This is a genomic window from Megasphaera hominis (genome assembly GCF_014269395.1).
Lineage (GTDB): Bacteria > Bacillota > Negativicutes > Veillonellales > Megasphaeraceae > Megasphaera > Megasphaera hominis.
Genome location: NZ_JACOGK010000026.1, coordinates 1 through 40,832 on the forward strand (window position 1 = coordinate 1; position 40,832 = coordinate 40,832).

Sequence of the window (40,832 nt, forward strand, 5' to 3'; positions counted from 1 at the left end):
TGCAATGATTGAAGATTACATTGGCTATTACAATACTAAGCGTTTACAGAGAAAACTGGGTGTAGTAACCCCGATGGAAAAGCACAATAACTATTACGTGGCAGCATAAAAACTGCCACCGGATATCGGTGGCAGTAATAAGTACATGTTTTATTTTTTGCTCTGTCTACTTGACGGGGAGCGGTTCATTCCATGTGCTGGGCCTGTTCCCAAAGGCGCTGCATCTCATTGGCAATGCTGAGGAAATTTTCTCCTGCCATAGTCAGGCGCAACGCTTTCATGCCCTGGCCCCGTTCGACCAGCGTCAAATGGAGGCTTTCTTCCAGCTCCTTCAGGCGCTTGCTCACCGTCGACTGGGAAATATTCAGGCGCTGTGCCGCCTGGGAAATATTGAGCGTCCTGGCGACCATAATAAAAATACCGATATCCGTACTGTTGTACACAAACAAGACCTCCTCCTGTTATATGGCACGTATTATTCTCTAAATAAATAAATGTTTTAATACAAGCCATTCTTTTACAAACCTATTCTATCATAGAATATGTTTGTGCAAAACTTGCTATTTTACAAGTCCCCCATAATCCCGTATGATACATGGTAGGATATCTCTAAAGAATCGAGGTCATACTATGGTTTTCCTATTTATTCTCGAACATACAATGCTGCCCCTTTTCACACTCGTTCTCATCGGGTACCTTGTAGACAGACGCTTTCACATTACCGTCACGACATTATCTAAGTTCTTATTCTACCTCGTCGTCCCCAGCTTCATTTTCACCAACATTTACACGACCAGCTTCCCATCCAACAGCATCAACATCATTGCCTGTATTGCCATTTTCATGATTATTTGTTTTACCATAGCCAATATCATCAGCAAATGGCGTCACTACGACGCAGGCATGACGGAATCCTGTCGTAACGCCCTCATGTTCAACAACACGGGCAACCTGGGCGTAGCCCTCATCATCCTCGTCTTTTCCCATGAACCCTTCGTCGTCAACGGGCAAACGCCTTATTTGGCCGAAGCCATGGTCATCCAGATCATCATCTTCGTCATTCAGAGCGTTGGCCTCAACACGCTGGGCCTCTACCAGGCCGGCCGGGGCCGCCTCTCTGCCCGCGATACGATCAAGGTCATCTTCCAGATGCCCATCATCTACGTCTTCGTTGCCGCCGTCCTGTGCCGCACCTTTTCCCTCGATGCCAAAGCCTTTTACTTCTGGCCCATCATGGAAATGGCGGCCAAAGCCATTACGCCTGTCGCCATGTTTACCATTGGCGTCCAGCTCTCGCAAACGAAGATCAACTGGTTTGATAAAGAAGTCTGGATCGTCAGCTTCCTCAAATTCTTCATTCTCCCCCTCGTCGGCCTGGCCATGATCTACGGCGCCAACGCCCTCGTCCCGGGCACCTTCACAGCCGTCGGCGCCATCGTCTTCCTCATTTACTGCTCCATCCCGACCGCCGTCAACACGGCCATGTACGCCTTGGAATTCGATAATAATCCGGACTACGCCACACAGGTCGTCATGAACACGACCGCCCTCAGTGCCATATCTATGACAATCGTCATCTTTGTCGGGCATTTGCTATTCGTATAATCTGCACGCATTACGTCAACAGCGGTACAAAAATGAAGTTTCATTTTTGTACCGCTGTTTTTATGTTTTCCCAGCCCTTAGCGAAGCTGGTTGATATCCTTTTCAAAGACATACTCTGTCTGATTGTCCATATGATATTGCTTCAAGAGGCTGACAAAATCCCGTTCCTTTTTCCGAATATAGTGCAAAATCCGCCATTTAAAGAGAACGATTTCCCGCCGTTTCGTCCGTTCTGTTTGTTTATCCGTAACCATAAAAAGATTGCGCGCCGAGGTCTGTACGCCCAGGCCGGAAATCCAGCAGTTTTCCTTTTTCCGCAGCTCCAAACAGATGCTGTACGGCGCAAAAAACCACGTTTCATCGTCGAGGAGGTCGAGGGCAATTTTTGCCGTGTCGACGGAAAATTTAGGCACTACGTAGGACGGGAAATACAGGCTATGCCAATATACATAGTCACTGCCCCAATTAATATAAATTTGCTTTTCTCCGTCCAAGTCCGACGGCATGAGTACCGTTTTATCATTGATTTTATGACGGCTCACGACCATGAGTGTTTCCGAGTGGATATTGCGAACACGCACGTTGGGTATATGCTGTTCCCGCAAGGGAAAGCCTATGTCCAGGACGTTGAGACGCACTTGTTCATAAATATCGGCCGAATGCAGGGTCCTAATGTGGAGACGCCAATCCAAAGGGTCATTCTTGAGGAGGTTGTAAAATTCGCTGAAAAGATAGTTATTGACGCTGTTGACCGTACCGATAGTCAATTCCAGCGTCTGTGGCCGGTGTTGGAAATTTTCCACTTCCCTATCGATATCCAGCCAATTCTGGGCTAAAGGCAAGAACTGGCGTCCTGCTGCCGTCAGCTGCGTTTGCTTAGCGCCTTTACTGCGCAATACTAATTCTGCACCAACCGATTCTTCCAATTTTTTCAGGCGGTGACTGACAGCGGCCTGTGATATATATAAGGCCTGCGCCGTTTTACTGATATTATTGACGCCTGCCAGCATAACAAACGTCTCTAACAGATCTTTTTCCATAAGTCATTCCTCCGCACACTTTTTTACATATCTTTCTTGCGTAAATTGAATTATTCATATATCAACTAATTTATCAAATTATTATTTGTTTTTATTCTAATTCAAATTGGGTTATGATGTCAACGTAAGATACGTATCGAAATAAAGCATCACATAAACTCACTATTCACAACACACTTATTTATACCTGGGAGGAATTATCATGAAAATTATGGATTGTACACTTCGCGATGGTGCTAATGTTGTCGGTGCCGGTTTTTCCGTTGACTTAACGAAATTGATGATAGAAGGCCTCATTGCCAGCCAGATTACAACGATTGAATTAGGACACTGTACCGGCCTGGGCAGTATGCAGCACGGTGGCAAAGTATCACCTGTTACTGATGAAGAATATTTAGAAGCCATTCAGCCTTATATAAAACAGGCTCACTTGGGCATGTTCCAGTCCGCCAAAAACGCTGATGCTGACCTGATTCAATACGCTGCTAAGAAAGGCCTTTCCTTCCTGCGCGTCGGGGCCAATGCCGGCGACGGAAAAACGGCTATAGATGCCGTTAAAATGGTTCGTGCTGCCGGTCTCGAAGCAAAATACAGCCTCATGAAGGCCTATGTCCTGACACCGGATGAATTGGCTGCCGAAGCCGCCCTGCTCGAAGAAGCCGGCGTTCAGGCCATTACCATCATGGACTCCGCAGGCTACATGTTCCCGGAACAAGCTGCCGAATATACGCAAAAAGTAAAAGCTGCCGTTTCCATTCCCGTCGGCTTCCACGGCCACAGCAATTTAGGCCTGGCCATGGCAAACGCCCAAGCTGCTGCGAAGGCCGGTGCTGATTTCATCGATTGTGGTCTCATGGGCATGGCCCGTAGTGCCGGCAACATTACAACCGAAGGCGCGTTAGCCCTCTTCCGCCGTTTAGGCCAGTGCCAGGAATACGACTTCTACAAGCTCCTGCACTTCCTCGACGACCGGCTCATTCCGGCTATGGAAAAAGAAGGCTATCACACACCGGTCAAACCGCTCGACCTTATCCTGGGCTACTCCGGCTGTCACTCGAGCTTCGTCAATACCTTTAAAGAAGTAGCTGCAGAAAAGAATGTCGATCTCTATAAGCTGATCGTTGACGTATCAGATAAAAACCGTAAGAATCCGAGCCGTGAATTAATGGAAACGGTCGCTGCGACACTGTAAGAGACAGCTACTATTGAAATGGAAAGGATGACGCTTTGTGAAAACCTATATTTTTGACCCTATTTCTGATGATGCGCTGGCGTATGCCCGGGAACGGCTGCAGGTTGTGACCTGGCAGGATGCTGCCATTACGCAGGTTGCCAATGCAGAAGCCTGTATCGTACGTACGTATAAAATGGATAAGGCACAAATCGATGCCATGCCCAACTTAAAGATCATTGCCAAACACGGTGTCGGCACAGATAACATCGATATCCCCTATGCCAAGAGCAAAGGCATCTTGGTTACGAATACGCCGCGGGCCAATTCCAACTCCGTTGCCGAACAGGCCGTCGCCTTGATTCTCGATTGCTCCCGCAAGATTACACAGGCCCATATAGACAATGAAAAAGGCCTGGAGCGGAACCAGCCTATGTACCTGAAGGGGTACGAAATTACCGGCAAAAAACTCGGTCTCGTCGGCATCGGCCACATTGGTTACCTCGTTGGTTCCCACTTGAAACAGGGGTTTGATATGGATGTCTATGCTTATGACCCCTTCGTCACACAGAAGGCATGTGAAGACATGGGCTTCCACTATGTAAAGAATTTAAAGGATATTTTGACAGAGTGCGACGTCATTTCCATTTCCGTGCCGCTAACCAAAGATACGCGCGATTTGATCAATACAGAAGAATTCTCTCTCATGAAAGATACGGCCATCCTGATCAATACGTCCCGCGGCGGCATTGTAAACGAAGATGCCCTCTATCAGGCCTTACAGGAAAAGAAAATCTGGGGCGCCGGATTTGACGCCTTCGTCGCCGAACCCCTGCCAGCCCATGACCGTCTCTTCTCTTGCTTCAACTTTGTCGGCACGCCGCACAACGGTGCCAACACACGTGAAGCGCTGACCCGTATGGGTACCGGCGCTGTCGACGAAATTCTCCGTCTGGAAAAAGGCGAACCGACTCTGACCGACCTAGGCGCCCGCATCAAATAACGAACACTCCCAGCCACTATACACGCGCAAAAAAAGAGGTACTCATCCACTACGATGGGTACCTCTTTCTATTACTCTTTCTCTACGTTTCTGATAATATCTACGGCCTGCGTGCCCATGCGGATCATGGCTTCCTTCGTATTGGCTGCATTGTGGGGCGTCGCTACGAAGTTGAAGCACGTGAAGAGGACGTGGTCGGCCGGCAAGGGTTCCTGCAAAAAGGTGTCAAAGCCGGCGCCGAAGAGTTCGTTTTCCTGCAGGGCCTGGCACAGGGCGTCTTCATCGACGATGCCGCCGCGCGACGTGTTGATGAGGATGCTGCCCGGCTTGAAGAGGCGCAGCTCTTTGGCACCGATCATGTGGCGCGTCGCCTCGGTCAGGGGGACGGATACGGAAATGACGTCACAGGTTTGATAGATTTCTTCCGGCCCGGCGGCTCTGTGGAAGCCCAGTTCACGGCATGCGTCGTCGGTCAGATGAGGCGACCAGGCCGTAACGTCCATATTGAAGCCTGCCTGCAAGCGCCGGCCTACGCGGCTGCCAATGTGGCCTACGCCGATGAGGCCCAATTTCTTGCCTGTAATTTCACAGCCGCAGAGGAATTCCGGCATTTTCTGCTTCAGGCCGTGAATGCCTGCCAAATGGGATGCTGTAATCTTATGGGCACAGTCGAGGATCAGGCCGATGACCTGCTCGACGACAGATTCCACATTGGCTAAGGGTGTATTCTGCACTAAAATATGTTTTTCTTTGGCATAGGCCGTATCGATGGCATCGAGGCCTGTACCGTGTCTGGCAATGACCCGTAAGCGCGGCATGGCATCGATCATCTCCCGCGTGACCGGATGGGTCCGCACCATGAGCGCTTCCGCATCAGCCGGGTGGCGGCACGCGTCATCGTCCCACGTGACGACGTCCAAATAGCGCCGGGCATAGGCCAGTGCTTCCGGGGCGATGGGATCTAAAATATAGGTTTTCACTGCAGGTCCCTCGCTTAGACAAACAAGACATCCCGCGTATGCTGCAAAACGCGGTCCAGGCTGCCGCAGGCCGACTGGGGCGTATAAGCACCGCTGACGGCACCCTTGGCGACGCTGGAAATGATCAGTTCCATGTGTGTCGAATCGCTGTCCAAATAGATATGATGGGCATTCGTTTCTACAGCCGGGTCGACGATGATGACCGATTCGGTCCGGTCAAAGCCGATTCCTGCCAGGGCGACGGAGGCATGGACGTTGACGTTACGCGGAAAAAGCTCGCAGGCTTTACGCGTAGGCCCATCATACAGGACGGTCCGTTCTGTATCGGTCCGGCCCAGGCTTTTCGGGCTCTTGGTGGTCACGATCTTTATGGCCGTCCACATAGCGCGGCCGTCGAAGATGCCGTCCAGGCCCAGGATGGCGCCGTGGGGAATATACAGGTGATGGCCCGACGTTTGTTTGCACTGCACCATCGTGTCCCAGAAGGACGGATCACTAAACGCCGTGACGGAAAAGGTCAGGACATCTGTCGCCTGCAGCATGGTCACGCCCCATTCCTTGAGGACGCTGGCGTTGGCACATTCGATGATCAGGTCGGCCGTGGCGTAGAGGTCCTTATCCCCCTTAGTGACGACAGGAAAGGTATCCCCTGCCGCTTTGGTATAGACCGGGTCTTGGACAAAGGCCACGTCGACACCGTCCAGTTCTTTTATATGTTTCAAGAGGGCCTGGCCGATTTTGCCACAGCCCAAAAAACCGATTCGTTTCATAGTCTGCCTCCTTTATTTTCTATAGCGGTTCATGATGACCAGCAAGCGTTTCACCGCAGCAATGGCCGCTTCTTTATCCTGCGAGAAATTGAGGCGGATAGAATGGGTCCATTCCGGGCCAAATTCCGTGCCCGGCGTAACGATAACCTGGGCCAGCTCCTTGACGATAGATGTAAAGTCCGCAATGGGTACAGTCAGCTCCGGCAGGGTCGGGAACAGATAACTGCCCGCATTGGTAGAGCGGACAGTGACCCCTTCTTCCTTACGGAATAAGTCTAATAAGGCATCGCGGATTTCCTGATGGGCTGCTACGCGCTGAGGAATAAAGTCAGGCCCTTCGTGGAACCAGACGCGGAACAGGGGCTGGCAATAGCCGGCTGCCCGGAGGGTCATAATGGCCTGTAGCTTTTCCATCCGTTCGATAATGGCCGGCGTACCGAAGGCACAGCCCAGGCGGAAGCCGCTCATGGATTCCGTCTTCGACGGCCCGATTATCGTCACCAGCGTGTCCGGCCGTTCTGCCTGGGCACAAAGATGGGTAAAGGTCCGGCCTTCATAGATTTGGCGCGAATACAATTCGTCTACAATGACGGCGACCTTGTATTTTTTTGCCAGTTTGCCAATAGCCTGTACTTCTGCAGCACTATAGACAGCACCTGTCGGATTATTCGGATTGGAAAAGAGGAAGACCTGCACGCCCGCGGCAAAGACCTCTTCCAAGCGCTGCAGGTCCAGGCCGGCCCGGTTTTCATCGTCCATATACTGCAAGGGTACCGCGTGGATCGTCGCACCTAAGAAGGCGGCCAGCTTGTGGTTAGCAAAATAATCCGGCGTCACAATCGCTATATCCCCGCCGTAGGGCAAGAGGGAATTGACCGCCAGGAAGAGGGCGCCCTGCGTGCCTGCCGTCAGGATCAGGCCTTTATCGCCGTCAACGGGCGCACCCATAAAGGCGGCCAAATCGGCGGCCAGCTGTTCACGAATCGCCTTTTTCCCGCTATATTCCGTATACGCCTGCGCAGCGCCTTCAGCAAAGCCCTGCAAAAAGGCCTCCTTACTGGCCGGCGGTGGCGGAAACGCATCGACATCACCATGCGAAAAATCTACCTTGCGGCCGGCCAGTGCCGGGCCCTGCAAATCCAGAGCTTTGGCCTGCAAATTGACTTCCTGGCCCGGTGCATGTTCTACACCCAAAAGAGAAAACCGTTTTTCCAATTCGTCCATTCTGATCAGCTCATTTCCTACAAATTAACTCATAACACCTTTTTTTCTTTCAACGCCTCGATTTCATCTTTCCGTAATCCCAACAATTCTTCATACACTTTTTCATTATACTGGCCCAAAGACGGCGCAGGCGTCTTAAATTGAACCGGCGTATCCGAAAGCTTCAAGGGCGAACCCGTGACGGTAATCTTCCCTGCCTGAGGATGCTCCTGTTCGATAAACATCTGACGGTCTCCGGCAATGTGCGGATCGTGATACACCTGTTCAATATCGTAGATGGGTGCCGCCGGTACACCGCCATCGAGGCATTGCTGTACGACTTCAGCTACTGTATACCGGGCAGACCATGCTTCAATAATGTTCTTGATGGCTACGTGATTTTCAATGCGCTTCTGCGTATCTGCATATTCCGGGTCGTCTGCCAGTTCGGGATGCTTCATAATGCCGCAAAACAGCTTCCACAGCTTATTGTTACCGGCACCAATGACGCATTCCCCATCGGCACAGACAAAAGAATCGTAAGGATACATAGATTCATAGCGGTTGCCAATGCGCTGGGGCAGGCGGTGTTCGCCAAAGTAGATCATGTTGATGTTGCCCATGGCAGAAACGGCAGCATCGACCAAGGCAATATCTACCTTCTGGCCGCGGCCCGTGTGATTTCGGGCCTGCAAAGCGCCTAAGACGCCGATGGTCAGCCACAATCCCGAAAGGACATCACCCAGGGGTGTACCCGTACGGGTCGGGCCCGAATCCGGCCAGCCTGTCGTACTCATGAGGCCGCTCATGGCCTGGGCGATAATATCGTAGCCCGGCCGTTGTTCATAGCGGCCGCTGTGGCCAAAACCGGAAATGGAACCATAAATAATGCGGGGATTTACTTCCTTTAGTATATCATATCCGAGGCCTAATTTTTCCATCGTCCCCGGCCGGTAGTTTTCTATGACCAAATCGGATTTTTTCACCAGTTCCTTAAAGATTTCTTTTCCTTCCGGGGCCTTCAAATTCAGGGTGACGCCATACTTATTGCGGTTATTCGTCATATAGTATAAGCTTTCACCGTGAACGAAGGGTCCCAAATGACGCGTATCGTCGCCTTTTTCCGGTTGTTCAATTTTTATTACTTCAGCGCCCATATCCGATAAGATCATCGTACTATACGGACCGGCCAGCACGCGGGTCAAATCGAGGACCCGGATGCCTGCTAAAGCTCCCTTTTGTGCATCCATGTTACTTCTCCTTCCCTATGAAAAGAATAAGCTGCAGGCGTATGGCACTGCAGCTTATTGTATCCATCTATGACACGTTTAGTTCTGTTCTTTTAATACCTTCAGCCCTGTTTCATAACCAAGCTCTACGGCCTTCCGGTTCTGCTCAACAGCCTTATTGCCAATGGATTCAAGCAGTGCTTCTATTAAATGTTCCTGGCTTACATTCTTGACGATACCATTGATAAAGCCCATGGCCAGCGCATTGGCAAACAATTCCTTGCCCAGCTGCGTAATGGCAATTTCCGTAAGGGGAGCCTTATATACCTTGACATCCGTCCGTTTAGGGAACTGGTCAATGTAGAAGGAATCGCAAAGGACGATGCCGCCGGGTTTTACCGTATCGATAAACTTATCCAGCGCTTTCTGCGACATAGCCAGCAAGATATCCGGCTGCGTTACATGAAGATGATGAATCGGTTTATCACTGTACATGGCTTCCCCGCTGGAAGCACCACCGCGGGCTTCAATGCCGTATACCTGTGACTGGACGACATTGTACCCTTCTTTCGCTAATGCTGTCGCATAAATGACACTGCCTAATACGACGCCTTGACCGCCGAAGCCGCAAAAGCGCATTTCAATCCGATCTTGTTCCATCTGCTTTTCCCCCTTATGCCTGTTCCTGAACGCGGGCCAGCAGTTCTTCGTACCGCGTATTCAAATCGATGCCTTCTTTATCAAGGAATACGCCAGTCGGGAATTTGCCTGCCAATTCATCTTCGCTCATGGTCTTCGCCTTTTCAATCGGTACGGTCATGTCTTTGATGCGGTTGATCATCTTGACAGGATCGGCCATCTTATTGCGGCGGCCAAATTGGGTCGGGCACGTCGTGAGGACTTCTACGAAAGAAAAGCCCTTGTGTTCCATGGCACCTTTAATGACTTTTTCCAGGTTATTGACGTTGTACACATCACCGCGGGCAACATACGTTGCACCGGAGCCGATGGCCAGCTTGCAGCCATCAAAGCTCGGTTCGATCATGCCGTACGGCGACGTCGTAGCAATACCGCCGGCCGGTGTCGTCGGTGCGTACTGGCCGCCGGTCATGCCATAAATTTCATTGCGGAAGGTAATGGCCGTAATATCGAGGTTGCGGCGGCAGGCATGGATGAAATGGTTACCGCCAATGGCCAGGGAGTCGCCATCGCCCATGAAGACGATGACCTTCGTGTCCGGTTTGGCCAGCTTGACGCCCGTTGCAAAGGCAATAGCCCGGCCATGCGTAACACGCAATACGTTGAAGTCGAGCAGCGTCGGCGTACGGCCGGCACAGCCAATGGCACAGCAGAGAACCGTGTTGCTTCTATCATAGCCCAGTTTTTCATAGGCCCGTAAGAAGGCATTTAAGACAACGCCATCGGTACAGCCCGGGCACGTAAACAGTGGGAACGCACTTTCTTTGATATAATCATGTACACTCATTTTTCACTGACCTCCTTAATCACCTTTTCAATCTGTTCTGGCATAATAACCGTCCCATCATAGACATTAAGGGGAATGACCTGTGTACAATCCCGGGTATATTCTTTGACTTTATGTACGAGCTGCCCCATATTCATTTCCGGTACGATAACGGCCTTCGCATGTTCCGTCGCTTTCATGAGCGGTTCATCCGGGAAGGGCCATAAGGTAATGGGCCGGAACAGGCCTGCTTTGATGCCCTGTTTGCGCATGGCATGAACGGCTTCCGTAGCCGAACGCGATACACAGCCGACAGCTACGACTACGATGTCTGCGTCATCGAGATCGACAGCTTCCCATTCCCAAATATCTTCCTTATGGCGATCCAATTTGCCATTAATACGGTCTAAAGAGCACTGCAGCGTTGCCGGCGACAGGTTAGGCATGCCATCGGCACCGTGATGCATGCCTTGGATAACGTAGCGATAGCCTTCTTTATTACCAAAGGGCATGAGGTGGACAATGCCTTCTGCGTCCGGTTCATAGGGCTTATATTCTTCCGGCGGTACGTCCGGCAGCTTACGGTTGATGATTTCTACGTTTTCATATTCGCTGAGATCAATATTTTCCCGCATATGGCCAATGGTTTCATCCATCAGGAGGATGACCGGGGACATATATTTTTCTGCGAGATTAAAAGCACGGATGGTCGTTTTGTAAATTTCTTTTACGGAATTCGGATAGAGAACGATCATGGGGCAATCGCCGGAACGGCCATATTTTACTTGCATCAGGTCGCCTTGGGCACAAACCGTAGCACCGCCGGTGCTCGGGCCGCTGCGCTGTACGTCGACGATGACGACAGGAATTTCTGTCATGGCTGCATAGGCGATGTTTTCCTGCTTTAAGTCGAAGCCGGCGCCACTCGTTGCCGTAATGGCCTTCACGCCCATGACGGAGGCACCAATAACGGCGCCCATGCTGGCGATTTCATCTTCCATCTGAATGAACTTGCCGCCGACCTTAGGTAAATCCTCGGACAGATATTCACCGATTTCAGAAGCCGGTGTAATCGGATAGCTGGCACAAAAACGTGCGCCTGCTTTAATGGCCCCCATGGTGCAGGCCTTGTTCCCTTGAATCAGTTTTCTCGTATTTGCCATGATTATTCCCCTTTCTCCGTCACCGTTACTGCGAAATCAGGGCAGCGCAGGGTACACATCCGGCAGCCGATACATTCATGTTCCGGTTTGACGAAAATTTCTTTTTTTATGGTAATTCCAAATACATCCTTCGGGCAAAATCCCTTGCAAATACCACAGTTTTTACACCATGCTTTATTGATCGCTACTGCAAATTTTGACACGATAGATACCTCCCATACACTACTCAGTCTTCAAAATCCTTGCGATACAACCATACGGCACCTTTTTCGGCACCGGATACACCATGGCGGTACGCGTTGAGCATACCCGTCGCTTTATGGTCCGGTCTCTTTACGTCTTTCTTGCGAGCTTCCAGTTCTTCGTCCGTCAGTTTGACGTTGATCGTATTGGCATCGAGATCGATTTCGATAATGTCGCCGGTCTTTACGAGAGCCAGGGGACCGCCATCCCAGGCTTCCGGTGTAATATGGCCTACACAGGGTCCCCGTGTAGCACCGGAGAAGCGACCGTCGGTGATCATGGCTACAGACGTATGGAGTCCCATGCCGACCAGCATGGCTGCCGGAATAGAGAGCTCACGCATACCCGGGCCGCCCTTAGGGCCTTCGTAGCGGATGACCAGGACCGAACCCGGTTCGACCTTCTGCGTCAGCAGGTAATCCCGTACTTCTTCTTCCGAATCAAAGACTACGGCCGGACCGGTATGGTGGTACATCTTGGGATCGACGCCGCTCTTCTTGACGACGGCACCGAGCGGTGCCAGGTTTCCTTTCAGGACACCGAAGCAGCCATGGGGATAAAGCGGATCCGTTACGTCGTGAATGATGGAGCGGTCAATCTGAATATCAGCATGTTCCAGGAATTCACCTAAGGTACCGCCAAAGGAAAGGGGTACGGACAAATCGAGATAATTGCGAATCGTAGAAAGGACAGCCGGAACGCCGCCAGCCTGATGATACGTGTTGATATTTGGCTGGGCAGAGGGCTTAAATTTCCCTACTACCGGTACTTTGGCCTGTAAGGCTGCAAAGTCTTCCAGTGTGAAATCGAGGCCCATGACAGTGGCAATGGCCAGGCTGTGCAAAATGGCATTGGTCGAGCCGCCCGTTGCGGAAATGTATTTGATACCGTTTGCCATGGATTTACGATTGAAGAAATCAGAGAAGTGTTTGCCTTCGTTGACCAGTTCTACAATGCGTTCGCCTGTATCACGGGACTGACGGATCTTTTCGCTGTCGCAGAAGAGCATCGTCGTCGAGCCAAAGGGTGCTACGCCGACGGCTTCGAGGAAGCAGCCCATCGTATTGGCTGTGCCGTACATGGAGCACGTACCGGCAGAAGCACACATCTTTGTCCGCCAGCGGTCAAAGGTTTCTTCTGTAATATCGCCCTTACGCCGTTTGCCAATGGCTTCCTTCAAATCACTCGTGCAATAGGTCGTGCCGCATTCATGATAAGGAAGCATCGCTCCGGCTGTCAGGAAGAGAGCCGGCAGGTCAAGGTGGGCCGCTGCCATGAGCATGCCCGGAATAATCTTGTCACACGAGCCCAGGAACACCAGGCCGTCAAAGCCATGCGCCGAGGCCATAGCTTCTGTCGAAGCGGCGATCAAATCACGGGACGGCAAAATGTGGTGCATGCCTTCGCCCTGGGCCATACCATCGCACGGTCCGATGACACCGAATTCAACAGGCGTACCACCGGCTGCCCAGATACCTTCTTTGACGTACTGGGCAATTTCCCGGAAGGGCTTATGACCCGGATTGGCATCGTTGTAGGAATTGACAATACCGATCACCGGTTTAGCCATGTCCTTTTTGCGATACCCTGACGCACTCATGAGACCAATGTAATAGGCTTCTGTCATATCTTGCGGATTTCCTCGTTTTCCCATCTTCTATTCCTCCTCATAGGTAGTATTGACTTTGTTTCTATGTCTATACTGTACTACCATTTTCATAAGTCGTAAAACGAATATTTTCTATATTTTTAATCGTATTTCGGAATATTTACTTTGCCGTTACCGATAACCATGGTATGGTTACGCGGAAATATTCCAGTAAAATATTTTCTGTTATATTCATTCCAGATTAGAATATTTTACCGTCGTGCAATGACGAAAAGCTCGTTGCCGCCAATCGTTTCAGCAGCGGTCATTTCGCCACTGGCTACGCGGATAATCATATCCAGCAAGCGTTCTCCTTCCGAATCGATCGTACCTTCGCCGCGGATAACGCCGCCGGCGTTGAAATCGAAGTTTTCCTTCATATGTTCATACGTATGATCATTGCCGGTGATCTTAATGACCGGCACGAAGGGAAAACCTGTGGGATTGCCGCGGCCCGTCGTAAAGGCGACGATCTGGGCACCGCAGCCGATCATGCCCGTGACGACTTCTCCGTCCTGGCTTTCGTATTCCATGAGGAACAAGCCCTTCTTCCCGTCTTCCGGCGGCGTAGCATATGACAGCACGTCCACAATAGGCGAGGTTCCCGATTTATGGACACCACCCATGGCCTTTTCGACAATAGTCGAAACACCACCGACAAAGTTCCCCGGCGAAATCAACGCGTTCCGTGTGGGGAAACGGGGGTCAATACGGGACTGCAGGTGATTTTCGATGTGCGTAATGGCATCGTATACCTTGTCAGCTACAGCCGGTGTGACCGCCCGTGCAGCCAACTGATCTTCCGTGCCAATGAGCTCGTTCAATTCGGACAAAATGGCACTGCCGCCTTGGGCCGTAATGAGGTCGCATGCTTTACCGACAACAGGGTTGGCCGCTAAGCCGCTCGTAGCATCCGTACCGCCACATTTCGTAGCCACCATGAGTTCAGACAAGGGGCAGTCCTGCCGTTTCAATTGGGATGCCCATTGGACAAACTTCCGGGCCGCTTCTACGCCCTTGGCAATGGTGGTCGTCGTACCGCCTTCTTCCTGTATGATGAAGTGCGCCACAGGCTTACCGCTTTCTTTGATGCCTTCATAGAGTTCGTGCGAGCTGAAGCGTTCACAGCCCAGGCCGATGACGACGACAGCGGCAATATTGGGATGACAGCCCATGGCCTTCAGCGTACGGGCCGTCAACTCAAAATCATAGCCAATCTGCGTGCAGCCTACAGGGTGGCGCAAGGCAATGGCGCCATTCACCTGGCGGGCAATCGCTTCGGCTGTAGAATTGGCACAAAAGACAGACGGAATAATCGCCACATAATTGCGGGTACCTACACGTCCATCCGGACGCACATAGCCCTTAAAGGTCTTAGTCTCTATGTTCATGTTCAGGTCTCCTTTTCGTCCCCCGTTCGCAATAAATATTGCCATGTACCCAGGCCCCTTTTTTGATGGGTTCCTTCGCGTTGCCAATGGGTACACCATATTTATAGACCGGTTCGTCCTTTGCAAAGTCTTTTAAGGCCACCTTGTGAGCAAATTCGATATCTTCTAAGAGCGTAACCTGCTCTCCTCTCTGCTCAATGTAGTCACCCTTGTGGGCGTCTTCCAGGACGACAGCCACGTTGTCTGCCGGATGAATGATCAAGCTTTTAATAAACATGAGTAAGCCTCCTTAGAATCCCAGGGCATTTAACAGCATACAGCCACCTAAGCCCATGAGCCCTAAAATCGTCGTATACACGGAACGGGTCTTGATGGCATCGATAACTGTCAGGTTGTAATATTCTTTGTAAAGCCAGAAGCCTGCATCATTGACATGGGATGTCCAGGCACTGCCGCAGGCCGTTGCCAAAACCATCAATTCTACGCTGACGCCGCAATCGGGAATGATCGGCGCAATTAAACCGGATGCCGTCATAACCGAAACCGTTGCCGAGCCTACGGACAAGCGCAAGGCTGCTGCAATAGACCAAGCCATAACCAGCGGGGAAACGTTCAGGCCCTGCATGGTATCTTTTACTACCATAGCTACGCCGGAATCGACGATAACCTGTTTGAACGCACCACCGGCGGCGATGATCAGGATAATCATAGCGACGCTCTTTACAGAATCCTTTAAGGACTTAACCACAGCTTCTGTCGTATGTCCTCTCCGGATCCCCAAGAGATACGAGCCCAGTAATACAGAACAGAGCAAGGCGATCGGTGCTCCGCCAAAGAAATTGATGACCTTCATGAAAGGCAGATTCTTCGGGAACATCAGGTCAAACACAGTAGCAATAGCCATCAAAAAGATCGGCAATAAAGCACAGAGAATGCTGACACCAAAGCTTGGCATTTCATCATCCTTAAAAATCTTCGGCGTTGTCATCCCTTCAGGAATGGTACAGTTAATACGTTCAATATACGGCAAACGCTTAAAAAGCCATGTAATAAAGGTTGCAATCGGCAAAGCAAGCACCAAGCCATATAACAGGGTTTTGCCCATCAGCGCACCATAGGCATCGCAAACGGCTGCCGGACCGGGATGCGGTGGCAAAAAGCCATGGGTAATGGACAAGGCAATGACCGCCGGCAAGCCGACATACATCAGTGATTTCTTCGTATCGATAACAACCGTGTAGATGATTGGAATCATGACGATCAATGCCGCTTCAAAGAACATGGTCACACCGATGATAAAAGCCGTCAGCATCATAGCCCATTGCAGGTTATTCATGCCAAAGGTCTTAATCATGGTCGTCGAAATTCGTTGTGCCGCACCGGAATCACTCAGCAAGCGCCCCAGCATAGCCCCAAAGGCGATGACCAGAATCAGGCTCTTTAACTGGCCGCCAATACCGTTGTAGATGGATACCGTAACCTTGGAAATATCCATCCCTTCCAGTAAGCCTACGCCTAAAGACACCAGAATCAGTGAAATAAACGCATCGAACTTCAAGTACACCAACATCACCAGTAAAGCCACAACACCTAGCGCAACAATAGCTAAACTCATAAAGTTCACGTCCTCTCTTCTCTTTTATTTTTTTGTACTGCGCCTACTGCACCAAAAATACTAAGATGCAGCTCTTACCTATAATCTAAGCGAAATTTAAGGTTGTGTAAAATGAATATTAGTATATAATAATATTATGTTTTGGAATATTTTTAGTAAACGAGCTGTGTCAATGTTCATTACAACAATATTTTTACATCAATAATCGTTATTGTTTCCATAGCAGAATATTAATTATCTGTTTTTTTCATATATAACAGTGAGGTGAAGCACAAAATGTACGACATTTCCGACCTTGAAATATTTTTAATGCTTTCAAAAACGCAGAGCATATCTAAAACGGCAGAACAGCTGAACATGGCCCAATCGACGATCAGCAAAAAGCTGAAAAATTTGGAAGAAGAGCTGGGCACGACCTTGGTCGAACGCAGCAAGGGCACGAAAACCTTTTCCATGACGCCGGCAGGCACGCACCTCTTGGAAATCGCCAACCAAATTACGGTTCTCTGGTCCAAGGCCCATGGCCTGAACAGTCACAACTTCAAGCCCATGCTGACTCTGGCTTCCCTGAGCAGTCTCAACCAATCCATTTTCCCGTCTATCCTGTCCCACATGCACCAGAAAATTCCTGATCTCAAGATGAACATCCTGACGGTCCATTCACCGGAAGTGTACGATCTCGTCGAAAGCCGTCAGGCTGACATTGGCTTTACGCTGATTGAAAAGATTACGCCGACGACGATCGTACGCAAGTGGTTTTCTGAGCCTATGGTCGTCGTCCGCAGCCCTGATTACAAATGCCCGAAAAACAAGATCTTTTCGCCGCAGGAGCTGAATCCGGAAGACGAAATCTTTTACTCTGCCGGGACAACCTTTACACTCTGGCATGACCAATGGTTCCCGCCGGCTGACCAGTGCAACATTCAGATCGATGCTATCTCCCTCGTGCCATACCTCTTGGATGATGTCGATCACTGGAGCATTTTGCCTCTTACGGTGGCCCGCTTCATCCAGCAGTACAAGCCGTACAAAATATTCTCCCTCTCTGTCCGTCCGCCTGACCGCGTCTGCTACACCGTGACACACAAATTCCCTACGGCCAATACCTTAAAAGTACTGGAATATTTGACACCCTATTTGGACAAGTTTTCTGAAAGCGACTACCACATCCATTTCTGACGCTCAGGAGGCACTTATGAAGCTGAATCAACTCGTATATTTTTGCCAGGCCTGCGCCAGTGGCAGTATCAGCCGGGCTGCAGAGGAGCTGCATATTTCCCAGCCTACGATTTCCATGTCGATTCACGAGCTGGAAGACGAATTTGGCGTACAGCTCATGCAGCGCAACAACAAAGGCTTTGTCCTGACTGAGGCCGGGCGCGTCTTCAACAAGCAAGGCCTGCACATCCTGAAGCAGACCCAGTATCTGCAGGATTCTATGCAGGACTTCAATGTGCACCACACGCCCATCCACTTGGGCATCCCGCCTATGATCGGCACGATTCTCTTTCCCCCGTTGTATGAAGGCTTTCACCGGGCCTATCCCCAGATCAAGCTGGAATCCCGCGAAGGAGGCTCGCAGGAGCTCTTGTCCTTAGTGGACAAGGGAGACCTGGATTTTGCCATCGTCACGAGCAACCTGGTCGAACACAACGCCTACAAGGTACTGCCCCTCAGGGAAACAGAAACGGTCTTTTGTGTCTCTGCGTCCCATCCGCTGGCAACAAAGGAAAGCCTGACCATCGAAGAAATCAAGGACCTGCCCCTGGTCATGTTCCACAAAGGGGCTTCCCAAAACGCCCTGATCCAAAGCCGCTTTGCCCAGGCCGGCTACGAGCCCCGCATCATCTTCCAAACGGGCCAGCTCTACACGATCAGAGAATTCGTGCGCCGCAACATTGCCGCAGCCTTCCTCTTCCGCGAGCTGAGCCAGTCCATGCCCGGCATTTGCGGCATTCCCTTGAATGATCCCATTCACGTACAAATCGCCATCGTCTGGAAAGACGACCATTATCTGTCCAAGGCTGCGCGCCAGTTCATCCAATTCGCCCAAACCTGCCTGGTGCCATAAAAATAAGCCGTCCTGAACCATTACCTAAAAATAATGGCACGACGGCTTTCGTTTGCTATATAAATCCTTTATAGCAAAATCAAAAAGCTATATTATACAAGCTTTTGCAAAAGGCGTATGATAGTTTTAAAGATAAGCATACGTTTTTGGTTAGGAGGTTTTTATATGCATACGTACAACATCGCTGTCATCGCCGGCGACGGCATCGGCCCGGAAGTGCTGGCCGAAGGAGTCAAAGTATTGAAAGAGGTCGCCGCCTTGGACGGTACCTTCCAGTTTTCCTTTACGCACTTTCCCTGGAGCAGTGCCTATTATTTGAAAACAGGGAAAATGATGCCTGACGACGGTATCGATCAGCTCCGTCCCTTCGACGCCATCTTCCTCGGCGCCGTCGGCTCACCGGACGTACCCAACAGCGTGACCTCGCGGGATCTGCTCATCCGCATCCGTCACGACTTTGACCAGTACATCAACCTGCGTCCCGTCAAATTGCTGAAGGGCGCACCGTGCCCCTTGGCCGATGTAAAGCGCGAAGACATTGACATGACCTTCGTCCGCGAAAACAGTGAAGGCGAATACGCCGGCTCCGGTGCCTGGCTCTACAAGGACCAGCCTAACGAAGTAGTCATCCAAAACGGCGTCTTCTCCCGCAAGGGCTGCGAACGGGTCATCCGCTATGCCTACGAACTGGCCCGCAAGGAACACAAGACACTGACCAACATCAGCAAGGGCAATGCCCTGAACTACTCCATGGTCTTCTGGGACCAGATTTTCGCCGAAGTGGGCAAGGAATACCCTGACGTCAAGACCTATTCCCTCCTCGTCGACGCTGCCAGCATGTTCATGGTCAAAAACCCGAAACGCTTCCAGATTATCGTCACGAGCAACCTCTTTGGCGACATCCTCACCGACCTGGGCGCCGCCATTGCCGGCGGCATGGGCCTCGCTGCCGGTGCCAACCTGAACCCGGAAAAGAAATTCCCGTCCATGTTTGAACCCATCCACGGCTCGGCGCCGGACATTGCCGGCCAGGGCAAGGCCAACCCCTTGGCCACTGTCTGGTCTGCCAGCCAGATGCTCGACTTCCTGGGCTATCCCCAGTGGGGCAAAAAACTCATCGCCATCATCGAAGACCTGCTCGTAGAAAAGAAAGTCCTCACACCGGACCTGGGCGGCACAGCCACAACCAGCCAGGTCGGCGACGAAGTCGTCCGGAAGCTGGAAGAAACAAAATAAACAGGATGTGCTAACAGCCACGCCACTAGCCTATACAAAAAGGTGTCATCCTTTAGCCACAGGATGACACCTTTTTTTGTGCATTATTTGTAAATGGTATTGGCGTTGATCTGATTTCTCGATCGGAGGAACTCGCTAAAATTCGATTTTTTCGCGTATTCATAAAAAAGATCGGAGATTTTGTTATCCAGCGTTTGTTTCTTAAACACGAGCCACGTATTCCGTGTAAACGGCGTCTTGTCCTTGTTGTACATTTTCTTCGTCACCAAGGGATAGGGACATTCGGGTACCAGAATATCCGGCAAAAAGCCATAGCCCAGGCCGCTAAATACCATTTCCTTGCACAAATCCAAGTTCGTTACACGGCTGCCGATTTGCGGCTGCTGCTCGAAATGATCGCGCCACCAGCGCTGCAGGGCTTCATAGTAATAGGTTTCATAGGGGTAAGAAACTAATTTCATATTCGGCAAATCCGCCAATTCAAAGGGTTCCTTATTGACGACTAATACAGGGTACGTGAGCAACAGGTGTTTTTCTTCTTCCACGTAATTGTCACAGTGCTTCGTAAAGCCAAAATCAATCAGCCCGGAATTGACTAATTTCAATATTTCCGTACTCGATTTGATGTAGATTTCAAACTTCACCTTCGGGTAATAGCTTTGAAATTTTTCCAAAAAGGCCGGCAAATAATAGCGGCCAATAATGCTTGGCGACGCGATTTTCAGCGTCCCTACGACGCCCTTGCCTACGTCGGCCAGGTTGTTTTTGAAATCATTGACTTCTGCCAATATTTTATTGGCAAACTGGGCTGCATACTCACCGTGCGCCGTAAAGGTAATGCCTTTATTCGAGCGGTGGATCAGTTTATAGCCCAGATTTTCTTCTATATTTTTGATCCGCGTCGTAACGGCCGGCTGGGAAATATAAAAAATATCCGCTACTTTCGTGATATTTTTATATTTGTAGAGTGCACTGATAATTGACCAATCTCTTTCGTCCATATTAAACCTCCTTGCACAACAGCTTCCCTATAGCCAGCAAGATAGTCCCTTGAAGTGCCATCCCGCTGGGCAGTAAATAGTCTCTTACTATTCTAAATGAAAAAAATAAGCCTGCAGACCGCTTATTTTTCACAACAAAAAATAAAAGAGATCTATTTTATCCCTAATATGTTAGCGTTCCCCCACTCGTTTGCCGCGGCACACCGGGTATCCCCCTGCCCGTTAGCCAGGCACTCGCCAATCACCGGGCCATTCTATGCCTATGCAGCTTGTTCCCGTAAGAGCAATAGGCGATCCCCCGGTTTTTAATAATCTTATCCTATCGTACCACAGGAACAGGCATTTTGCATTATTATTTTAGATACAGCAAGAGGTGAAAAGCCACAAGGGACTTTTCACCTTTCACCGTTCGCGTGTTGTCTTATGCTAGTTTTTGTTTCTTTGCTTTTTCTTTTGTCAGGTCTTCACAGCGGCCGGCTCTTAATACGGCGCTGTCTGTTTCATGACCGACCAGTCTCTGTGTCAGTCTGGCTGTATCCATGGCTTTCAACAGATCAATGCCTGTGTCAATGCCCATTTCGTGTAACATATGAATGACATCTTCCGTCGCTACGTTGCCGGAAGCCCCAGGAGCGAAGGGGCAGCCGCCGAGACCGGCGAAAGCGCCATCAAACACGGTAATGCCCGCCTGCATGGCTGCTACAATGTTGGCCAAGGCCATATCCCGCGTGTTATGGAAATGCATGACCCAACGCACTTGCGGATACCGTTTTACCATATACGAACCCAATTCGTATACCTGACGGGGATTTGCCATACCCGTCGTATCGGATAAGGATAATTCTGTAATGCCCAGATTCAAGAAACGGTCTACGACGCGTTCCACCTGTTCCACAGGCACTTTACCCTGGAAGGGGCAGCCGAAGGAAGTCGAAATAGCGCCGGAAACTTCCATACCGTTTTTACGGACAAAGTCAACGCACTTAGTAAAGCCTTCCATCATTTCCAACGGTGTCTTGTTAAAGTTATTGATGCAATGGGCTTCGCTGGCAGATACTGTCAATTTTACCTTTTTGATGCCGCACTGGAAGGCTCTTTCTACACCTTTCAGGTTCGGAACCAAGGCGCGGTATTCTACGCCCGGTACCTTTTGCATGGCTGCTACTAATTTATCCGTTTCAGCCATAGCCGGTACAGCCTTAGGATGTACAAAGGAACCAATTTCAATAACCTTTACGCCCGATGCAACGACCGAGTTTAATAAGCGCAATTTGTCATCGACGCTAAGCAATGTCTTTTCATTCTGTAAACCATCACGTAAACCAACTTCACAAATCGTAACTTGCTTAGGCCACGTTACTGAATTTTCCATTTCTATCGACTCCTCGTGTAATGAAATCAGATAATGCCCTTTTCTTTCAATGCTTCCAGGTCTTTATCGTTTAAGCCAACTAATTCTTCATATACTTCTTTATTGTGCTGTCCTAATTTCGGGCCAGCCCATTTAATTTCACCGGGAGTAGCACTCAGTTTAGGTACAACGCCGGGCATTTTAATCTTGCCAAATTCAGAGTAGGGAACTTCTACGATATCTTCCCGTGCTGCATAGTGGGGATCTTCAAAGATATCTTCCATGCTGTATACGAGGCTGACAGGAGCACCGGCTTCATCCAGCGTGGCCTTAATATCTTTATAATCGTGTTTACCCATCCAATCGATGACAATTTCTTCGACTAAGGAATTGTTCTTTACGCGGGCACCGTTTGTATTAAACCGGGCATCTGCCAGGAGGTCTTCCCGGCCAATGCCCTTGGCAAAATATTCAAAGGTCCTGTCGGTGCTGCAAACCAGAACGACCCATTTGCCATCCCGTGTCTTGAAGGTACCGGACGGGCTGGCAGAACCGCTGATGCTCGGTCTGCGTTCCGTAATCTGGCCGGCAATATCATAATTGGCAACGGCCCCTTCAAGCATACGGAAGATGCCTTCATATAAGCTCAGGTCTACTTCCTGGCCTTCACCTGTCTGGTCGCGGTGGTGAATACAAACCATAGCTGCATAGGCTGTATATAACCCGGCCACGTAATCACACAGGGAAATAGGCGGATTGACCGGCGGCCGGTCCGGATAACCGGTCATATAGGTCAGGCCCGAGAAAGCCGTTGCCGGCGTACCGAAGCCGGCGAGCTTCTTGTTCGGACCGGTCTGGCCATAGCCCGTAATGCGGATGACGATAATCTTAGGGTTGGCTTTCTTTAACGTTCCATACGTCAGGCCCCATTTATCGAACGTCCCCGTCCGGAAATTTTCAATGATAATATCACTCTGCGCTACAAGCTTGAGAAAAATATCCTTGCCTTCTTCTTTTCTCAGGTCCAGCGTAATGCTGCGCTTGTTTCTGGCGAAGGAAGCCCAACGCAAGGACTTCTTTTCGTACAAGGGGCCCATATTACGGCCGGAATCCCCTTTTCCCGGCATTTCGACTTTTAATACGTCGGCACCAAAATCACCTAATAAGGCGGCGCCAAAGGGGCCTGCAATAACCGTCGACGTATCAAGTACGCGAATACCTTCTAATGCTGCTGCCATGCCACTCACTCTCCATTATCCGATATAGAACTTCTCTTCCTCTAGCTTATGCAGACTTGGATTCCTGCTGATCCAGCTGTTCCATTTCTTCCCGTGCTGCCCGTACGCCGGCATCAAAGGCCTTGTCGTTGGCTTTTCTCAGTGCCGGTTTGAAGTGTTCCTGAACGGCTTTGCGTACGAGTTCTACATCGACGAAGCCGGACAAGGCGGCAATAGCACCGATAGCAACAACGTTAGCGGCTACTTTTTTACCTGTTTCGTCGATTGCCAGCTGCGTCATCGGAATAGAGTATACGTTTTTAATATGAGCCGGTACGCGGTGTACGAATTTCGGTTCGATCAAGAGGATGCCGTTAGGATCCATGTCCTTGCAATATTTGTCGCAGGCCAGCTGGGACATAGCGAGGACGAAATTCGGTTTACGTACAGACGGATAATTGATCGGTTCTGTATCAGAGATCAATTCGGAACGGCAGGCACCGCCGCGGGCTTCCGGACCATACGAGCGGGTCAAAACGACTTCACGTTCAGCCAATTCACCGGCTGCTTTAGCGAAAATATCGCCCAATAACATCATGCCCTGACCACCGGAACCACCGAATCTGATTTCATAATGATTGTTTTTCATAATTAATGACCACCTTTCGCGCTTTCAATAATAGAATCGTACTGTGCTGTATATTCTTTCCGGTCAACCCGTTTTGCGAAGTTACCGATAACAATCTTGCCTTTCAATTCTTCTTCTGTCATCGTGTCAGCCTTGGCTTTCATGACAGCGTTTTCTTTGAAGCCCAGCAGCATATCCGGTGCTGCGCCTTTTTTGTTGAGACGGCCATACAAGGTCGGGCAATCACAAACAGCTTCGACAACGGAGAAACCTTGGTGATTAATGCCTTCAGCGATCTGATTGATCAGCATATTTACGTGATATACGGTCGAACGGGCTACATAGGTCGCACCGGCAGCAGCCGCGAGGGAGCAAATATCGAAAGGCGTATCAATGCTGCCATAGACGCTGGTCTTGGTCTTGCTGCCCAGCGGCGTCGTCGGCGAGAACTGGCCGCCGGTCATGCCGTAGTTATTGTTGTTGAAGACAACCGTCGTAATATCGATGTTTCTGCGGCACGCGTGAATGAAGTGATTGCCGCCGATGGATGTGCAGTCGCCATCACCGGTTACGACGATGACTTTCAGCTTCGGATTGAACATCTTGACGCCCGTTGCATACGGTAAGGCACGGCCGTGATTCGTATGCAGTGCGCAGAAGTTCATGTAGCCGTTGGCACGGCTGGAACAGCCGATACCGGATACGATAACGACGTTATCCGGATCAATTTCCGTCTTTTCAATAGCCCGGATCAACGCGTTGATGACGATCCCGTTGCCACAGCCGGGGCACCAGATATGAGGCAGTTTATCTTGCCGTAAAAATGTATCGAACACATGCTGCTTTTCAGACATTTAGATTTCCTCCTTAAGAGCTTTCAGAATCGTTTCTGCTGCAATCATTTTGCCGTTATTCTGTGTGATCTGGACAACCGGCGTTACCCCTGCCGATTCGCGTACTACGTGATACAGCTGGCCTTCGTTCATTTCACATACAAACAGCTTACGTTTATTCTGGCTCAGTTCGGCCAAGCGCTGTTCCGGGAAAGGCCAAACCGTAATGGGGCGGAACACGCCAACCTTGATGCCTTCCTGACGGGCCTGATCGACAGCATCTTTTACCGATCTGGATAAAAGTCCGATAGATACGATGAGATATTCTGCATCTTCCGTCTTGTATTCTTCATACGATTCAATATCTTTGAGATTGTTTTCTACTTTGCCAACCAGGCGTTTGATCGAATCCGATGTCAGCTGGGGATTGTCCGATACAGGGAAGCCTGTTTCATCATGAATGAGGCCGCTGCAGTACCAGCGATAGCCATCGCCGAAGGAAGCCATGGGAGGAATGCCCGTTCCGTCATCGGCAAAGGGTTTGAATTCTTCCGGCGGGCACGTCGGCCGTTTCCGGTCTACGCATTCATATTCCGAGCTGTCGGGAATGCGGATACGTTCACTCATGTGAGCCAGCATGGCGTCGGTCATGATAACAACGGGCACGCGGTAGGTTTCGGCCAGGTTGAAGGCCCGGATGGTTTCCGTATACACTTCGCCAACCGAAGCCGGTGCGACGGCGATGATCGGATGATCACCGTGAACACCCCAGCGTACCTGCATGATATCGCCCTGTGCCGGCAGTGTAGCGACGCCCTGGCAGGGACCCTGGCGCATAGCGTAGGCAACGACGATAGGTACTTCAGCCATGGCTGCGTAGCCTAAATTTTCCTGCATCAGGGAGTACCCCGGGCCGCTCGTAGCCGTCATGGCTTTGGCGCCGGCGCTGGAAGCACCGATGATAGCGGCCATGGAAGCCAGTTCGTCTTCCATCTGCATGTATTTGCCGCCCACTTTCGGCAGCCATTCCGAAGATAATTCTGCAATTTCCGTTGCCGGTGTGATGGGATACCCTGCAAAGAATCTCATTCCTGCTGCAATGGCAGCATGTGTACAGGCTTCATTCCCTGTCATGATTTCATACGTGTTTTCCATTATTCATTCTCCCCCATCCGAATAGCGAAGTCCGGGCATCGTAATTCACAAAGCTTACAGTCGATGCAATCCTCCGGTCTTGCAAATATTGGTTTGCCTTCTTCATCTCTGTCGTACACTTGCTTGGGACACAAGACGGCACAGATGCCACAGGCCTTACATAATTTTTCATTGAATTCAAATTTGCCCATCTTTTCTTTCAACCTCTCTTTTCAGCTCAATGCACTCCGATTTCTCTCATTCCTTATCAGGAAGCCTGCCTGACTCTTACTTCGGTAGTGAACCGAAAGTCATAAGCAGGTTTCCTTCCTTTCATAACCAATGTACTCCTCGGATAAGGTGTTGTAAAATACTTTACTTTTATGCGGAATATTAAGAAATTTTATGATGTCTCATTCTAAATAACGTTATATTTGCTTGAAATCACCATAAACCGATGATTTTCCAGAAGCCCATGCCCACCGTCATATAGACGACTACGTTGAAGGCAGCGATGATGGCACCAATGGTCCACCAGTCCTTTTGTGCTACGTAACCGGTACCAAACATGACCGGGCCGACGGCACCGCCGTAATGGGTCGTCAGGCAGCCATAGGCACTCGAAGCGGCCAAGAGGAGGAACAACGGTACAGGCGGCACCTGTGCCAGCATGCCTACCGTAAAGAGGACCGGCATGAAAGCGGCTACATATGCGCCCATCGAGGCAAATAAATAGCGGACCAGGACGGAAATGACCAGCAAGGCAAACAGGATGATAACCGGATTGATCCCGTCAAAGCTGACCGTATTGCCAAAGACACCGGCCAACCAATCAAAGAACTTCGCTTTAGCCAAAACACCGCTGAAGCCCATGATGGCACCATACCACATGAAGGTATTCCAGGCGCCCTTATTGGCCAATACATGCTGCCAATCCAGGAGCTTCAGGATAGACGCGCCGGCAAAAAACAGTAAGGCTACGTGCGTGGCTGCAAGCTTGGTGTACGAGCCTGTAGACCAACCGATAATGGCCAGGAGGAAGAGCACGAGCAGCGCTTTTTCTTTGCCCGTCATGGGGCCCAGTTCAGCCAGACCCTGCTGTGCCAATTCCTTGTAATTGGGGATGGATTTGATTTCCGGCGGATAGAGCTTGTACACAATGAACGGAACGGCTACGCAAACCAGCAGGGCCGGTACGGACATATAGACAAACCACTGCATCCAGCCGACGTTAATCTTCAAAATATCCGCAGCAATACCGGCAGTCAGGATATTCGGCGCGCAGGCAGTCAGGAAGACAGCCGACGTAGACATACTGATGGCATACCCGGCCAGCGTAATGTACGAGCCGATCTTCCGGCCTGTCGGGCCGGCATCCGAACCGAGGGCCATAGCAACGTTTTTAAAGATAGGGTAAATGATGCCGCCGGAACGGGCCGTATTAGACGGCGTTGCCGGGCTGAGCAATAAGTCCGTAATCATCTGGCCGTATACAAGGCCCAAGGAAGATTTGCCAAAGAGCTTGATCATCCAGTAAGCGACGCGCTTGCCAAGGCCCGTATCGATAAAGGCCTGGGTAATCAGGAAGGCAGAAAATACAAGCCATACCGTCGAGTTCCCATAGCCGCTCAAAAGGCTGGACATAGGGACGACGAAGGAACCAAAGGCAATGACGACCAGCATGACGACCGATACGCCGGCAGGCTGTAAAATCAAGCCTAAGATAGCCGCACTATACACGGCAAACATGCGCCACGCTTCGGGAGAAAGGCCCGCCGGAACGGGTGACAGGATGATTCCCAAGGGAACCAGAAAAAGGACGATCCATTTTAACCATCGCATGATTCGACACCTCATTTATGTAGTAAGTAGTAAGTTCAATTAAAAGGTAATGTTCCGATACACAGCTTCACCCTTGCAAATCGTCATGAGCGGTTCCAGTACCTGCTGGCCCGTCCGTTTTTCCTTCAGCGTATCGCTGAACACGATCTGCGCCGGAACCAAATCGAAAACGGCTACGTCGGCCTGGGCACCAATGCTCAGCGTCCCTAACCGTTCTTTGCCGTGCATGAGCTTAGCCGGCGTTGCCGTGCAGGCTGCAATGACATCGTAGAGGGAAAGGCCCAGGAGCAGATATTTGGACATGATATAAGGCAGGCTGAAAACAGGATCCTTAAAGAGTGTCTTGCCCGTAATATCCGTCGAAATGATATCCGGCTTAAAGCCATCGGCCAGGGCTTGTCCGGCTACGGCAAAGGACCAATGGTTGCCGCCGTTAGCCGCATCCATGACAACGCCCCGGGCCTTTGCGTCCTGTACCCCTGGCAGAACCTTGCCGTCTTCACCGATGATCGTGTTCCCTGTACCGTGGAAGCAATGGGCCAGCACGTCACCGACATCCAGGACTGAGGCCACTTGTCCCATATCTACCGGCGGTTTGGTCACATGGACACACAGGCGCGTTCCCAGCTGCCGGGCTGTGGCAGCGGCCTGTTTAAAGATTTCGAAACCGTTTTCCTTAATGATCGGCTTGCTGATCCGGATTTTTAAGCCCTGAATGATATCAGGATATGTTGCCAGGTATTCCGCCATTCTGTCCAAATCCCAATAGGCCGGGTCATAGCTTTCATGGTATTTCATCGTTGCCAGGCCGGCCGGACAGAGGTTGAGGTAGCACTGTACGTTCATAAAAGAACGTTCTACGACATCAGAAATGAAAGTCTTCATCGTACTCACGCCGGCACTCCCGGCATCTACGACAGCCGTCACACCCTGAGGGAAATAGTTTCGATCCGTATCAATGCCAATATCCGTACTATCTTTAAACACGTGTGCATGGTAATCAATCAGGCCCGGAAATACATATTTGCCAGTAGCATCGATGACGATTTCCGGGTTAGGGCAATCCTGCGGAGCTACGATGCGTCCGTTGTGAATATAGAGATCACACAATGCGTCGCGCCCGTTTGCCGGGTCGATAATATGCCCGTTTTTGATAAGCATGTCCTTTTTCATATTCTTCTCACAAACTCCTCTCTCTTCTTCCATGACTTTATGACATTCAAACTATGAGCTTATTATAAGCTAGGTTGCTCCCATAAGAAAAATAGTACTTGTTTATGCCCTTCATAAAAAAATACTATTTTCCAGGTCTTTACACTTTCTGCTATTCTTTAAGTATAAAATTCGTCAGTCTTATTTTTTTATAAAATATATCCCTATTATTTATTGTTTAACCTCGTGCCAGTCACGGCCCGCGCGGGCCTGGCTCGCGTTTTGGGTCGTCCGCTATATAGCTTTTGTTTTTTATAATAAAATGTAATATTACTGTTTCGTTGTTACGCCATACCTGCTGAGGAAGTGTTTGTATGAACCCACCGTTCCAAGAATTATCCTACGCCACGCGGCGCATGATCGTCGCCGACAAGGAAGCGCTGAAAGAATTCGGCTTCACCTATTCCCAATGGACGTTTATGGTCTACGTCGCCCATAACCAGCCGACGACACTGGTCGCCATTGCCCGCTATTACATGATCAATAACTCAGCCATTACGACCATCAAAAAGAAATTTCTCGACAAAGGCTATATCGAAGAAGTCACCGGGACAGACCAGCGCGAAAAAAAAGTATCCCTCACGCCGAGCGGCGAAAGGGAGTATTACCGGATAAACCAGAAGATACGGGAAATGGAAAAGAAATTCTTTCACGCCTTGAGCACGAAGGAATTGGCACAATTACAGGAAATGTTGTACCGGATCAATACAGAAGGCTTTACGCCTTAAGGGCGCCTGCTGTCGATCCAGACGGGAGCTGCCTATGTTCGAAAAATACCGTTATTTCATCGCCCTGGCCAAGGAAAAAAATATTACCAAAGCGGCCGAAACCTTATATATTACCCATCAGGCCCTGAGCCATTATTTAACCAACCTGGAACAGGAATGCGGCGTCATGCTATTTTATCGGAAGCCCAAATTCCAATTGACCGAAGAAGGGGAACTCTTTTTAGAAAACATCCGTCAAGTAGAAGCCCTGGAAAGCAGCCTCTATCAGCACTTTGAAGAAGTGAAGGAAGGCAACTCCGGCGTCATCCGCCTGGGCACGACAGAAGGCCGTTTCCCGATCTTTATGCCCCACCTCATTGGCACGTACAGCCAGCTGTTCCCCCATGTGCAATTAGAGGTAACGAGTGCCAATTCACCAGCCTTGGAAGAAATGCTGTTAAACAATCAGCTCGACCTGATCATCTTAGGGGCGCCCAAAAAGCCGTCCCGTTTTATCCAGAGCCGCTTAATCCTGGAAGAACGGCTATACGTCGTCATCAGCGAAGAAATGCTGCAGCAATATTTCCCCCAAACCTATCCGGCGTGCATCCAGGAGTTCCGCCACGGTGCCGATTTACGGAAATTCACGCACATTCCCTTTGCCTTCAATATGCCTACGTATAATTCGTCCCAGATTATCGCCCGCTTGCTGCAACAGCAGCAGATCGAACTGCATTGTATCCATACCTCCAGCCATCCGGACCTGCATCACCGCCTGACGACCTTAAACTACGCCGCCAGCTTTTGCCTGACCATGTATCTTCCCAACCTGAAGCTGATCAACCAGCATACGCAAAACAAGCTCTATGCCTTTCCTATCCGCTTTTTGGAAGAGACCAACCAATTACACCTTGCCTACCGGAAAGACCGCGTCTTTCCCTCATACGGCCAGGCCCTGATCAAGCTCATACGGGAACAATGCAAGCCCTATACCGACTACGATCCGGAAACGATATGACACGACAAAGCCCCCGGGAGCGGCGCCATATGGCGTCATTCCCGGGGGCTTCGTATATAAAAAGGAAGCAGGCTGCGGCTCTCATAGGCCGGCACATATCTTTGCTTTACGTACTTATTCATAACCGACGACAACGGCGAGCATCATGAACAGGCTGGCAAAGACGAACCAAAGGCCAAACAGTTTGCCCATGAACTTCATCCACGTACCGTAGCCGACGCCACAAGCCGTCAAAAAGGCCATGAGAGACGACGAATGAGGATAAATATAGTTACTCAGGCCATCGCCATAATTCAGTGCCAAAATAGCCGTTTCCGGCGTCATGCCAATCAATTGGGCTACCGGCAGGAATACAGGCATCGTTACATTGGCCTGGCCGCTGCCACTGGTCACGAAGAAATTGATAATCGTATGGGCCCAAAACATCATAGGTGCCTGAATGAGAGGATGGAAGGAATCCAGCCCCTGGGCAATATAATAAACGACCGTATCGAGAATATGGCCATCCGTCATGGCAATCGCCACCGAGCGGGCAATGCCGATCATAATACAGGCGCCCATGATCGTCTTGCAGCCGGCAACAAAGCTATTGCACATTTGGTTTGCGTTCATTTTCCCGGCTATGGCTGCCAAAATCCCTGTGAACAGGAAGCATACGCCCGTTTCTTCGTAGCTCCACTTGTAGTACGAACAGCCAATGATGAGTGCTACGACACCGCCGACTAAGACCAGCAACGCCAGGACATGACGCCGTTCCATGACGGTCAGCGATTCGGGGTCGCCAGGCTGTACCAAATTGGGAATCCCATAGGCCACACTTTGTTCCGGGTGGAGCCGGACCCGTTCGGCATAGCGGCAAATAAACCACGTCGTCAGCAGCCACAAGCCGGCAAAGCCGACCCAGCGAAAGCCCATGCCATGGTACAAAGGCAGGCCGGCCATTTCATTGGCAATCGCCGTCGTGCTGATATTCAGCATGCCGCACGTAGAGCCAAAGGAAGACGCCGTAATAATGACTGCCGCTGCCGTAACGGCATCATAGCCCATCATCAGGCAAAGCATCAATACGACCGTGCTGAAAGGAATAAAATAGTTCATCTGAATGGGCACGCTCATAGCCCCAAAGGCCAGCATCATGACGATAATCGTCATACGCGGCGTCTTGCTGTACTTGGTTGCCAAAATACGCATTAAGGCGTGAATAGACTGGGTATCAATAATCATCTGCACGCCGCCGGCAATAAAGAACATCGTAAAAATCAGTTTTGCCTGTTTGACAAAGCCCTCATAAATCATATTTAGCATATAGAGCGGACTGACCGGCGTATTGGCAATAAAGTGAAAACCGTTGGGATCTACTACTTGTTTACCTACTTCGTTCGTCATTTTGGAATATTCGCCGGACGGAATGACATACGTAAAAACACAGGCGAGCAACAACATAGCAATGACGACAAGATATTCGTGAATATGAGGAAAAGACCTTTTCTTCTTTTCCAATGTAGGTGTTTCTTGAGCCATTTTTTCAACCTCCCTGCCGCCTGTTAAATAATCTTCTGCTGCTTCAGATCGGCCAGTTCCGCATCAGAAAGGCCCAGCAGGTCACCGTATACCTCTTCATTCGCAGCGCCCAGCTTCTGTCCGGCCCATTTGATTTCCCCGGGCGTTTCCGAAAAGACAGGCACGATGCCCGGCATTTTGACAGAGCCGAATTCCTCGCAGGGCACATCGACAATGTCATGACGCGCCTGGTATTGAGGATCTTCAAAACAGTCCTTGATATTGTAAATCGTAGAAATGGGCACACCGGCAGCATCGCATTTTTCCTTCAATTCCGCAAAGGTATGCTGTTTTACCCATTCGCTGACAGCCGTCATGATGGGCTTGGGATCCTTGAGCCGGTCGCCGGCTACTGCGTATTTGGGCAGCCATTCGTCCCGTTTCCCCATGGCATCACACAAGTGCTCAAAGACCGGATTGGTACTGCACACGATGATGACATACTTGTCGTCAGCCGTTTCAAAGGTACCGATAGGGCACGAAGCGCCACTAGGCATGGGGCTTCTTTCCCTGATCGTCCCCATCAAATCATACTGGGCGATCATGGCCTCTTCCATGCGGAAAATGCCTTCATACAAGCTGACATCGATTTCCTGAGCCTTCCCCTTCAAGGCATCCCGGTGATAGAGAGCAACCATAGTGCCCATGGCCGCATACAGGCCGGCTACATAATCGGCTAAGGCAAAAGGCGGGCTCACAGGCGGCCGGTCAGGATAGCCCTGCATATACGTCATACCGGAAAACGCCTGCAAAGGCGTACCCAATCCGGCCAGCTTGCGATACGGCCCGGTCTGGCCATAGCCCGTGACATGGGTCACGATAATATCCGGATTGACCTGGCGCATGACATCGATGCCAATCCCCCATTTGTCCAGCGTATCGGTCTTAAAATTCTCAATAACGACATCGCTCTTTTCCACCAGCTTGAGGAACAGCTTCTTTCCCTCTTCATAATGAAAATCTAAGGTAACACTCTTTTTGTTGCGCCCCATAGAAGGCCAGCGAATACTCTTGCCATCCTTCAACGGCCCCATAGCCCGGAAGGCATCACCCCGTCCGGTCATTTCCACCTTAATCACTTCAGCACCCAAATCTGCCAGCAGCCCAGCTGCCCACGGTGCGGCAATAACCGTCGCGATGTCCAAAATCCGGACACCCTCTAATGCTTGCTTTCCCATTTCATTACACCTCTCTCATTCTTTCGAAGTCCCTGTAAGATTACGAACAGTAAACTCTTTTATCTAAATTAATTATAATGATAGGTGAGCAAAATAAAAAGCAAGCATTTTTTAAGCGTTGTAAATTAAATTTGCAGAAAAAAGCAACAAAAAAGAAGCCGGTCGCACTAGGCAATCAGCTTCTTTTTTGTTGTTATATTGAGCTTTCATCTTACGGGTGGAAGGTAAGATCTGTAATGGCATCGAAGGTTAAGCCGGAAACAACGGCGATTACAAATAATGCACCTGCAGCCAAGATCAACAATTGAACAAATACTTTTGTCTGTTTTGTAGAGTTGAAGTTTTCAATATTGGTACCCATAGCTGCCAGGATTAAAGCGCCGCCTGTGGACATTGGCGAAAGGCCAGCCATAGAGCCACCGGAACCAACAGCTGCCATCAGGGCAACCGGGCTGACACCGCCAACCTGGTTTGCAATATCGGCACACATTGGCATCATCGTCGGATAAACAACGCCAAGAGCCGAGCTTACCAGGCTGAGGAGGCCTGCAGAAATGCCCATCAGCGGTGTTGCCGTCGAGCTGGTCATTATGGAGGAAATGGCAGAACTCATGAGCTTAATGCCACCAACTTTATCGACAACACCGAGCAAGGCACCAACACCTAAAACCATGAGGATTGTGCCCCAAGGCAGATGTTTCAAGCATTCACCATCTTTGGCTACGCCACAGAGAACCAGAATAGCTGCAGAAGCAAAAGCAGCCAGACCGATATTGATCTTTAATGCGATCATGAATACCAGCATCATGATAATACCGCTCAAGGAAAACAGCTGATTCTTTGTAAAAGCCGGCAAATCCGCTTCCCGTTCATGTAACGGGGCCTTCAATTTATAGCCTTTATAGGCTACAAAGACGATGACACCGTACACGAGCGTAATAAGTGTTTGGCAAATCAAGACAGTCATCATGACGCCGCTAAAGCCTGCTTTAGAAGCTGCGTCCGTAATAATGGCTGCTTCAGGCGTGAGAATTGTCATACGGCCAGCCATCAGGCCTAATTCACCGATGATGGCCAACATTAACGGATTATAGCCTACCTGAATAGCTGTCGTTACAGCCAGGGCCGGGATAATAGCCAGGGCCGGAATAGCGCCAGGGCCAACGCCGGCTACAACAAAGCCGGCAATATACATAGCAATTGGCAGTAACCATACACGGTTACCTGTAGCAGCGACGATTTTTTTCGCTAACAGGTCTAGTGCACCTGTATCCTTAATAACAGCAAACAGTAAGGTAATACCAACTAGGGTACAAAACATAGAACTACTAATGCCACCAATAAGAGTCTTATCGGTCATACCAAAAAGACGAACGCAGATAACACCTACAGCCAATGCGACGATACCAACATTTACATGCCGTACAAAGGCTATGATGATGGCTGCGATAAAGAGCAGAAGAGCCAACACATCCATTCCCATAATACGTTCCTCCTTTAATGATTTTTCGTTAGATCAGCGGGGGAGACAAGCAAGCTTGCATTCACACATTGGCTCATTTACCGCAGGGTTCTCCAATATGAATCTGGTGGCTGCTAAAATTCCCATCAATAATCGTCGTTTCATACTTTGCTGCTTTGAGCATCTTGTCAAAATCAATGCCCGTTTCCATGCCCATAGACTGGAACATGTAAATGAGGTCTTCAGAGGCTACGTTGCCCGAGGCACCCGGTGCAAAGGGGCAGCCGCCTAAACCACCTAAGGCAGCCTGTACGTTCGGTACGCCGGCTTCGATAGAGGCCAGCGTGCAGGCAACGCCCATATCGCGTGTATCATGGAAATGAACTTCCAAATATTCGTCCGGGAATACGCGTTTTACAATAGCAATAGTGTCACGAACCATCTTAGGATCGGCCTGGCCGATCGTATCAGCGAGGCAGAATTTATGAATACCTGCTTTTACGCCACGACGCATAACGCGCAGTACATTTTCTACCGGGGTAATGTCTTCAAAGGGGCACGTAAAGGAAGTAGCCATAGATAAGATGATATCTACATCAGGCAAGGTCTGGCGGATTTCTTCCAAGCCTTGGAGCGATTCTTCTACAGTCCGGTTAATGTTGGCTTTGTTGTGGGATTCGCTTACGGAAATAACCGTATCAATCTTTTTCAGGCCTGCTTTTACGGCTGCTTTGGCGCCATAGAGATTCGGTACGAGGGCAAAGAAATCAATGCCTTTATCACCATGTTTTTCCAGTGTCCGGGAAACGACTTCCTGAATATCTTTCATCTGCGGAATCGCCTTCGGATGGACGAAGGAACCAATTTCCATGGATTTTACACCGGCATCGACGAGCATATCGATAACCTTAAGCTTTTCTTCTGTAGGAATAAATTCTTTTACATTCTGAAACCCATCGCGCGGGCCAACTTCTACGAAATTTATTTTCTGTGCCATAACAACGGCCTCCTTATCGCAAGTATCACGTAATTAAATAACCTTTTCTTCCTGTAATTTCTTCAAAGCGGCTTCATCCAAGCCAAGCAGGTCACCATAGACAGCTGCATTATCCTGGCCCAATTCCGGTGCAGGAACGGAAATATCCAGTTTTGTATCCATCAATTTGATCGGATTGCCATTTACCTTCATATCGCCAATTACAGGGTGATGTAACGGTACAAACATTTCACGGGCACCGGCAATATGAGGATCCGTTGTAACATGGGGCAAATCGTTAATCGGAGCGGCCGGTACGCCAGCTGCCAAGATCATGTCTACAGCTTCTTTAATCGTGTACTGAGAGCTCCAAGCTTCGACGATCGGTTTCAAGGCCGCATGGTTTTCGCAACGTTTCAGGTTTGTTTCAAAACGCGGATCCGTTAACAGTTCTGGCTGTTTGAATACTTTATTGCAAAGCAGGGTAAATAGCTTATCGTTGCCGCAGCCAATAACGAACAGTCCATCTTTCGCTTTGAAGGAATCGTACGGATAAGCAGAAGCATAGCGGTTGCCCATCAATTCAGGCTGTTTGCCCGAAGCGAAGAAACGCTGAATGCCAATTTCCAAGCTGGATACGACGGAATCTACGAGAGCTACGTCGACACGCTGGCCTCTACCAGTAAGTTCCCGTGCATGCAGTGCCATAAGGATACCAATGGTCAGGTTCATGCCGCCAAGAACATCGCCCATAGCATTCCCTACACGTAAGGGATGACCGCCCGGTTCACCGGTAATACTCATCAGACCGCCAGTTGCCTGAGCGATAATATCATAACCAGGGCGCTTAGAATCCGGGCCATAGCAGCCAAATCCGGATACAGCACCGTAGATGATTCTCGGATTTACTTCTTTCAATACGTCGTAACCAACGCCCATTTTATCCATAACACCGGGACGGTAATTTTCGACGACTACATCGGCTTTCTTAACCATCTGCTTGAACATTTCCTTGCCTTTATCGCTCTTTAAGTTCAAGGTAACGCCTTTTTTACCACGGTTTACGTTGGCATAATACATGCTGGCACCATTTTTCAATGGGCCGAAAGCACGTGTATCATCACCGCGGCCAGGGATTTCAATTTTAATGACCTTGGCACCATAGTCGGCCAGCATCATCGTGCAGTACGGACCTGCCAGTACACGTGTCAAATCGAGAACTACGATATCCTGTAAAGCTTTTGTTGCCATAAAAGAACACTCTCCTCTTCTAAAAAAATACATACAGTAAGCATACGTTTAGACCACACGTTACAATGGGAAGTTGCATCGTTCTTCCCTACGCCTGCATTATACAAGATACCGCTTATGTATATCAAATTGCATGTTTATTTGTAATTGTATGATTGTGCATTTTTATGTTTATATGTGTTTTACGTTTTATTTGTTATTTCATTTAAACCGGAGTTATATTCCACCTTAATCGACTGTATTTTAATAAAATGTGTTTAATATTATATATTTCTGTCCAATTTGATCAATACAGTTCGTGCACACTTTTCAGTTTTCAAAAATTTAATTAAAGCAATAGACAATTAAGTCGTTAGAAATGGCTTATTTTCAGATTATGCATAGCAAACCGACTAGTATATCTGTCTGTTTTTTAAAAAAAGAAAGAGCAACCGGATCATCCGGTTGCTCTTTCTTTATACAGATCAATGACAATTAATTGTTCATATTATTTATTTTAATATCATATTTTTTCATTTTATTATATAAAGTACTACGACTGCAATTTAACATTCGTGCAGCTTTTGAAATATTAAATTGGCATGAGCTCAATGCTTCTATGACGGCAGCCTTATTCCATTTATCGAAAGTAACTTTTTCATTTATTAGCTGTGATGAAGAATCAATAGGCAATGCCGGTATAATTTCTTCCACAGCCATGCCATTTTTTAGCAACACACAGACACGCTCTACTACATTAGATACTTCATGCGCATTCCCTTTCCAGGTATACCCTTGCAAGTATTTTTCTATGGTCTGAACCTCCTTTGCATACTGACGATATTCGGATCCCAAAAAGAAATGGAAACGATTTTCGCAAAGCATACGCCAATCATCGCCTCTATCGCGCAATGGTGGAATTTTTAAAGTCAAAACGCTCAGCTCATACATTAGCTCTCCCAAAAATTCCCCTTCACGCACGCGTTCATTCAAATCATACCGCGTCGCCGCAATAATGCGAACATCAATAGGAATGACATGATCACTGCCTAAGCGTCGTACTTCCCGGGATTCAATTACGCGTACGAGCAGGCTTTGAATCATCTTTGGTGCTGAAGCCACCTTATCCAAAAATAACGTTCCTCCATGCGCCCTTTCAAAAGCACTCTCCTGATATCCTTTATTGCCAAACGGAGAAGCACCGTCTTCATAGCCTACCAATTCTGCCTGCAAGGCTCTGGCAGAATAATTATCACAATCGACCGTAACAAAAGGGCCTTTACTCCGTTTGCTCGCATGATGAATAGAATGGGCAAACATTTCCTTCCCTGAACCTAATTCTCCTTGAAGAAGAATGGATGAGTTTGTCTTAGCATAGCTTTTAGCCATGCGTATAGTACGCTGAAATGCTCTCGATTCGCCTATCATATCCGTGAAGCGATACCGTGAGGCAAGGCCCTTACGGTGTAAACGACTGCGGATCTTCTGTTCGCTCGTATGGACCGATTCAATGTCCCGGAAGGTAGCTACTACGCCTTCTACTTTATCATCAATAATGATCGGCACGCGATTCGTATTGATAATCGTGTTGCCTACTTTCATGAGCTCGTCAATTTCCTTTTCGCCCGACCGCAAAACCGACGGAAGCTTCGTTTCCGGTAATATTTCTTCAATCTTCTTCCCTTCGTAAGGCTTATTTTTCAAGGGGAGCATTTCATCAGCCTGACGGTTTACAACTTCTACGTAGCCTTGCCGGTCAATGGCAATGATGCCATCGTGCGTGTAGTTAAAGATCGTTTCATAGCGCTCAAGGCGCAATTTTAGCGCTCGTCTGCGCCGCTCTCCGTCGGTGATCGATTTTAATAATTGTTTTGCAGCGCTTAATGCTAGTTCTATATCTTCTCTATTATTTTCTAAGGTAACATATTTCAAATTATGCTTTTCTGCATATATTTTTGTCAGTACCCCGCCAATGCCATACACGCAACCATCGCGCAGAGCTGCCTTAACGGCCTCTTCCGCACTTTCTTCATCAGAGAAGCGATAATAACGTGCATCTACATTCATTAGATAACAAAGTGACCGAACATTTTCCTGAATTTCCGGTACAGAAAAGAAAGCTATCGGTTCTTGAATGCCCCGGATTTTTTCAAAGGCATTGATATAGCAGCCACTAGTCAGTTTTGTCGCAATAATGGGGACGTTAGTGAAGTACTGCCTAAGTAAATAAACGCTGCCGCCTCGGCTAATAACTACTTTCGTACCATTGCGTAACCCTTCTTCTACATATTTCTTTGCCGCTTCCAAATAGGACACTTTAATGCTGACATCCATATTCCGTTCTAAAACAATTTCTTGTGCCCGTTCTGCCAGTTGCTCAGATGGGGCTATAAATAAAATTGCCGCCAAAATACTCACCTCATATAGATACTCGTTTTCCTCATTATATCACTTGGTCGGGAGACCCCTAAAATTCCCGCATCACGTCAGCCCCTGCAAAAGTCTAAGGACACGCGATCTGTCACAGTCCGTCCTCACCAAGTACGTAACAGCGAATAACCAGGCCATCTGCCTGCTGCAATTTATTTCATATTCGTAATCCTTATATTGAACTCTTCCATCTTTTTATAAAGAGTGCTGCGGCTGCACTTTAATAACCGGGCTGTACGGGAAACGTTCAGTTGATTGACAGAGAGTGCTTTTATGATGGCTTCGCGGCTCCACCGTTCCAAGGTGACATCTGTTTCCTTCGGTTCCGTTTCTTTGGGTTTCAGGCGCGGCAACGTAGAGAGGATATCTTCTACGGCAACACCATTAGTCAAGAGAACACCTACGCGTTCGACAAAATTTGACAGTTGCCGCACATTTCCTTTCCAGTTATAGCCCTCCATGTGCTGTTCAATGGCTAGTATTTTATCTTCGTACTTACGGTAGTCGGCACCAAAGAAATGATGAAACCATTCATTGCATAGTAATAGTGAATCTCCTGCGCGTTCCCGCAAAGGTGGAATTTCCAGCGTTAGAACGCCTAGCATATAGTATAGTTCTTCAAGAAAATTTTCATCTTCAATTTCTTCAAAAATAGCCGGATTCGTCGAGGCAATGATCCGCACGTCTACGGGGATCACATGATCGCCGCCCATGCGGCGGACTTCTTTATCCTCCAGGATGCGCAATAAAACAGCCTGCACTTCTAATGGAGCTGCTTCCACTTTATCAAGGAACAAAGTACCGCCATGTGCTAATTCAAAGGCTCCTTCTTTACGGCCTTTATTGCCAAAGGGACCATAGCCGTTTTCATACCCCTGTAATTCGGCCAGCAGAGCAGCAGACGAAATATTGGCGCAGTTTAAGGTAACTAAGGGATGATTACGCCGTTGGCTTTCCCGATGGATGGAATGGGCAAACATTTCTTTTCCCGTACCGATTTCTCCAATGAGCATAATATTGGACGTGTACTTTGCATAGCTCTTAGCAATCCGGATGTGCACGTGGTATGCTAAAGTTGGACATGGAGGGGGTAGAAATTGGATACTAAATGTAGTAATCTTGGATAAAAGATTTTCTAATTAGTATCCGATGCCCTCAATTGTTAGATGGGAGGTTGCCACGTGAAATTAACGAAAGAACAACGATTAGAAATAGGTCGC

39 protein-coding genes are annotated in these 40,832 nt (G+C 49.2%); 9 read left to right on the forward strand and 30 right to left on the reverse strand.

Going from position 1 to position 40,832, the window contains the following annotated elements; translation table 11 throughout:
- The first annotated feature begins 4 nt into the window (after positions 1-4).
- The gene (locus H8J70_RS12880) at positions 5-109 is read left to right on the forward strand and encodes an IS3 family transposase (protein ID WP_425489114.1); all 105 of its coding nucleotides are present in this window, start codon (positions 5-7) and stop codon (positions 107-109) included.
- 76 nt (positions 110-185) lie between these two features.
- On the opposite strand, the gene H8J70_RS08955 is transcribed toward H8J70_RS12880, so the two are convergent.
- Positions 186-443, reverse strand: a complete 258-nt coding sequence (locus H8J70_RS08955) for a LysR family transcriptional regulator (protein ID WP_186503693.1) — start codon at positions 441-443, stop codon at positions 186-188.
- A 187-nt stretch (positions 444-630) separates the two neighbouring features.
- Between H8J70_RS08955 and H8J70_RS08960 the strand changes: the two genes are divergently transcribed.
- Complete coding sequence (locus H8J70_RS08960) at positions 631-1,605, forward strand: AEC family transporter (protein WP_186503695.1); 975 nt, start codon at positions 631-633, stop codon at positions 1,603-1,605.
- Between the two features lie 77 nt (positions 1,606-1,682).
- On the opposite strand, the gene H8J70_RS08965 is transcribed toward H8J70_RS08960, so the two are convergent.
- Complete coding sequence (locus H8J70_RS08965; protein WP_186503697.1) at positions 1,683-2,645, reverse strand: LysR family transcriptional regulator; 963 nt, start codon at positions 2,643-2,645, stop codon at positions 1,683-1,685.
- Between the two features lie 202 nt (positions 2,646-2,847).
- On the opposite strand from H8J70_RS08965, the gene H8J70_RS08970 reads away from it, so the two are divergent.
- Positions 2,848-3,837: a beta/alpha barrel domain-containing protein gene (locus H8J70_RS08970; protein WP_186503699.1), complete on the forward strand. Its 990-nt coding sequence runs from the start codon at positions 2,848-2,850 to the stop codon at positions 3,835-3,837.
- 37 nt (positions 3,838-3,874) lie between these two features.
- A complete protein-coding gene (locus H8J70_RS08975) occupies positions 3,875-4,819 on the forward strand; it encodes a hydroxyacid dehydrogenase (RefSeq protein ID WP_186503701.1) in 945 nt (314 codons plus the stop codon).
- 71 nt (positions 4,820-4,890) lie between these two features.
- On the opposite strand, the gene H8J70_RS08980 is transcribed toward H8J70_RS08975, so the two are convergent.
- From H8J70_RS08980 to H8J70_RS09035, 12 genes are all read right to left on the reverse strand, one after another.
- Positions 4,891-5,799: a hydroxyacid dehydrogenase gene (locus H8J70_RS08980; RefSeq protein ID WP_186503703.1), complete on the reverse strand. Its 909-nt coding sequence runs from the start codon at positions 5,797-5,799 to the stop codon at positions 4,891-4,893.
- Positions 5,800-5,813: 14 nt separating this feature from the next.
- Positions 5,814-6,569 carry an aspartate dehydrogenase domain-containing protein gene (locus H8J70_RS08985; protein ID WP_186503705.1) on the reverse strand — a complete coding sequence of 252 codons (756 nt, stop codon included), beginning with the start codon at positions 6,567-6,569 and terminating at the stop codon, positions 5,814-5,816.
- A 12-nt stretch (positions 6,570-6,581) separates the two neighbouring features.
- On the reverse strand, positions 6,582-7,793 hold the full coding sequence (locus H8J70_RS08990) for a pyridoxal phosphate-dependent aminotransferase (protein WP_186503707.1): 1,212 nt from the start codon (positions 7,791-7,793) through the stop codon (positions 6,582-6,584).
- A 29-nt stretch (positions 7,794-7,822) separates the two neighbouring features.
- Positions 7,823-9,022 carry a CaiB/BaiF CoA transferase family protein gene (locus tag H8J70_RS08995; RefSeq protein WP_186503709.1) on the reverse strand — a complete coding sequence of 400 codons (1,200 nt, stop codon included), beginning with the start codon at positions 9,020-9,022 and terminating at the stop codon, positions 7,823-7,825.
- A gap of 78 nt (positions 9,023-9,100) precedes the next feature.
- On the reverse strand, positions 9,101-9,661 hold the full coding sequence (locus H8J70_RS09000; protein WP_186503711.1) for a 2-oxoacid:acceptor oxidoreductase family protein: 561 nt from the start codon (positions 9,659-9,661) through the stop codon (positions 9,101-9,103).
- A gap of 13 nt (positions 9,662-9,674) precedes the next feature.
- A complete protein-coding gene (locus H8J70_RS09005) occupies positions 9,675-10,487 on the reverse strand; it encodes a thiamine pyrophosphate-dependent enzyme (protein ID WP_186503713.1) in 813 nt (270 codons plus the stop codon).
- On the reverse strand, positions 10,484-11,629 hold the full coding sequence (locus tag H8J70_RS09010) for a 2-oxoacid:acceptor oxidoreductase subunit alpha (protein ID WP_186503714.1): 1,146 nt from the start codon (positions 11,627-11,629) through the stop codon (positions 10,484-10,486). Before H8J70_RS09010 ends, H8J70_RS09005 begins: the two co-directional genes overlap by 4 nt.
- A 2-nt stretch (positions 11,630-11,631) precedes the next feature.
- Positions 11,632-11,832: a 4Fe-4S dicluster domain-containing protein gene (locus tag H8J70_RS09015; protein ID WP_288201665.1), complete on the reverse strand. Its 201-nt coding sequence runs from the start codon at positions 11,830-11,832 to the stop codon at positions 11,632-11,634.
- 23 nt (positions 11,833-11,855) lie between these two features.
- Positions 11,856-13,526, reverse strand: coding sequence for a dihydroxy-acid dehydratase (ilvD, locus tag H8J70_RS09020; protein WP_186503715.1), 1,671 nt, complete (start codon positions 13,524-13,526; stop codon positions 11,856-11,858).
- A gap of 206 nt (positions 13,527-13,732) precedes the next feature.
- Positions 13,733-14,911, reverse strand: coding sequence for a UxaA family hydrolase (locus H8J70_RS09025; protein WP_186503717.1), 1,179 nt, complete (start codon positions 14,909-14,911; stop codon positions 13,733-13,735).
- Positions 14,895-15,188, reverse strand: a complete 294-nt coding sequence (locus H8J70_RS09030; RefSeq protein WP_186503719.1) for a UxaA family hydrolase — start codon at positions 15,186-15,188, stop codon at positions 14,895-14,897. Before H8J70_RS09030 ends, H8J70_RS09025 begins: the two co-directional genes overlap by 17 nt.
- Before the next feature lie 12 nt (positions 15,189-15,200).
- Positions 15,201-16,526, reverse strand: a complete 1,326-nt coding sequence (locus H8J70_RS09035; RefSeq protein WP_186503720.1) for a gluconate:H+ symporter — start codon at positions 16,524-16,526, stop codon at positions 15,201-15,203.
- 276 nt (positions 16,527-16,802) lie between these two features.
- Here H8J70_RS09035 and H8J70_RS09040 point away from each other — a divergent pair, with 276 nt between their 5' ends.
- The 3 genes from H8J70_RS09040 to H8J70_RS09050 all read left to right on the forward strand — a co-directional run bounded on the left by H8J70_RS09040 (position 16,803) and on the right by H8J70_RS09050 (position 19,833).
- Positions 16,803-17,705, forward strand: coding sequence for a LysR family transcriptional regulator (locus tag H8J70_RS09040; RefSeq protein WP_222433656.1), 903 nt, complete (start codon positions 16,803-16,805; stop codon positions 17,703-17,705).
- A 16-nt stretch (positions 17,706-17,721) separates the two neighbouring features.
- Positions 17,722-18,597, forward strand: coding sequence for a LysR family transcriptional regulator (locus H8J70_RS09045; RefSeq protein ID WP_186503724.1), 876 nt, complete (start codon positions 17,722-17,724; stop codon positions 18,595-18,597).
- Between the two features lie 165 nt (positions 18,598-18,762).
- Positions 18,763-19,833, forward strand: a complete 1,071-nt coding sequence (locus tag H8J70_RS09050) for a tartrate dehydrogenase (protein ID WP_186503742.1) — start codon at positions 18,763-18,765, stop codon at positions 19,831-19,833.
- A gap of 83 nt (positions 19,834-19,916) precedes the next feature.
- Here H8J70_RS09050 and H8J70_RS09055 read toward each other — a convergent pair whose 3' ends face one another.
- The 9 genes from H8J70_RS09055 to H8J70_RS09095 all read right to left on the reverse strand — a co-directional run bounded on the left by H8J70_RS09055 (position 19,917) and on the right by H8J70_RS09095 (position 29,012).
- Complete coding sequence (locus tag H8J70_RS09055; RefSeq protein ID WP_186503744.1) at positions 19,917-20,834, reverse strand: LysR family transcriptional regulator; 918 nt, start codon at positions 20,832-20,834, stop codon at positions 19,917-19,919.
- 421 nt (positions 20,835-21,255) lie between these two features.
- Positions 21,256-22,206, reverse strand: coding sequence for a hydroxymethylglutaryl-CoA lyase (locus tag H8J70_RS09060; RefSeq protein WP_186503746.1), 951 nt, complete (start codon positions 22,204-22,206; stop codon positions 21,256-21,258).
- Between the two features lie 26 nt (positions 22,207-22,232).
- A complete protein-coding gene (locus H8J70_RS09065; RefSeq protein WP_186503748.1) occupies positions 22,233-23,423 on the reverse strand; it encodes a CaiB/BaiF CoA transferase family protein in 1,191 nt (396 codons plus the stop codon).
- Positions 23,424-23,469: 46 nt separating this feature from the next.
- Positions 23,470-24,051, reverse strand: a complete 582-nt coding sequence (locus H8J70_RS09070; RefSeq protein ID WP_186503750.1) for a 2-oxoacid:acceptor oxidoreductase family protein — start codon at positions 24,049-24,051, stop codon at positions 23,470-23,472.
- 2 nt (positions 24,052-24,053) lie between these two features.
- Positions 24,054-24,884, reverse strand: a complete 831-nt coding sequence (locus H8J70_RS09075) for a thiamine pyrophosphate-dependent enzyme (protein WP_186503752.1) — start codon at positions 24,882-24,884, stop codon at positions 24,054-24,056.
- On the reverse strand, positions 24,885-26,018 hold the full coding sequence (locus H8J70_RS09080) for a 2-oxoacid:acceptor oxidoreductase subunit alpha (protein WP_186503754.1): 1,134 nt from the start codon (positions 26,016-26,018) through the stop codon (positions 24,885-24,887). It abuts the gene before it with no gap.
- Entirely contained in the window at positions 26,018-26,209 is a 192-nt protein-coding gene (locus tag H8J70_RS12885) for a 4Fe-4S dicluster domain-containing protein (RefSeq protein WP_186503755.1), read from the reverse strand. The genes H8J70_RS09080 and H8J70_RS12885 overlap by 1 nt, the downstream gene beginning before the upstream one ends.
- A gap of 232 nt (positions 26,210-26,441) precedes the next feature.
- Positions 26,442-27,839 carry a DASS family sodium-coupled anion symporter gene (locus H8J70_RS09090; protein WP_186503757.1) on the reverse strand — a complete coding sequence of 466 codons (1,398 nt, stop codon included), beginning with the start codon at positions 27,837-27,839 and terminating at the stop codon, positions 26,442-26,444.
- Positions 27,840-27,878: 39 nt separating this feature from the next.
- A complete protein-coding gene (locus H8J70_RS09095) occupies positions 27,879-29,012 on the reverse strand; it encodes an amidohydrolase family protein (RefSeq protein WP_186503763.1) in 1,134 nt (377 codons plus the stop codon).
- A 353-nt stretch (positions 29,013-29,365) separates the two neighbouring features.
- On the opposite strand from H8J70_RS09095, the gene H8J70_RS09100 reads away from it, so the two are divergent.
- Together H8J70_RS09100 and H8J70_RS09105 are read left to right on the forward strand one after the other, a co-directional pair.
- On the forward strand, positions 29,366-29,779 hold the full coding sequence (locus tag H8J70_RS09100) for a MarR family winged helix-turn-helix transcriptional regulator (protein ID WP_186503764.1): 414 nt from the start codon (positions 29,366-29,368) through the stop codon (positions 29,777-29,779).
- A 34-nt stretch (positions 29,780-29,813) separates the two neighbouring features.
- On the forward strand, positions 29,814-30,776 hold the full coding sequence (locus H8J70_RS09105) for a LysR family transcriptional regulator (RefSeq protein ID WP_186503765.1): 963 nt from the start codon (positions 29,814-29,816) through the stop codon (positions 30,774-30,776).
- 114 nt (positions 30,777-30,890) lie between these two features.
- Here H8J70_RS09105 and H8J70_RS09110 read toward each other — a convergent pair whose 3' ends face one another.
- From H8J70_RS09110 to H8J70_RS12765, 7 genes are all read right to left on the reverse strand, one after another.
- Positions 30,891-32,297, reverse strand: a complete 1,407-nt coding sequence (locus H8J70_RS09110; RefSeq protein WP_186503766.1) for a YfcC family protein — start codon at positions 32,295-32,297, stop codon at positions 30,891-30,893.
- Between the two features lie 23 nt (positions 32,298-32,320).
- Entirely contained in the window at positions 32,321-33,514 is a 1,194-nt protein-coding gene (locus H8J70_RS09115; protein WP_186503767.1) for a CaiB/BaiF CoA transferase family protein, read from the reverse strand.
- Between the two features lie 211 nt (positions 33,515-33,725).
- On the reverse strand, positions 33,726-34,997 hold the full coding sequence (locus H8J70_RS09120; RefSeq protein ID WP_222433657.1) for an SLC13 family permease: 1,272 nt from the start codon (positions 34,995-34,997) through the stop codon (positions 33,726-33,728).
- Positions 34,998-35,070: 73 nt separating this feature from the next.
- Positions 35,071-35,973, reverse strand: a complete 903-nt coding sequence (locus H8J70_RS09125) for a hydroxymethylglutaryl-CoA lyase (RefSeq protein ID WP_186503768.1) — start codon at positions 35,971-35,973, stop codon at positions 35,071-35,073.
- Between the two features lie 33 nt (positions 35,974-36,006).
- Positions 36,007-37,203, reverse strand: coding sequence for a CaiB/BaiF CoA transferase family protein (locus H8J70_RS09130; RefSeq protein ID WP_186503769.1), 1,197 nt, complete (start codon positions 37,201-37,203; stop codon positions 36,007-36,009).
- 474 nt (positions 37,204-37,677) lie between these two features.
- Positions 37,678-39,591, reverse strand: a complete 1,914-nt coding sequence (locus tag H8J70_RS09135; protein WP_186503771.1) for a sigma-54-dependent Fis family transcriptional regulator — start codon at positions 39,589-39,591, stop codon at positions 37,678-37,680.
- Between the two features lie 173 nt (positions 39,592-39,764).
- Positions 39,765-40,673 (reverse strand): sigma 54-interacting transcriptional regulator, encoded by a 909-nt coding sequence (locus H8J70_RS12765; RefSeq protein WP_186503773.1) that lies wholly within the window; start codon positions 40,671-40,673, stop codon positions 39,765-39,767.
- Positions 40,674-40,832: the final 159 nt, after the last annotated feature.

What these genes read in the sequence shown, in the direction of transcription:
- H8J70_RS12880 (WP_425489114.1), top strand. Translation starts at nt 5, where the DNA reads ATGATTGAAGATTACATTGGCTATTACAATACTAAGCGTTTACAGAGA.
- H8J70_RS08960 (WP_186503695.1), top strand. Translation starts at nt 631, where the DNA reads ATGGTTTTCCTATTTATTCTCGAACATACAATGCTGCCCCTTTTCACA.
- H8J70_RS08965 (WP_186503697.1), bottom strand. Translation starts at nt 2,645, where the DNA reads ATGGAAAAAGATCTGTTAGAGACGTTTGTTATGCTGGCAGGCGTCAAT.
- H8J70_RS08970 (WP_186503699.1), top strand. Translation starts at nt 2,848, where the DNA reads ATGAAAATTATGGATTGTACACTTCGCGATGGTGCTAATGTTGTCGGT.
- H8J70_RS08985 (WP_186503705.1), bottom strand. Translation starts at nt 6,569, where the DNA reads ATGAAACGAATCGGTTTTTTGGGCTGTGGCAAAATCGGCCAGGCCCTC.
- H8J70_RS08990 (WP_186503707.1), bottom strand. Translation starts at nt 7,793, where the DNA reads ATGGACGAATTGGAAAAACGGTTTTCTCTTTTGGGTGTAGAACATGCA.
- H8J70_RS08995 (WP_186503709.1), bottom strand. Translation starts at nt 9,022, where the DNA reads ATGGATGCACAAAAGGGAGCTTTAGCAGGCATCCGGGTCCTCGATTTG.
- H8J70_RS09000 (WP_186503711.1), bottom strand. Translation starts at nt 9,661, where the DNA reads ATGGAACAAGATCGGATTGAAATGCGCTTTTGCGGCTTCGGCGGTCAA.
- H8J70_RS09005 (WP_186503713.1), bottom strand. Translation starts at nt 10,487, where the DNA reads ATGAGTGTACATGATTATATCAAAGAAAGTGCGTTCCCACTGTTTACG.
- H8J70_RS09010 (WP_186503714.1), bottom strand. Translation starts at nt 11,629, where the DNA reads ATGGCAAATACGAGAAAACTGATTCAAGGGAACAAGGCCTGCACCATG.
- ilvD (WP_186503715.1), bottom strand. Translation starts at nt 13,526, where the DNA reads ATGGGAAAACGAGGAAATCCGCAAGATATGACAGAAGCCTATTACATT.
- H8J70_RS09025 (WP_186503717.1), bottom strand. Translation starts at nt 14,911, where the DNA reads ATGAACATAGAGACTAAGACCTTTAAGGGCTATGTGCGTCCGGATGGA.
- H8J70_RS09030 (WP_186503719.1), bottom strand. Translation starts at nt 15,188, where the DNA reads ATGTTTATTAAAAGCTTGATCATTCATCCGGCAGACAACGTGGCTGTC.
- H8J70_RS09035 (WP_186503720.1), bottom strand. Translation starts at nt 16,526, where the DNA reads ATGAGTTTAGCTATTGTTGCGCTAGGTGTTGTGGCTTTACTGGTGATG.
- H8J70_RS09040 (WP_222433656.1), top strand. Translation starts at nt 16,803, where the DNA reads ATGTACGACATTTCCGACCTTGAAATATTTTTAATGCTTTCAAAAACG.
- H8J70_RS09045 (WP_186503724.1), top strand. Translation starts at nt 17,722, where the DNA reads ATGAAGCTGAATCAACTCGTATATTTTTGCCAGGCCTGCGCCAGTGGC.
- H8J70_RS09050 (WP_186503742.1), top strand. Translation starts at nt 18,763, where the DNA reads ATGCATACGTACAACATCGCTGTCATCGCCGGCGACGGCATCGGCCCG.
- H8J70_RS09055 (WP_186503744.1), bottom strand. Translation starts at nt 20,834, where the DNA reads ATGGACGAAAGAGATTGGTCAATTATCAGTGCACTCTACAAATATAAA.
- H8J70_RS09060 (WP_186503746.1), bottom strand. Translation starts at nt 22,206, where the DNA reads ATGGAAAATTCAGTAACGTGGCCTAAGCAAGTTACGATTTGTGAAGTT.
- H8J70_RS09065 (WP_186503748.1), bottom strand. Translation starts at nt 23,423, where the DNA reads ATGGCAGCAGCATTAGAAGGTATTCGCGTACTTGATACGTCGACGGTT.
- H8J70_RS09070 (WP_186503750.1), bottom strand. Translation starts at nt 24,051, where the DNA reads ATGAAAAACAATCATTATGAAATCAGATTCGGTGGTTCCGGTGGTCAG.
- H8J70_RS09075 (WP_186503752.1), bottom strand. Translation starts at nt 24,884, where the DNA reads ATGTCTGAAAAGCAGCATGTGTTCGATACATTTTTACGGCAAGATAAA.
- H8J70_RS09080 (WP_186503754.1), bottom strand. Translation starts at nt 26,018, where the DNA reads ATGGAAAACACGTATGAAATCATGACAGGGAATGAAGCCTGTACACAT.
- H8J70_RS12885 (WP_186503755.1), bottom strand. Translation starts at nt 26,209, where the DNA reads ATGGGCAAATTTGAATTCAATGAAAAATTATGTAAGGCCTGTGGCATC.
- H8J70_RS09090 (WP_186503757.1), bottom strand. Translation starts at nt 27,839, where the DNA reads ATGCGATGGTTAAAATGGATCGTCCTTTTTCTGGTTCCCTTGGGAATC.
- H8J70_RS09095 (WP_186503763.1), bottom strand. Translation starts at nt 29,012, where the DNA reads ATGAAAAAGGACATGCTTATCAAAAACGGGCATATTATCGACCCGGCA.
- H8J70_RS09100 (WP_186503764.1), top strand. Translation starts at nt 29,366, where the DNA reads ATGAACCCACCGTTCCAAGAATTATCCTACGCCACGCGGCGCATGATC.
- H8J70_RS09105 (WP_186503765.1), top strand. Translation starts at nt 29,814, where the DNA reads ATGTTCGAAAAATACCGTTATTTCATCGCCCTGGCCAAGGAAAAAAAT.
- H8J70_RS09110 (WP_186503766.1), bottom strand. Translation starts at nt 32,297, where the DNA reads ATGGCTCAAGAAACACCTACATTGGAAAAGAAGAAAAGGTCTTTTCCT.
- H8J70_RS09115 (WP_186503767.1), bottom strand. Translation starts at nt 33,514, where the DNA reads ATGGGAAAGCAAGCATTAGAGGGTGTCCGGATTTTGGACATCGCGACG.
- H8J70_RS09120 (WP_222433657.1), bottom strand. Translation starts at nt 34,997, where the DNA reads ATGGGAATGGATGTGTTGGCTCTTCTGCTCTTTATCGCAGCCATCATC.
- H8J70_RS09125 (WP_186503768.1), bottom strand. Translation starts at nt 35,973, where the DNA reads ATGGCACAGAAAATAAATTTCGTAGAAGTTGGCCCGCGCGATGGGTTT.
- H8J70_RS09130 (WP_186503769.1), bottom strand. Translation starts at nt 37,203, where the DNA reads ATGGCAACAAAAGCTTTACAGGATATCGTAGTTCTCGATTTGACACGT.